The 56,245-nt window shown below is 65.9% G+C and carries 52 protein-coding genes, 2 pseudogenes and 1 riboswitch (1 of these 55 cut by a window edge); of the genes and pseudogenes, 39 read left to right on the top strand and 15 right to left on the bottom strand.

The features are described 5' to 3' along the window. The 5 genes and pseudogenes from DJ029_RS16865 to DJ029_RS16850 form a co-directional block, all read left to right on the top strand. Positions 1-1,439: the 3' portion of a SulP family inorganic anion transporter gene (locus DJ029_RS16865; RefSeq protein WP_112323674.1), read on the top strand. 388 nt of this gene lie to the left of the window's left edge; only the last 1,439 of its 1,827 coding nucleotides appear in the window; the start codon falls outside the window, past its left edge; its stop codon occupies positions 1,437-1,439. Next, positions 1,436-1,888 (top strand): annotated as a pseudogene (locus DJ029_RS22560) (enoyl-CoA hydratase-related protein); the annotation flags it as partial. The gene DJ029_RS16865 and the pseudogene DJ029_RS22560, both read left to right, overlap by 4 nt. A gap of 108 nt (positions 1,889-1,996) precedes the next feature. Next, a complete protein-coding gene (locus DJ029_RS16860; protein ID WP_370445253.1) occupies positions 1,997-3,505 on the top strand; it encodes a 3-hydroxyacyl-CoA dehydrogenase in 1,509 nt (502 codons plus the stop codon). Positions 3,506-3,508: 3 nt separating this feature from the next. Next, positions 3,509-4,714 carry a 3-oxoadipyl-CoA thiolase gene (pcaF, locus tag DJ029_RS16855; RefSeq protein WP_112323672.1) on the top strand — a complete coding sequence of 402 codons (1,206 nt, stop codon included), beginning with the start codon at positions 3,509-3,511 and terminating at the stop codon, positions 4,712-4,714. Positions 4,715-4,729: 15 nt separating this feature from the next. Next, a complete protein-coding gene (locus tag DJ029_RS16850; RefSeq protein WP_112323671.1) occupies positions 4,730-5,917 on the top strand; it encodes an acyl-CoA dehydrogenase in 1,188 nt (395 codons plus the stop codon). Positions 5,918-6,226: 309 nt separating this feature from the next. Here DJ029_RS16850 and DJ029_RS16845 read toward each other — a convergent pair whose 3' ends face one another. The 3 genes from DJ029_RS16845 to DJ029_RS16835 are packed head-to-tail and all read right to left on the bottom strand — an operon-like array spanning position 6,227 to position 9,940. Continuing rightward, on the bottom strand, positions 6,227-7,117 hold the full coding sequence (locus DJ029_RS16845) for a polysaccharide deacetylase family protein (RefSeq protein ID WP_112323670.1): 891 nt from the start codon (positions 7,115-7,117) through the stop codon (positions 6,227-6,229). Continuing rightward, positions 7,114-8,544 (bottom strand): amidase, encoded by a 1,431-nt coding sequence (locus DJ029_RS16840; protein ID WP_198671179.1) that lies wholly within the window; start codon positions 8,542-8,544, stop codon positions 7,114-7,116. The genes DJ029_RS16845 and DJ029_RS16840 overlap by 4 nt, the downstream gene beginning before the upstream one ends. A 40-nt stretch (positions 8,545-8,584) precedes the next feature. Then, complete coding sequence (locus DJ029_RS16835) at positions 8,585-9,940, bottom strand: amidohydrolase family protein (RefSeq protein WP_112323755.1); 1,356 nt, start codon at positions 9,938-9,940, stop codon at positions 8,585-8,587. A gap of 162 nt (positions 9,941-10,102) precedes the next feature. On the opposite strand from DJ029_RS16835, the gene DJ029_RS16830 reads away from it, so the two are divergent. Together DJ029_RS16830 and DJ029_RS16825 are read left to right on the top strand one after the other, a co-directional pair. Continuing rightward, positions 10,103-10,801 (top strand): GntR family transcriptional regulator, encoded by a 699-nt coding sequence (locus tag DJ029_RS16830; RefSeq protein WP_112323669.1) that lies wholly within the window; start codon positions 10,103-10,105, stop codon positions 10,799-10,801. A gap of 1 nt (position 10,802) precedes the next feature. After that, positions 10,803-11,546, top strand: coding sequence for an aspartate/glutamate racemase family protein (locus DJ029_RS16825; protein ID WP_112323668.1), 744 nt, complete (start codon positions 10,803-10,805; stop codon positions 11,544-11,546). 1 nt (position 11,547) lies between these two features. On the opposite strand, the gene DJ029_RS16820 is transcribed toward DJ029_RS16825, so the two are convergent. Then, positions 11,548-12,009: a nucleoside deaminase gene (locus DJ029_RS16820; protein ID WP_112323667.1), complete on the bottom strand. Its 462-nt coding sequence runs from the start codon at positions 12,007-12,009 to the stop codon at positions 11,548-11,550. Between the two features lie 213 nt (positions 12,010-12,222). Between DJ029_RS16820 and DJ029_RS16815 the strand changes: the two genes are divergently transcribed. Genes DJ029_RS16815 through DJ029_RS16805 form a run of 3 tightly spaced genes read left to right on the top strand, consistent with a single transcriptional unit; the run spans position 12,223 to position 15,106 of the window. After that, on the top strand, positions 12,223-13,215 hold the full coding sequence (locus tag DJ029_RS16815; RefSeq protein ID WP_157966409.1) for a TRAP transporter substrate-binding protein: 993 nt from the start codon (positions 12,223-12,225) through the stop codon (positions 13,213-13,215). A 52-nt stretch (positions 13,216-13,267) separates the two neighbouring features. Next, entirely contained in the window at positions 13,268-13,789 is a 522-nt protein-coding gene (locus tag DJ029_RS16810; protein WP_157966408.1) for a TRAP transporter small permease, read from the top strand. Positions 13,790-13,801: 12 nt separating this feature from the next. Next, positions 13,802-15,106, top strand: a complete 1,305-nt coding sequence (locus tag DJ029_RS16805) for a TRAP transporter large permease (protein ID WP_112323664.1) — start codon at positions 13,802-13,804, stop codon at positions 15,104-15,106. Positions 15,107-15,287: 181 nt separating this feature from the next. On the opposite strand, the gene DJ029_RS16800 is transcribed toward DJ029_RS16805, so the two are convergent. The 4 genes from DJ029_RS16800 to DJ029_RS16785 form a co-directional block, all read right to left on the bottom strand. Continuing rightward, positions 15,288-16,772 (bottom strand): amidohydrolase family protein, encoded by a 1,485-nt coding sequence (locus DJ029_RS16800; protein ID WP_112323663.1) that lies wholly within the window; start codon positions 16,770-16,772, stop codon positions 15,288-15,290. Then, positions 16,769-18,085 (bottom strand): TRAP transporter large permease, encoded by a 1,317-nt coding sequence (locus DJ029_RS16795; RefSeq protein ID WP_112323662.1) that lies wholly within the window; start codon positions 18,083-18,085, stop codon positions 16,769-16,771. Before DJ029_RS16795 ends, DJ029_RS16800 begins: the two co-directional genes overlap by 4 nt. Next, positions 18,082-18,681 carry a TRAP transporter small permease subunit gene (locus DJ029_RS16790; RefSeq protein WP_112323661.1) on the bottom strand — a complete coding sequence of 200 codons (600 nt, stop codon included), beginning with the start codon at positions 18,679-18,681 and terminating at the stop codon, positions 18,082-18,084. The genes DJ029_RS16795 and DJ029_RS16790 overlap by 4 nt, the downstream gene beginning before the upstream one ends. A gap of 61 nt (positions 18,682-18,742) precedes the next feature. After that, positions 18,743-19,780, bottom strand: coding sequence for a TRAP transporter substrate-binding protein (locus tag DJ029_RS16785; protein ID WP_112323660.1), 1,038 nt, complete (start codon positions 19,778-19,780; stop codon positions 18,743-18,745). 460 nt (positions 19,781-20,240) lie between these two features. On the opposite strand from DJ029_RS16785, the gene DJ029_RS16780 reads away from it, so the two are divergent. Further along, positions 20,241-20,957 carry a GntR family transcriptional regulator gene (locus DJ029_RS16780; protein ID WP_232823117.1) on the top strand — a complete coding sequence of 239 codons (717 nt, stop codon included), beginning with the start codon at positions 20,241-20,243 and terminating at the stop codon, positions 20,955-20,957. Between the two features lie 7 nt (positions 20,958-20,964). Here the strand turns inward: DJ029_RS16780 and DJ029_RS16775 are convergent, their stop codons facing one another. Further along, a complete protein-coding gene (locus DJ029_RS16775; RefSeq protein ID WP_112323659.1) occupies positions 20,965-21,741 on the bottom strand; it encodes a DeoR/GlpR family DNA-binding transcription regulator in 777 nt (258 codons plus the stop codon). A gap of 264 nt (positions 21,742-22,005) precedes the next feature. On the opposite strand from DJ029_RS16775, the gene glpD reads away from it, so the two are divergent. The 7 genes from glpD (at position 22,006) to DJ029_RS16740 (ending at position 29,668) form a co-directional block, all read left to right on the top strand. After that, positions 22,006-23,604 (top strand): glycerol-3-phosphate dehydrogenase, encoded by a 1,599-nt coding sequence (gene glpD, locus DJ029_RS16770; RefSeq protein WP_370445252.1) that lies wholly within the window; start codon positions 22,006-22,008, stop codon positions 23,602-23,604. 13 nt (positions 23,605-23,617) lie between these two features. Beyond that, positions 23,618-24,706, top strand: coding sequence for an ABC transporter ATP-binding protein (locus DJ029_RS16765; RefSeq protein WP_112323657.1), 1,089 nt, complete (start codon positions 23,618-23,620; stop codon positions 24,704-24,706). Between the two features lie 13 nt (positions 24,707-24,719). Then, complete coding sequence (locus tag DJ029_RS16760; protein ID WP_112323656.1) at positions 24,720-25,796, top strand: ABC transporter ATP-binding protein; 1,077 nt, start codon at positions 24,720-24,722, stop codon at positions 25,794-25,796. Continuing rightward, a complete protein-coding gene (locus tag DJ029_RS16755) occupies positions 25,796-26,668 on the top strand; it encodes a carbohydrate ABC transporter permease (protein WP_112323655.1) in 873 nt (290 codons plus the stop codon). The genes DJ029_RS16760 and DJ029_RS16755 overlap by 1 nt, the downstream gene beginning before the upstream one ends. Then, positions 26,668-27,555 (top strand): carbohydrate ABC transporter permease, encoded by an 888-nt coding sequence (locus DJ029_RS16750; RefSeq protein ID WP_198671183.1) that lies wholly within the window; start codon positions 26,668-26,670, stop codon positions 27,553-27,555. Before DJ029_RS16755 ends, DJ029_RS16750 begins: the two co-directional genes overlap by 1 nt. A 21-nt stretch (positions 27,556-27,576) precedes the next feature. Continuing rightward, positions 27,577-27,849 carry a DUF2160 domain-containing protein gene (locus DJ029_RS16745; protein WP_112323654.1) on the top strand — a complete coding sequence of 91 codons (273 nt, stop codon included), beginning with the start codon at positions 27,577-27,579 and terminating at the stop codon, positions 27,847-27,849. 97 nt (positions 27,850-27,946) lie between these two features. After that, a complete protein-coding gene (locus DJ029_RS16740; RefSeq protein WP_112323653.1) occupies positions 27,947-29,668 on the top strand; it encodes an ABC transporter substrate-binding protein in 1,722 nt (573 codons plus the stop codon). Positions 29,669-29,796: 128 nt separating this feature from the next. Here DJ029_RS16740 and DJ029_RS16735 read toward each other — a convergent pair whose 3' ends face one another. The 4 genes from DJ029_RS16735 to DJ029_RS16720 all read right to left on the bottom strand — a co-directional run bounded on the left by DJ029_RS16735 (position 29,797) and on the right by DJ029_RS16720 (position 32,929). After that, entirely contained in the window at positions 29,797-30,780 is a 984-nt protein-coding gene (locus DJ029_RS16735; protein WP_112323652.1) for an ABC transporter substrate-binding protein, read from the bottom strand. After that, complete coding sequence (locus tag DJ029_RS16730; protein WP_112323651.1) at positions 30,777-31,532, bottom strand: ABC transporter ATP-binding protein; 756 nt, start codon at positions 31,530-31,532, stop codon at positions 30,777-30,779. Before DJ029_RS16730 ends, DJ029_RS16735 begins: the two co-directional genes overlap by 4 nt. Then, positions 31,529-32,281, bottom strand: a complete 753-nt coding sequence (locus tag DJ029_RS16725) for an ABC transporter permease (protein WP_232823115.1) — start codon at positions 32,279-32,281, stop codon at positions 31,529-31,531. The genes DJ029_RS16730 and DJ029_RS16725 overlap by 4 nt, the downstream gene beginning before the upstream one ends. Before the next feature lie 39 nt (positions 32,282-32,320). Continuing rightward, entirely contained in the window at positions 32,321-32,929 is a 609-nt protein-coding gene (locus DJ029_RS16720) for a YkoF family thiamine/hydroxymethylpyrimidine-binding protein (RefSeq protein ID WP_112323649.1), read from the bottom strand. Continuing rightward, positions 32,923-33,035, bottom strand: a riboswitch (TPP riboswitch). Its footprint overlaps the gene before it by 7 nt. A gap of 245 nt (positions 33,036-33,280) precedes the next feature. Between DJ029_RS16720 and DJ029_RS16715 the strand changes: the two genes are divergently transcribed. The 5 genes from DJ029_RS16715 (at position 33,281) to DJ029_RS16695 (ending at position 37,106) form a co-directional block, all read left to right on the top strand. Further along, positions 33,281-33,919: a DUF1326 domain-containing protein gene (locus tag DJ029_RS16715; protein ID WP_112323648.1), complete on the top strand. Its 639-nt coding sequence runs from the start codon at positions 33,281-33,283 to the stop codon at positions 33,917-33,919. Between the two features lie 8 nt (positions 33,920-33,927). Further along, complete coding sequence (locus DJ029_RS16710) at positions 33,928-34,785, top strand: DUF2182 domain-containing protein (protein WP_112323647.1); 858 nt, start codon at positions 33,928-33,930, stop codon at positions 34,783-34,785. A 134-nt stretch (positions 34,786-34,919) separates the two neighbouring features. After that, positions 34,920-36,275 carry a selenium-binding family protein gene (locus DJ029_RS16705; RefSeq protein ID WP_112323646.1) on the top strand — a complete coding sequence of 452 codons (1,356 nt, stop codon included), beginning with the start codon at positions 34,920-34,922 and terminating at the stop codon, positions 36,273-36,275. Then, positions 36,272-36,640 carry a 2Fe-2S iron-sulfur cluster-binding protein gene (locus DJ029_RS16700; RefSeq protein WP_112323645.1) on the top strand — a complete coding sequence of 123 codons (369 nt, stop codon included), beginning with the start codon at positions 36,272-36,274 and terminating at the stop codon, positions 36,638-36,640. Before DJ029_RS16705 ends, DJ029_RS16700 begins: the two co-directional genes overlap by 4 nt. A gap of 1 nt (position 36,641) precedes the next feature. Next, positions 36,642-37,106: a CoA-binding protein gene (locus tag DJ029_RS16695; protein ID WP_112323644.1), complete on the top strand. Its 465-nt coding sequence runs from the start codon at positions 36,642-36,644 to the stop codon at positions 37,104-37,106. A gap of 84 nt (positions 37,107-37,190) precedes the next feature. On the opposite strand, the gene DJ029_RS16690 is transcribed toward DJ029_RS16695, so the two are convergent. Beyond that, complete coding sequence (locus tag DJ029_RS16690) at positions 37,191-38,540, bottom strand: sensor histidine kinase (RefSeq protein WP_112323643.1); 1,350 nt, start codon at positions 38,538-38,540, stop codon at positions 37,191-37,193. Next, positions 38,537-39,196 carry a response regulator transcription factor gene (locus tag DJ029_RS16685; RefSeq protein ID WP_112323642.1) on the bottom strand — a complete coding sequence of 220 codons (660 nt, stop codon included), beginning with the start codon at positions 39,194-39,196 and terminating at the stop codon, positions 38,537-38,539. The genes DJ029_RS16690 and DJ029_RS16685 overlap by 4 nt, the downstream gene beginning before the upstream one ends. Before the next feature lie 143 nt (positions 39,197-39,339). Here DJ029_RS16685 and DJ029_RS16680 point away from each other — a divergent pair, with 143 nt between their 5' ends. The 16 genes and pseudogenes from DJ029_RS16680 to DJ029_RS16605 all read left to right on the top strand — a co-directional run. After that, positions 39,340-39,678 carry a PepSY domain-containing protein gene (locus DJ029_RS16680; RefSeq protein ID WP_112323641.1) on the top strand — a complete coding sequence of 113 codons (339 nt, stop codon included), beginning with the start codon at positions 39,340-39,342 and terminating at the stop codon, positions 39,676-39,678. After that, complete coding sequence (locus tag DJ029_RS16675; RefSeq protein WP_232823113.1) at positions 39,671-40,330, top strand: cytochrome b/b6 domain-containing protein; 660 nt, start codon at positions 39,671-39,673, stop codon at positions 40,328-40,330. Before DJ029_RS16680 ends, DJ029_RS16675 begins: the two co-directional genes overlap by 8 nt. Positions 40,331-40,592: 262 nt before the next feature. Then, the gene (locus DJ029_RS16670; RefSeq protein ID WP_112323639.1) at positions 40,593-42,464 is read left to right on the top strand and encodes a heavy metal translocating P-type ATPase; all 1,872 of its coding nucleotides are present in this window, start codon (positions 40,593-40,595) and stop codon (positions 42,462-42,464) included. Between the two features lie 566 nt (positions 42,465-43,030). Continuing rightward, the gene (locus DJ029_RS16665; protein ID WP_112323638.1) at positions 43,031-44,086 is read left to right on the top strand and encodes an ABC transporter permease; all 1,056 of its coding nucleotides are present in this window, start codon (positions 43,031-43,033) and stop codon (positions 44,084-44,086) included. Continuing rightward, positions 44,083-44,985, top strand: coding sequence for an ABC transporter permease (locus DJ029_RS16660; protein WP_112323637.1), 903 nt, complete (start codon positions 44,083-44,085; stop codon positions 44,983-44,985). Before DJ029_RS16665 ends, DJ029_RS16660 begins: the two co-directional genes overlap by 4 nt. 51 nt (positions 44,986-45,036) lie before the next feature. Next, complete coding sequence (locus DJ029_RS16655; protein WP_112323636.1) at positions 45,037-46,047, top strand: BMP family protein; 1,011 nt, start codon at positions 45,037-45,039, stop codon at positions 46,045-46,047. An 11-nt stretch (positions 46,048-46,058) separates the two neighbouring features. Continuing rightward, positions 46,059-47,609: an ABC transporter ATP-binding protein gene (locus DJ029_RS16650; protein WP_112323635.1), complete on the top strand. Its 1,551-nt coding sequence runs from the start codon at positions 46,059-46,061 to the stop codon at positions 47,607-47,609. A 39-nt stretch (positions 47,610-47,648) separates the two neighbouring features. Further along, positions 47,649-48,548: a LysR family transcriptional regulator gene (locus DJ029_RS16645; RefSeq protein ID WP_112323634.1), complete on the top strand. Its 900-nt coding sequence runs from the start codon at positions 47,649-47,651 to the stop codon at positions 48,546-48,548. Between the two features lie 154 nt (positions 48,549-48,702). After that, positions 48,703-49,887 carry a urate hydroxylase PuuD gene (locus DJ029_RS16640; RefSeq protein ID WP_112323633.1) on the top strand — a complete coding sequence of 395 codons (1,185 nt, stop codon included), beginning with the start codon at positions 48,703-48,705 and terminating at the stop codon, positions 49,885-49,887. A 1-nt stretch (position 49,888) separates the two neighbouring features. Next, positions 49,889-50,824: a polysaccharide deacetylase family protein gene (locus DJ029_RS16635; RefSeq protein ID WP_112323632.1), complete on the top strand. Its 936-nt coding sequence runs from the start codon at positions 49,889-49,891 to the stop codon at positions 50,822-50,824. Further along, positions 50,821-52,251, top strand: a complete 1,431-nt coding sequence (locus DJ029_RS16630) for a leucyl aminopeptidase family protein (RefSeq protein WP_112323631.1) — start codon at positions 50,821-50,823, stop codon at positions 52,249-52,251. Before DJ029_RS16635 ends, DJ029_RS16630 begins: the two co-directional genes overlap by 4 nt. A gap of 17 nt (positions 52,252-52,268) precedes the next feature. Continuing rightward, a complete protein-coding gene (locus DJ029_RS16625; protein ID WP_157966407.1) occupies positions 52,269-52,658 on the top strand; it encodes a RidA family protein in 390 nt (129 codons plus the stop codon). Positions 52,659-52,668: 10 nt separating this feature from the next. After that, the gene (locus DJ029_RS16620) at positions 52,669-54,069 is read left to right on the top strand and encodes an amidase (protein ID WP_112323629.1); all 1,401 of its coding nucleotides are present in this window, start codon (positions 52,669-52,671) and stop codon (positions 54,067-54,069) included. Continuing rightward, a complete protein-coding gene (locus tag DJ029_RS16615; protein ID WP_157966406.1) occupies positions 54,069-54,815 on the top strand; it encodes a fumarylacetoacetate hydrolase family protein in 747 nt (248 codons plus the stop codon). The genes DJ029_RS16620 and DJ029_RS16615 overlap by 1 nt, the downstream gene beginning before the upstream one ends. Positions 54,816-54,910: 95 nt before the next feature. After that, positions 54,911-56,077 carry a pyridoxal-phosphate-dependent aminotransferase family protein gene (locus DJ029_RS16610; RefSeq protein WP_112323627.1) on the top strand — a complete coding sequence of 389 codons (1,167 nt, stop codon included), beginning with the start codon at positions 54,911-54,913 and terminating at the stop codon, positions 56,075-56,077. Between the two features lie 31 nt (positions 56,078-56,108). Then, positions 56,109-56,245: pseudogene (locus DJ029_RS16605) on the top strand (DSD1 family PLP-dependent enzyme); the annotation flags it as partial.

Below are 56,245 nucleotides of genomic sequence, written 5' to 3'. Positions count from 1 at the left end.
TCGACTTCGTGTCCCATTCGGTGATGGTGGGCTTCATCGCCGCCGCGGCGATCATCATCACGGTCAGCCAGCTGCCCGCCGCGCTGGGGCTTCAGCTTGACCGCTCTGCCGAATTTTCCGGCTCGCTGATCCGGCTGGCCGACAACCTGGGCAGCATCGACCCGCGCGCGCTGGCGCTGGCGGCGGCGACCTTCGGGATCGCCACCCTGGTCCGGCGGCTGCGGCCGGAATGGCCGAACTACCTGATTGCGCTGGGGCTGGTCACCACCGCCTTCGTCGCGCTCGGCTGGCACGGTCAGGGCATCCGCACCGTGGGCCAGGTGCCCAGCGTGATCCCCGCCGCCGCAGCCCCGCCGCTGGAGTTGGAGACGCTTCAAACCCTTGGCCCCGCAGCCCTTGCCATCGCCATCGTCGGCCTGCTTGAGGCGGCCTCGGTCGGGCGGGCGCTGGCGCTGCGCTCCGGCCAAGCCTTCGACAGCAACCGCGAGTTCGTCGGCCAGGGGCTGGCGAATGTCGCGGGCAGCCTGTTCCAGTGCTACCCGTCCTCCGCCTCGTTCACGCGCTCGGGGCTGAACTACGACGCGGGCGCCTGCACGCCGCTGTCCGCCATTGCCGCGACCGGCTTCCTGATCGCGATCCTGTTCGCCGTCGCACCGCTGTTCGCCTATGTGCCGGTGCCCGCGATCGCCGGGCTGATCATCCTTGTCGCGATCCGGCTGATCTCGGTCCGCGAGATCGGCCAGATCGTTCGCGGCTCACGCTCGGAAACGGTGATCGTCGCGGTGACGCTGGTGTCGGCGCTTCTGATCAATCTCGAATTCTCCATCCTGATGGGGGTGCTTCTGTCCCTGGCGCTGTTCATCAACAAGACGGCGCACCCCTGGGTCAGCATCGGTGCGCCGGACCCGTCCTCGCCCACGCGGATCTTCCGCAACGCCAGGGATTTCGGCCTGAGCGAATGCCCGCAACTGGTGGTGCTGCGGGTCAACGGGCCGCTCTACTTCGGGGCGGTCGAGTTCGTGCGGCGCGCGTTCCGCCGCATCGCCGCCGAGCGCCCGGGCCAGAAACACATGCTGTTCATCGTCAAGGGCGTGGGAGAGATCGACCTGCCCGCCGCCGAGATGATCGTGGAGGAGGCCGAGCGCCGCATGGCAACCGGCGGCTCGCTGCACTTGCAGACCCGCACGCCGCGCCAGCTGGAAAAGGTCGCCCGCCTGCACGTCATGCGCAACCTCGGACGCAGCCAGATGCACCTCAGCAAGGGCGATGCCATCCGAGAGATCGTGCCCGCCCTGTCCGACAGTATCTGCGCCACCTGCACGGCGCGGGTGTTCACCGAATGCGCCGGGCGGCTGGGCGGTGGTGGACAGAACGACACCAGCCGCATGCCGGAAGCGCAAGACGCCCCGCGCGGCACTGAAACGGAGCAAGACACATGAGCCCAGTCAGCAGCCGGATGCAGCAAAGCACCTGCATCGTCACCATCGACAACCCGCCGGTCAACGTGATCTCCGCCGCCGTGCGGCAGGGGCTGAGCGACGCGCTCGACGCGGCCGAGGCGGTGGGCGCGACCCGCATCGTGCTGATCGGCGCGGGCAAGACCTTTTGCGCGGGGGCCGATGCGAAGGAATTCGACCTGCCCCCCGTGCCGCCGCATCTGCCCGACGTGCTGGCCCGGCTGGAACGCCTGCCCACCATCGCCGCAATCAACGGCGTGGCGCTGGGCGGCGGGCTTGAACTGGCGCTGGCCTGCCGGGGGCGGATTGCAGCTCCCGGCGCGGCCCTCGGCCTGCCAGAGGTCACGCTGGGCGTGGTGCCTGGCGCGGGCGGCACCCAGCGTTTGCCCCGGTTGACCGGGGTTGCCGAGGCGGCAGCGCTGATTTCCGAAGGACGGCGGTTCAAGGCGGCGGAGGGCGCGGCCCTTGGCGTGATCGACGAGGTTGCCGAGGATCCGCTTGCCGCCGCCATCGCCCTGCCAGACAGCGTCTTCGCCGCGATGCGCCCGGCCTGCGCGCGCCCCGATCCCGCGCCCGATCCGGATGCCATCGCCGCTGCCCGCGCGAAGGCGGCGAAACGCGCGCGCGGCCAGACCGCGCCGCTGGCCGCGCTGGATCTGGTGGCCGAGAGCGCCACGCTGCCGCTGAATAACGGGCTGGCACGGGAACGGGCGATGTTTCTTGAGTTGCGCAAGCAACCGCAGGCGCGCGCCCTGCGCCACCTGTTCTTTGCCGAACGCGCCGCACAGGCCCGTGCGAAACGCTTCGCCGCGCCGCCGCGCGAGCTGCGCTCCGCCGTGGTCGTGGGCGGGGGCACGATGGGGGCGGGCATCGCCTATGCGCTGGACGGGATCGGGATCGCCGTGACGCTGGTGGAAACCGGAGAGGAGGCCGCCGCGCGGGCGCGCCAGAACATCGCCGGGCTGTTCGACGCCGCCGTGGCGCGTGGCAAGGCCAGCGCCAAACAGGCGGCGGCGGGCAAGGCGCGTATCACCGTCGTTACCGGCTACGGCGACCTGCCGCCCGCCGATATCGCCATCGAGGCGGTGTTCGAGGATCTGTCCGTCAAGCGCGAGGTCTTCTGCGCGCTGGCCGATGCGCTGCCGGACACCGCGATCCTCGCCACGAATACCTCCTACCTGGACGTGAACCGCATCTTCGAGGGGATCGCCGCGCCGGAGCGCTGCCTGGGCCTGCATTTCTTCAGCCCCGCGCACCTGATGAAACTGCTCGAGGTGATCCGCGCCGACACCTCCTCGGAAGCGACGCTGGCCAGCGCCTTTGGCCTGGCCGCGCGGCTGCGCAAGGTGGCGGTCGAGGCCGGCGTCTGCGACGGGTTCATCGGCAACCGCATCCTGACCCGCTATCGCCAGGTCTGCGATGTCATGCTGATCGAGGGGGCGCTGCCCTGGCAGGTGGACGCGGCGCTGACCGGCTTCGGCATGGCGATGGGGCCCTACGCTGTGCAGGACCTGTCGGGCCTCGACATCGCCTACGCCAACCGCCAGCGCAAGAACCTGCGCGAAACCCCGGATATCCGCTATATCCCCATCGCCGACCGCATGGTGGAGGAGCTGAAGCGCCTCGGCCGCAAGACCGGCGCGGGCTGGTACGACTACGGCGACGGCGCCCCGGAACCGGGTGCGGGCGTGGCCGACCTCGTGGCGGCCTGCTCCCATGAGGCGGGCATCCCCCGCCGCGCCTTCACCGACGAGGATATCCGCGAGCGCGCCATCACCGCGATGATCGACGAGGGGCTGCGCGTCCTCGATGAGGGCATCGCGCGCCGCCCGGCGGACATCGATCTTGTGCTGGTCCACGGCTACGGCTTCCCGCGCTGGCGCGGCGGGCCGATGCATGTCGCCGATGCGATCGGGCTGCCCGCGCTCCAGGATCGGATCGAAAGCTACGCCGCCGCCGATCCGCTGTCCTGGTCGGTGCCGCCCCTGCTGACACGACTGATCGCCGATGGCCGCAGCCTTGCCGATCTTGACCAAGAGGAAACGTGACCGATGACCGATGCCTATATCTGCGACTACATCCGAACCCCCATCGGGCGCTACGGCGGCGCGCTGGCGCGGGTGCGTGCCGACGACCTGGCGGCGCATCCGCTGGCGGCCCTTCTGGCGCGTAACCCGGGCCTCGACCCCGCCGCGATCGAGGAGGTCTGGCTCGGCTGCGCCAACCAGGCGGGCGAGGATAACCGCAACGTCGCGCGCATGGCCACGCTGCTGGCGGGTCTGCCGGACACCGTGCCGGGCGTCACCGTGAACCGGCTCTGCGGCTCGGGGCTAGAGGCGGTGGCCGCCGCGTCCCGCGCGATCCGCGCGGGGGACATGGCGCTGGCGCTGGCGGGCGGCGTGGAAAGCATGACCCGCGCGCCTTTCGTGATGCCGAAATCCGCCACCCCCTGGGGCCGCGCGAACGAGGTGCATGACACCACCATCGGCTGGCGCTTCGTCAATCCGAAGTTCGCGGCGGGATTCGGCACCGATTCCATGCCCGAAACCGGTGAGAACGTGGCCGACGCCTACGGAATCTCGCGCGCCGACCAGGATGCTTTCGCGCTGCGCTCGCAAACCCTGGCGGCGGACGCGCTGGCCTCCGGGCGGCTGGCCGCGGAAACCGCCCCGGTGACCGTGGATCTCGGCCGGGGCAAGACGGCCGAGGTGGCGCAGGACGAACACCCCCGCGCGGGCACCACGGCCGAGGATCTTGCCCGGCTGAAACCCATCGTGCGCGCGGATGGCACCGTGACGGCGGGCAACGCAAGCGGCGTCAACGACGGTGCGGCGGCCCTTGTCGTCGCCTCTGCCGACGCGGCCCGTGCGCAGGGTCTGACACCCATTGCGCGGATCGTCGGCGCCTCCTCGGCCGGGGTCGCGCCCCGGGTCATGGGCTATGGCCCGGTGCCCGCGGTAAAGCGGCTGTGCGCGCAGACGGGGATTCCCCTCGACGCCATCGACGTGATCGAGCTGAACGAGGCTTTCGCCGCCCAGGGCCTTGCGGTTCTGCGCGGTCTTGGCCTGGCGGACGACGACCCCCGCGTGAACCGCAACGGCGGCGCGATCGCCCTCGGCCACCCGCTGGGGATGACCGGTGCGCGGATCACCGGCAGCGCGGCCCTTGAATTGCAGAAAACCGGCGGGCGCTACGCGCTGGCCACGATGTGTGTCGGCGTGGGGCAGGGTGTCGCCATCCTGCTCGAACGCGCCTGAACAAGAGGAAAGACAATGAAAGATACCAACAGCTTCACCTGGGACGACCCCTTCCTGCTGGAGGACCAGCTGACCGAGGAAGAGCGGATGATCCGCGACAGCGCCCATGCCTATGCGCAGGACAAGCTGCAACCCCGCGTCGAGCACGCCTTCCTGGAGGAGCAGACAGACCCGGATATCTTCCGCGAGATGGGCGAGCTGGGCCTTCTGGGCGTGACGGTTCCAGAGGAATACGGCGGCATCGGCGCCGGCTACGTCAGCTATGGCCTTGTCGCGCGCGAGGTGGAGCGCGTGGACTCCGGCTACCGCTCGATGATGTCGGTGCAGTCCAGCCTGGTGATGTACCCGATCCACGCCTACGGCAGCGAAGAGCAGCGCCAGAAGTACCTGCCCAAGCTGGCCTCGGGCGAGTGGATCGGCTGTTTCGGCCTGACCGAGCCTGACGCGGGCAGCGACCCCGGCGGCATGAAGACCCGCGCTGAAAAGATCGACGGCGGTTACCGCCTGACCGGCACCAAGATGTGGATTTCCAACAGCCCCATCGCCGATGTTTTCGTGGTTTGGGCCAAGTCCGACGCGCACGAGGGCAAGATCCGCGGCTTCGTTCTGGACAAGGGGGCGAAGGGCCTGTCCGCGCCCAAGATCGGCAAGAAGGTCTCTCTGCGGGCCTCGATCACCGGCGAAATCGTCATGGACGGGGTCGAGGTGGGCGAAGACGCGCTGCTGCCCAACGCCGAGGGGCTGTCCGGCCCGTTCGGCTGCCTGAACCGCGCCCGCTACGGCATCGCCTGGGGCGTGATGGGCGCGGCCGAGGCGTGCTGGCACCGCTCGCGCCAGTACGGGTTGGACCGCAAGCAGTTCGGCAAGCCACTGGCGCAAACGCAGCTGTTCCAGAAGAAACTGGCCGACATGCTGACGGAAATCTCCCTCGGCCTGCAGGGCTGCCTGCGCGTCGGCCGCCTGTTCGAGGATGGCCGCATGGCGCCCGAGATGATCTCGGTCATCAAGCGCAACAACTGCGGCAAGGCGCTGGATATCGCGCGGATGGCGCGGGACATGCACGGCGGCAACGGCATCTCGGCCGAGTTCGAGGTGATCCGCCACATGGTGAACCTGGAAACGGTGAACACCTATGAAGGCACCCATGACGTCCACGCGCTGATCATCGGGCGCGCGCAGACCGGGTTGCAGGCGTTCTTCTGACGCCGCGTCCGGGCGCTGTCAGGGGAAAGCGGATTGGCGAAGACCGGGGCGGATCGGTGGGGGCTGAAGATGACCAGACCCTACCGGCCGCGCCTGTTCCAAGACGACTTGCGGCCGCCTTTCCAGGCGCGCCTTAGGTTGGCCTGTCGCTCAGCGATCCGCAAGATTCTCACTGCTGGCGCGGCACCGGTTGGGTCGTGCGATACCGGCGATGTCCGTTGGACGCGCATGGGGGCATAGTAGGCTGCTGGACGACCCGTCATCCGCCTGCTCGGAGAGTGAGAATGCGCGGAGGGCGAAGTAGCGCGCCTATGGCGCCACGTTGTCCAACCAGTGCCGGGCAATTTCGTCCCGTCGGGCGATCCAGACGCCTTCCCGGCCTCGCATATGTTGCAGGATCCGCTCCAGCGCCCACATCCGCGCGGGACGCGCGATCATCCGCAGGTGCAGCCCGACGGACATCATCTTCGGCCGCGCGGCCCCTTCGCGCCACAACCATTCGAACGCGTCGATGACGTATCCGGCGAAATCATCGGCCCGCACGAAACGGTCTGTGTGCTGGAAATGCATGTCGTTGGTATCGAACGCGTAGGGCAAGAGCAGGTGCGGCTTGCCGTCGACCTGGACCCGCTGCGGAAGGTCGTCACCGTAGAAATCGCTGTCGTAGAGGAAACCGCCCTCTTCGACCAGCAATCGCCGTGTCATCGGGCTTGAGGCCGAGCGCGTGTGCCATCCGACCGGGCGCTGCCCGGTCGCAGCCTCGATCGCCTGTATGGTCCGAGCAATGTTCCGGCGCTCATCTTCCTCGCACATGTGGGCGTGGCTTTCCCAGCGCCAGCCATGTGCCGAGGCCTCGTGACCGCGTTGCACCGCATCTTGGGCGATCTGCGGAGTACGCTCCACTGCCAAGCCGCAGGCGCTGAGCGTAAGGGGGGCCTCGAACCGATCGAAGACCTCGGCGAGCCGCCACCATCCCGCACGCGTTCCGTAGTCGAAATGGCTTTGAATGCAAGGATCGGGGATGCCATCCAACCGGTCAATCACTTCGTAGACCGCCTCGTTCGTGGCGTCGCCCTCGGCAACGGAATATTCCGCGCCTTCCTCGAAATTGACGACGAAGGACACCGCCACCCGGGCGTCACCGGGCCATCGCACATCCGGCGGTGTCGCCCCGTATCCGAGCAGGTCGCGCGGCGTCATGGCAACCCCTCCACCTGCCGGACGCGGGTAAAGTCCACCGTGCAGGCCCCCTCCACATGCGCGGCCAGCGCCAGCACCCGGTCGTCGGAGAACAATGGCCCGGCAATCTGCAGACCGACCGGAAGCCCCCCGCCATCCAGCCCGCAAGGCACCGAGCAGGCGGGCACGTGGCAATGATTGAAGATCGGCGTGAAAACCGCATGGGCACGGGGGGACGCGTCATGCCCCTCGATACGCGCAGGCCCCATTTGGCCCAGGGGCCAGGCGGTGGCCGGGGTCGTGGGTGAAAGCAGGAAGTCCCGGTCACGGAACAGCCGGGTCAGGGCATTATACAGCGCCTTGCGCATTTCCAGCGCTGCGGCGACCTCGGCCCCTGAAAGGGCCAGGCCGGCCTCGATCTGGCGGCCGATATCGGGATCGACCTGCCAGTCGCGAGCGCGGTATCGCGCGCCGTAAATCGCCGCGAGACTGGCGAACTGCAGCGGCATCAGCGCCTCTTCCGAGGCACCGTCGGGCCAAGGCGGATCGACCGCGACAACATCGTGCCCGGCGTCGCGCAGCGCTTCGATCGCCTGCTCGCAGGCCTGCATCACATCGGGATCAACCGCGAAACCCAGCCCGAGGCGGGGGCTCCAGGCGATCCGGGAAGGCGGTAGCGGTTCGGTTATCGGCCGCAGCGGCGCGCGGCAGGAGGGAGATTGCGGGTCGGCCGGATCGTGATGCGCCAGCAGGGCCAGCGCCTCCCAGGCATCCGCGACCGAGCGGGTCATCGTGCCGATCACCGAGTTGCCATAGATTGGCTCGTCGAACCCGCCAGCGTGCGGGATCATCCCGGAACTGGGCTTCATCCCCACGACTCCGACATGTGAGGCGGGCCTGCGGACCGAACCGCCGGCATCGGTGCCAAGTGCAAGGCAGCCCAGCCCCGCGGCTGTGGCGGATGCCGCGCCACCTGAGGATCCGCCGGGGGTACGCGTCAGGTCCCAGGGGTTGCGGGTCTCGCCATGCAGCAAGTTGGCGGTCACGCCCTTGCAGGCGAATTCCGAACAGTTGGTCGAGCCAAGGATCAGTGCGCCCGCATTCCGCAGGCGCGCCACGGCGATTGCGTCCTCGGGCGCCTCGAAATCCTCGAACAGCCGTGAGCCTGTGGCGACCTGGCGGCCAGCGATCCAGATGTTGTCCTTGACGGTCACCGGGATCCCAAGCCACGGACTGTCGTCGCCGGCTTCGCGGCGTTCGTCCAGTGTGCGCGCCTGTCGCCGTACCTCCTCCGGGTCGAAGCGCACGATCGCGTTTAGCCCGGGGTTGAGGCGTTCGATCCGCTCGATAGCGGCTTCGGCGATATCGACGCACGATAGCCGTCCTCCGGCCATGGCGGCGCGCAGATCGGTCAGGGTCATTTCCATGATGGGGAGATCGTCGGACATTTGGGCTCCAATTCGGTTCGGTCTCGGCGGCCGGGACGGGTCAGCTTTCCCAGTAGCAGCGCCCGACATCGCCCCAAACCTGGCGCGATACGGCTTCCGCCTCGCGGCAGATTTCCTCGGCGTCGACCTTGGTGGGGCGGCCGTCCTCGATCAGGATATCCCCGACCACCATGACCAGGCGCACGTCGCGGCCATGCGCGGTATGCACCAGGTTTCCCAGTGGGCTGATCTGCGGCACCTGGTGGGGGTGGCGGATGTCCAGCATCACGAGATCCGCCTGCTTGCCCACTTCGAGGCTGCCGATCTGGTCGTCCTGGCCGAGCGCACGGGCGCCGTTGATCGTCGCCATGTCGAAGACGTGGGATGGTTGCCAGTCGTCGGACACGCCGCCCTGCTGTACCCGGCCCGTCACCAGCGCCCAGCGCATCAGCTCGATCATGTCGCCATGCTGGGTATCGGTGGCAATCGCCATGTTGAGACCCGCATCACGGAACTTCGGTGTCGGCGCGAAACGGCCCGACGCAGCGTTTGCCTTGGGAATATGCACGACATGCGCACCGGCCCGCGCCATCCGCGCGATATCGTCGTCGGTGACGTAGATGCAGTGCCCGCCAAGGAACCTGTCATTCAGAAGGCCGGCATCCTCGAACACCTGGGTGGAGCTTTTGCCTGTGCGTTCCTGCACCCGGTCGACCTCGGCCGTGCTTTGGCCGAGGTGGGTGTTGATCCGCAGGCCGCGTTGGTGGGCCACGTCGGCGATCTCGCGCAGAAAGGGCTCAGAACAGGTGTCGGCCGCATGGGCGGCGAGGTTGACCTCGATCCGTGGATGGTCCTTCCATCGGTCGTGCAGGTCGATCGCGGCGGTCAGGGTCTGCTCCCCGATCTTGTGATCAAAATGCCATTCGCCGCCGGCGACACGGCCGAAATCCACGTCGTGAATCCGCCAGCTCGGCGCCAGGCGCAGGCCCATCTCCTCCATCACCTCGACGCCGATGTCGGCATGGACGAAGTTGTCGCCGATAAGGGTGGAACCGAACAGCATTGCATCCAGCGCGCCCAGCCGGGCAAGCGCGCGCGCCTGGTCCGGGGTCAGATCTGTGCCCTTGGGGATGCCGGGCGTGTAGGAGGGGGCGAACCCCTCGTCCGAGGCGATGCCACGTACCATGGTCAGGATCGCGTGCAAGTGCAGGTTGACGAACCCCGGCGTGACCAGGTGGCCGCGCGCATCGATTCGGCGCGTGACCTGCGCTGCTTCGGGTTCGCGCTGATCCAGCCAGGCGATACGCCCGTCGCGGACACCGACACATCCATCGCGCAACAGCGGGCGGGTCGGATCGGCCGTCAGGATCGTCGCGCCGGTCAGAAGGGTGTCGAAGGTTTGCGGCGTCTCGGTCATGGAATGCTCCTCAATAGACGGCATGGAATGAACCATCTCGGCTCATCATTCGATTTTTAAATGGTTAACAATTTAGATAAATTAAAGTCAACCGTATTGTTGAAGGTGGCGTACAATCCGATGGGGTGTTAACAGTGAAAGACCGACAAGCCGGAGAATGGGATGCCCAAACGCGAAGCTTCAGACGTTGACGCCGCCTATCAGGAAATCAGCAGCGCCTTGCTGGAGGGCAGGTTGCGGCCCGGAATGCCCCTGCGTGAGCGCCAGCTGGCCGAGATCTTCGGCTTGACCCGCGGCGCGGTGCGCAAGGTGCTTCTTCGCCTTGGAACCGAGGGCAAGGTGAAAGTCATTCCCAACCGTGGCGCATTCGTGCCTCAGCCGACCCGCAAGGACGTCCAGACCGTCTACGATGCGCGCCGCGCGGTCGAGGCTGGCCTTGTCGGGTTGCTGGCCACGCGTATCACGCCCGAGCAGATCGCGACGTTGCGCCGGAATATCCATCAGCACAGCCGCACGGAGGAGAACACGCGCGAAACCACGGTGCGGCTGTCCGGCGGCTTTCATAACGAGCTTGTGCACATGATCGGTTCCCCCGTGCTGGAAGAGATCGTGGCAAATCTCGTGTCCCGCACACAGGTGCTGGTTGCCCTGTTCGAACCGGAGCGCGAGTCCGGCTGCGCGCCCACCGAGCATGAGGAAATCGTCGCGGCGTTGGAGGCCGGTGATTCGGCGCGCGCCTTCAAGGTTATGATCTGGCATCTGAATCAGGTCGAGGGCCGGATTCTCGCGCATCTCGACCAGCAGGAAGCCACCGACCTGGAACAGGTCTTGCGCAGTGCTTTCGGAAAGGGAAAGGGCTGACATGAAGTTGGTGCTGATCAACCCCAACACCTCGGAACATGTGACCGAGCGGATGGTGCGGCAGGCTCGGGTCACTGCGGCGGGGGGCGCCAAAATCGAGGGCGTGACTGCGGCCTTCGGTCCACGCATCATTGGTAGCCGCGCCGAGAACGGACTGGCGGTGCATGGCGCGCTGGACGCCGCCGCGCGCCGGGCGCAGGATGCGGATGCGATCATTCTTGGGGTATCGATGGACACCGGCCTGCGTGAGCTGCGCGACCTGATGCCGATCCCCGTTGTCGGTATGGCGCAAGCCGCACTAATGGCCGCTGCACACCTGGGAACTCGGATCGGGTGCCTGACCATAGGCCCGCAAATGCTCCCTCTTTATCAAGAAGTTACAGACAATTACGGATTTGGCGACCAGGCAATCTGGCGTGCGATCGAGGTTCCGGGCATTTTCGAAGATCCCCCCGCCAGCGATGTCGCCGACGTGTTGGCCGAGCGGTGCCGGGAAGCGGTGCAGGCCGATGGGGTTGACGTGATCATGCTCTGCGGTGCGGTCCTTACCGGCTATCTGCCGCTGGTGGCGCCGCGGGTGCCTGTTCCGGTGATTGACTGCATCGACGCCGCAACGCGAATGGCGATGATGTTGGTCGCGATGACAGGGGATCTGCCCAGGAATGGGGCGCCCGCCGCGGGAGGCCGGCAATCCGTCGGGCTGGACCCGGCGCTAGCGCAATTGCTGGCAGCCGGATCTACCTGATCTATGCCGGATCCTGCCCCCAGGCGCGTCGCAGCTCAACGCATTCCTTTCGCATGACATCGCCAGTGATCTGGAACTGATAGCCCATCATATCGCAAAAACGTTCAAGACTGTAGTGGCCAAGGTCGCTTCGGCCCAGATCGGCATGGCGCGCGCCCAGCACGATCCCTGTAATCCCATGCAGGTAAAGCGCATGAGCGCACATGGGGCAGGGCTCCATCGTGCAGTAGATCGTTGCCCCGGTGACATCGTTTTCGGCGGCGCGGGCGCGGCGCAAGGCATCCTTCTCGGCATGGGCCGTCGGGTCGTTGGCGGAGCATTGCCGCCCGCGGCCTTCGGCAATCAACGTTCCGCCACGGCAGATCACTGCGCCGACCGGCCAGTCGCCTTCCTGCCACGCGCGTCGGGCAAGCGTCAGCGCGGTTGCCATGTAGCGCGGATCCACGGTTTCGGATTGGGTCACTTTTTGTACTCCCTCTGCCTGACGGGCGCGTCCAGAACAGGTTCACGCTTGACACAGCGATTCTGTCCGGTCAAGATGGTTAACAATATGGCGACAAGTAAGTTAACCATAATTTACCGACTTGACGACCCAATAACAAAGATCGAACGCAGGGCGCCTCTCTCTCCCTGCTCAAGCGTCCGGCATGACAAAACTGACCCAGGAGGAAGATCCATGTTCAATTCCCTGAAAACCGCCGCACTCGCACTGGGCGTGGCCGCTGCCGGTCTGGCGTTGCCAGGTCAGGGCCACGCCGCTGACTGGAAGATGGCCACAGGCTATCCCGACAGCAGCTACCTGACAGAAACCGTGAAGGGCTTTATCGCGGATATCTCCGCCAGCACGGACGGAGGCATCTCCGTCACGCTGCACAACAACCAGTCGCTGGTGAAGTTGCAGGACATTCCGAACGCGGTGCGCCGGAACCAGGTTGCGCTGGGTCAGGTTTATACAGCCAACCTCGGCAACCAGAACGCGATGTTCACCCTGGATGCGATTCCCTTCCTTGCCCCGGATTCGGAATCTGCGATGAAACTCTGGGAAGCGCAGAAACCCTATTTCGAGGAGTGGTTCGCCCGGCAGAACATGCGGGTCCTGTTCCCCGCCTTCTTCCCGCCGCAGGGGTTCTACACAGATGCGCAGGTCGCCACGAAAGCTGACCTGGAAGGGCTGAGCCTGCGGATCTACAGCGACTCGACCCAACGCATGGCGCAACTGCTGGGCGCCAAACCGCTGCAGGTGCAGTTCGGCGAAGTGCCGCAAGCCTTCGCCACGGGTCTTGTAAACGCGATGTTCACCTCGCCGCAGACGGGTATCGACGTGCAGGCCTGGGACTTTACCTCCAACTACAACATGGTCGGCGCCATGCGCACCAAACTGATCGTGGTCGTCAACGAGGACGAATTCCAGAAACTGAGCGACGCCGAGAAGCAGGCTGTGCTGGAAGCCGCCGAGCGGGCCAGGATTGCCGGAATGGAACTCGGCAACAAGGTCAGCGAGGAGCAACTCGCCACCCTGGAAGAAAAAGGCATCACGGTGACCCATGCCTCTGATGCGTTCACGACCGAACTGGAGGAAATCGGCAAGGTCATGGTCGGCGAATGGCGCGAGAAGGCCGACGAAAAGCAGCGCGAGGTGCTTGACGCCTACCTCGCATCGCGGAATTGAAACAGGGCCCGCCGGATTTCCGGCGGGCCTTTTCCTGCGGAAGGAAGAGACCATGCGTAAGCTGCTACACATGATAATCGGATTTTTCGGAGCCGTTTCCGGGTTGTTGCTTCTGGCGATGGTCGCGGTGATGTTCCTGTCGATCCTCCTGCGCCAGTTCGGCATGCTTTTGCCCGGGACCGAGGATATAGCGACCTTCTCCATGGTCGGGCTCGCCTTTCTGGGCATACCATATGTCTACATCTCGGGGATGCACATCCGGGTCGAGACCATCTACACCCGGCTGAGCGAACCGTTGCAGCGACGGGTCAACGTCTTCTGCGTCTGCATCGGCATCGCCGTCTGTGCCGTGCTGCTCTATTTCACCGCCTTGCTTGCCTATGACTCCTGGCGCTTTGGCGATACCAGTTTCGGTCTGTTGCCGATCCCCCTTTGGATCCCTCAACTGCCGATCCCGCTGGGCATCACGCTGCTGCTGCTGGCCTTCCTGGACGACCTGTTCGCGCTGCTGGGCGGCGGTGAGGCGTCCTTTCAGCGCGATCCGGAAACCGACGAAGCGGCGCACGCCGAGTAAGGAGCACTCACTATGGGTACCGATATCATCATAATCGGCCTGCTGGTCGTCCTTCTGCTTCTGCTTGCCAGTGGCTTCTGGGTCGGGCTGACGCTCGGCGCGGTCGGCCTGGCGGGGCTGTTCCTTCTGGGGGGCGAAAGCGCGGCCTCGTTGACCGGCACGGCGCTGTGGAGTTCCATCAACAGTTGGCCGCTGACCGCGATGCCGCTGTTCCTCTTCATGGGGGAGATACTGTTCCGCGCAAGGCTGGCGGACGACATGTTCCAGGGTCTGACGCCCTGGATGAACCGGATTCCCGGCCGGTTGCTGCATGCGAACATCGTGGGCTGCGGCATTCTTGCGGCCATCGTCGGCTCGTCCGGGGTCTGTGCGGCAACGGTGGGCCGGATGTCCCTGCCGGAATTACGCCGCCAGGGCTATGACGAGACCCTGATGATCGGCACGTTGAGCGGCTCGGGCACGTTGGGTCTGCTGATCCCGCCGTCGATCATGATGATTGTCTACGGCGTCGCCGGGCAGGTTTCCATCGCACGTCTCTTCATAGCCGGTCTGATCCCGGGCTTGATCATCATGGCCCTGTTCATGGCGTACGTGATGTTCTGGGCGCTGCGCCACCCTGAGAAGGTTCCAGCGGCCCCGGAAAACCTGAAGTTCCTCGAGAAGATCCGTCGCTCAAGCCGGCTAATCCCGACGATCCTGCTGATCATCGCCGTGATCGGGTCGATCTATGGCGGCTATGCCACCCCTACCGAGGCCGCGGTGCTTGGCGTCGTCGGCTCGCTGCTGCTGGCGGCGATCAACGGCACCCTTGACCGGGGGACCTTTGTCAACAGCGTGATCGGCGGCGTGCGCACCACGGTGCTTATCATGATGATCCTTGCCGGGGCTTCGGTACTTTCGGCGTTGATGGATTACTCTGGCCTGCCACACAAGCTTGCGGCGGCGGTCACCGCGATGGAGCTGTCGACCGGCATGTTGCTGTTCGGTCTGGCGATCCTCTACTTGATCCTTGGCTGTTTTCTTGACGGGGTGTCGATGATCGTCGCCACGACGGCTGTGGTGCTGCCGATGATCTCGGCTGCGGGGGTCGACCTGGTCTGGTTCGGCATCTACCTGATCGTGCTGATCGAACTGGCCCAGTTGACGCCGCCGATCGGGTTCAACCTGTACATCCTGCAGGCGATGACCGGGAAGGACCTGATGTTCGTGGCGCGCGCCTCGCTGCCGTTCTTCATGTTGCTGCTTTTGACGCTGCTGATCCTGTCCATCTGGCCAAACGCGGTGCTCTTCCTGCCGGAAATGCTGGTGGCGCGCTGAGGTGAGCCGTGGCTGACTTCTGATCCGCGTAGGCCGGGTCATCACCGGGATCGATGATATCCTTATCGATCCCGGTTTCTGTGAGGGGGGAAAGTGCTGCGACGGGAGTATCGCCGTCCGGGATGCGGAGGCGTTCTCATAGCAAAGGCGCTGCCACCAAGCGCTGCCTCAGTTGGGCCTGCTACTGCCCGCGAGTGTCGGCGTAGTGCGCCCTGAGGGCCGTCTGTAATTGCACCAACGCCTCGGCGGGGGCGGCGTCTGCCCGGGCGGTTATGCCGGCCATCGCGGTATCCTGCCATTCCGCCAGGCGTTGCCGGTCGCCGGGGCGGGCCAGGTAGCGGATGGTCCCCGCCACCATCGTCAGGGCGCAGTCCGCGCCCGTGCCGCGGGCCAGCAGGATTTCGGCCAGACGATCTGCCGCCATGCCTTGCCCCGCGCCGAAGCCGTCGGTGCGGAAGGCCGTGATGTCGGCGGGTGCGCCGGGGGCGATCCCCCCGTGATCCTCGGGCAGGAAGAGTGCGCGCGCCCCGCCTGTCGTGGCCATGCCCATAAGGGCCGCGGCTTCGCGCGCCGGTGCCTCTTCCCCGCCGGAGCGGCCGAGCAGCGCGGCGAGGCGCAGCTCGCGCAGGTAATCCTCGTCATCGCTCAGCGCGCAGTTGTCCGTTCCGACCGCCAGGGGAACCCCGGCGGCGCGGAGCGTGGCAACAGGGGGCGGCCCGTTGAAGAGGCGCATGTTGGAGCCGGGGTTCAGCACCACCGTCAGCTCTTCCTCGGCGGCGATGGCCATGTCCTGCCCGCTCATGTTCACCCCGTGGGCGCAACTGGTGCGGGCATCGAAAACCCCGAGGGTTCGCAGGCGGGCAAGCGTGCCTTCAGGATAAAGTGTCCGGGCCGCGGCCGCTTGGGCGGGTGACTCCAGCAAGTGGAAATGGACCCCGGCATTGCGGCCTGCCGCGTCCCTGGCAAGGTTGCGCCACAGGTCGTCGCTGAGCCATTGCGGCCCCGCTGGCCCCCAGGCGATGGTGATGCAGGGGTCCTCGGCGTACTCGGCTTGCAGGCGGTCCATCAGCGCAACGCTTGAGTTCCAGTCCGCCATGTAGGGGGGTGGGGCAGGGCGCGTGACCAGGGCGCGCGCGGGGTCCGGCAGGCGTGCGACAAAGTCCGCCGGGTCGCTGTCGGGGTAAACCAGCCCGCCGCGATCCTGCAGCCCGATGCAGACCGTCGCGCGCAGCCCCGCGTCGCGATAGGCGCTGATCTCGGCGCGCAGTTCCGCCTCGTAATCGCCTGAACCGTAGGTGTAATTCGCGTGCAGCGTCGCGGTGACGCCGTTGGCCAGCATCGCCTCTGCCGCAAGGCGGGTGACTGCGTAGATATCGGGCGGACCATGGCGGCGGCGGCCTGCGATCCAGGGCTCCAGCGCGCTGTCGGGATAGCCCATGAGCAACTGGCTGATCCCCCGGCCATGCTGATGCGCGTTGACGAGGCCGGGGATCAGCACCGCCGCGCCGAGGTCGATGCCCTCGCCCCCGTCGGGGGGCGGTATCTCTGCCGCCGGTCCCACCGCGGCGATGCGCCCCCCGTCGACCAGGATGGCGCCGTCGCGCAGCGGGCGCGCGCCGGCATGGGGCAACACCCATGCCGCGCGCAGTAGCATTGCGCTGCTCATCGCGGTGGCCGGTCGAACATCTGCTCGGGCAGCCAAAGCGCGATACCGGGGAACAGGATCAGCAGGATCACCATCGCCAGCATGATCGCCACGAAGGGCAGGGCGCCGATCATCACGTCCAGGATCGACCCGGAACTCCGCACGCCCTGAACGATGTACAGGTTCATGCCCAGCGGCGGCGTGATCAGCGCGACCTCCATCATCACCACCAGGAAGACGCCGAACCAGACCGGGTCTATCCCGAAGCTGACGACCACCGGCACCACGATGGGAATGGTGGCGATCATCATCGACAGTGTTTCGAGGAAGCAGCCGAGCACCAGGTAGAACAGCACGAGGATCAGCATCAGTTGCAACTGGTCGACGCCGTACTCGGTGATCGTCCGCGCCAGCACCTGCGGGATGCCGAGGATGCCGATGATGAAGTTCAGGTACTTCGCCGCGATGATGATGAGCAGGATCATCGCCGTCAGCTTCACGGTGGACAGGAGCGCCTCGTGCAGCATTGCGATGGAAAAGCGCCGCTTGGCCATCGTGACCGCCATCGCCCCGATCACGCCGAGCGCGGCCGATTCCGACGGCGTCGCCCAGCCAAGGTAAATCGAGCCCATGACCAGCAGGAAGATCAGCATCGGCGGCACGATATCGAGCAGGTTCTTCAGCTTCACCGACAGGGGCGAGATGGGGATCGGCTCACCCGCGATGGAGGGCTTCAGCACGGCCACGACGAAGATATAAGCCATGAACATGCCCGCCAGCAGCAGCCCCGGGATGATCCCCGCCACGAACAACTGCCCGATGGAGGTGTTGGACATGGAGCCGTAGATGATCATGTTGATCGACGGCGGAATCAGGATGCCGATGGTCGCCCCGGCGGCGATGGAGCCGAGGGTGATCCGCTCGTCATAGCCGCGTTCCTTCATGATCGGCGCCGCGACCGTGCCCATGGTCGCCGCCGTCGCGACGGAGGAGCCGCTGACCGCCGCGAACAGGGTGCAGGACGCGATATTCGAGTGCAGCAGGCCGCCAGGCAGCCGCCGCAGCCAGTCCGAAAGCGAGCGGTACATCCCGTCCGTCACGCCCGAGCGCACCAGAAGCTCGCCCAGCAGGATGAACAGAGGGATCGCCGTCAGCACGAAGTCGTTCAGCGAACCCCAGGCCTGTCCGCCGAAAACCATCAGCGTCGGCATTCCCAGGTAGATGGTCGCCCCGAGCACGCCGATCAGGAACAGCGATACGGCCACGGGCAGGCCCGAGAACATAAGCACGAGCATCGTCAAGAAGCCGCCTATAGCGCCAGCAACGCCGATCATTCCGTTTCCTTCCCGACGCCGCGCGATGCAACGCTCTGCTTTTCCTCAAGGATTTCTTCTTCCAGGGATTTCGCCCCGTACCAGTGGTGCAGCTTTTCGCTGCCTGTCACGCACAGCCAGAAGGCGTGAAGTGCGGCCAGCACGGCATAAAGCGCGAACAGGCACAGCCCGGCCACCCAGACGGCCTGGGGTTTCCACAGCGGTGTCTGGCTGGGCGTGCCCGAGAGCGATTTGAACTCGACGCTTTCCATCATCACCGACCAGCCGCGCCAGGCCAGGAACACGGCCATCGCCGCGATTGCCACCATAGCGAGCACGTCGAAGAAACCCGCGATCCGGCGCGGCAGCAACTCGAGCACCAGTTCGATCCGCGTGTGGCCGCGCAGCAGCAGCGTGTAGGCAAAGCCGAACGCCGCCGCGCCTGCCAGGGCATAGCCGCCGAATTCATCCGCACCCTGCAGCGAGATCCCGACAGTACGCCGCAAGACCACCTCAAGGCTGACGAAAATCGCGACGCCCAGGATCGCATACCCCCCGAGGAGGGCCGCGAAGCGCACCACCGGGCCAGCGATGCGCTCTAGTGGATTGTCATCCATCGTGACAATTCTCCAATTCGTGTCCCGCGCCGCCGGTCGTGACGGCGCGGGAAGGTTGCGATCAGCGGATCGTCAGGCCGCGCGCGGCGCCGACGGTCTCGTTCCAGGTCTGGGTGCAGGTCGGATCGACCGCGTTGCAGGTGTCGCGCCAGATCGGCAGGACCACCGTTTCCGCCACGTTCGCGATGGCGGCCCGGTCTTCGTCGCTGATCTCGACAAGGGTCATGGAGAAGGGCTTGTGGCTGGTGCATGCGTCCGAGCCGGTGCTGCAGGCCACGGCATCGCCGTTCGCGCTGAGCGCGAGGTCCCAAAGCTGCGCCTCAAGCTCGGCGAAGCTTGCCTCAAGGGCCGCCTGCTCCTCGGCGGAGAAGCGGTTCCAGGCGTCCAGGTTGATCAGGTGTCCCTGCACGGAGCCCGATACCGCCAGCGGCAGCAGGTGCGTCGTGACCTCCGGCCAGTTGCCGGTATTGGCCGAGGTGGGCGAGGTCACGCCGCAGGACACCACGCCGCGCTGCAATGCCGGGTAAACCTCGGAGAATTGTAGCGTCACCGGGGTCGCGCCGAAATGCTCGATCATCGCCGACATGGACGGGGTGAACGATCGGATGCGCAGGCCCGCAAGGTCATCCAGCGAGGCGATTTCCGCGTTGCAGAAGAACACCTGCGGGCCGAACGGCCAAAGCGTCAGGACCTTGGCGTTGAAGCGCTCCTGCAGCCGGGCGTCGAAGGCTTCGCGGTAGGCGGCCACGGATTCGCGCAGCGCATCCATGTCCGTCGAGACGCCGATCAGGTCGAGCCCCTCGAAGAAGGGATCGTCGCGCGAGGCCATGCCGATCTGCACCGACATCACGTCGAACGTCCCCGAGCGCAGCATGCGGAACGCGTCGGGCGCCTGCACGCCCACCACGTCCATCGGGTTGTAGTTCACGGCCAGTTCGACGCCGGACTGCGTGCCAAGCGTGTCGAAGAACGCGCTCTCGATGCTGACGTGTTTCTGGTTCTGGGAAAAGTTGCCGGCCACGCGAAGCGGCGTCTGGGCAAAAGTAGCGGAAGCGGCGAGGAGCGCGGCAGCCCCCGCCAGAAGTGCAGTTTTCAACATAACAGCCATCCTAATTTTGCATTCATTATTTGAGAATGCGCCAAGATTAACAATCTGGGAACCCTGTTCCTGCGTGGGTGCCGGTTTTTTTGCAGTCTGTCTGCAGTCTGTCTGCATTCTGGAGGCGATGCCCCCGGATATAGGGTAGCGGTACTCAGAATCAGCGCTATATGGTTATTTGAACGGCAAGAATTGAGTGAATTGCCGGTATTTCGGGCGGTCCGTCGCTGTTGGTTCTCGTGTGCCATGCCGCGAGAAGGGGCTTTCTGAACCGGGGAATCTGGTCCATGTGGCGCTACGTCATCCAAGTGAGTCGAATCAAAATGAACGCAAAATCGATGATTTCGAGGACTCGTCCTTTTGACGTTTCCGTTGTCCGGCAAGGGGGCTCTCGCCACCGTTCGGAACCGCTTTTCCGCGTCGACGGCGACCGGGTATCCGCTGAACAGGCGGACGAGTCATGATGGAGCAACAGGCAAGCGGCCCTGCCGATGGACAGGTCGAAAGCCTGCACGCGCGCCTTGTGGCAGGCATTCGCGACATCATCGTGCGTGGGGAACTGGCGGATGGTGCGAAGGTGCCCGAGACGGCCCTGTGTCAGCGCTTCGCCGTCTCGCGCACGCCCCTGCGGGAGGCGTTGAAAGCCCTGGCGAACGAGGGGCTGGTGACCCTTCTGCCGAACCGTGGGGCGGTGGTCGCGCCGCTTGAGCCGCCCGTCCTTGCAGAGGTGTTCGAGGCGAAGGAAGCGTTGGAGCGGTTCATCGGCCTTGCTGCCGCCGAGCGGGCCGACGACGCCGACCTGACCGCGCTGGAGGCGATACACGCGGATCTTTGCACCGCCGCCAACGCGCAGGATACCGTGGCCTATACCGATCTGAACGCGGCGTTTCACAATCGCATCGCCGCGGCCGCCCGCAACGGGCAGGTGCAGCAGATCTACGCGTCGCTCCAGTCGCAGGTGTGCCGCGCGCGGCATGCGATCAACCACAATCCAGAGCGTATCGCCGCCTCTCTGGCCGAGCATGAGGGCATCATGGCGGCGCTGCGCGTCCGGGCACGCTTCGACCTCGCCGACAGGCTCTCACAGCACAACGCCGCCACGGCGCGGGCGATCCTGGGCCAGTTCGGCGCCGACTACACCAACGATATCGGGCAGGGCACGACCCGCCTGCCGTAGGGCGACCCTACGGCCGGGGCGGCTGTTTGACGACCACGACCTTGACGCCCCACTCGCGGCAGCGCGCGGCGAGCGGGGGGGCGAAGGGTCGGTCGGTGAACACGGTGTCGACCTCGGACAATGAGCTGATCCGCAGCGGGGCCGAGCGGTTGAACTTCGAATGGTCCACCACGAGGAAGACCTTGCGGGACTGCTTGATGATCGTCTGGCTGACGTTCACCTCCTGCACGTCGAAATCCAGCATGTCGCCATCTTCATCCAGCGCGGAGCAGCCGATGACCGCGGTGTTGAACTTGAACTGGCTGACCGCCTCGATTGTCAGTTTCCCTACCAGGCCGCCATCCGCGCGACGCAACTGGCCGCCCGCCACCACGATCGTGCAATCCGGGTTGTCCACCAGGATCCGCGGTACGTTGATGTTGTTGGTCACGACCAGCATGTTGCGATGCTGCAAAAGCTCGTGGGCGACCGCCTCGGTGCTGGTGCCGATGTTCAGGAACAGCGATGTGTCCTCGGGGATCTCCTCGGCGCAGGCCCTTGCGATCAACTGTTTCGCATCGGCGTTCAGGGCGCGGCGTTCCTCGTAACCGATGTTCGACACGGCGGAGGTCAGGACCGCCCCGCCGTGGACGCGTTCGAGCTTTCCGCTCTCGGCCAGGTCGCTGAGATCGCGGCGGATGGTCTGACGTGTCACGCCGAAGTGGGCGGCCAGCCCCTCTACCGTCACCTTGCCGTCGCGGCGCGCGATATCCAGGATTTCGGGGTGCCGAAAGGCCTGTGGCATGGTTTTCACTTTCTTTTCTCTTGGCCGGGTTCGCGGCTCAGCGCTGCGAGTCCGGCATCGTTTCCGTCGAATCCGCGATTTTCCATCGCCGGGATTTGCCCTCGGCCGAAGATATCCTGCCGGGGGCGCGGTATGAAATAGATAATTTTCTTTAATAGTAATTACTTACCGATAATCGCGCAAAAACGAATGAAGAAACTTGCGATAATTTTCGTATTGCGTCATCTTTTCTGTGCACATGTTCGGATTGATGGGGGGAATCAGCTGGTGCAAGCCGAGGTCGCAAGGACGGTCGATCTGTTCATTATCGGTGGCGGCATCAACGGGTGCGGCATCGCCCGGGATGCGGCCGGGCGTGGTTTGTCCGTCGTCCTGGCCGAGATGTACGACCTTGCCTCGGCGACGTCGTCGTCTTCGACCAAGCTGTTTCACGGCGGGTTGCGCTACCTTGAGTATTTCGAGTTCCGGCTTGTCCGCGAGGCCCTGATCGAACGGGAGGTTCTGCTGAAATCCATGCCGCATATCAGTTGGCCCATGCGCTTCGTGCTGCCCTATCACCCCGATATGCGTTTCGATGCCGAAACGCCGACATCGCGGTTGCTGGGCGCGGTGATGCCCTGGATGAAGGGCCGCCGCCCCGCATGGCTGATCCGGCTTGGCCTGTTCATGTACGACAACCTTGGCGGGCGAAAGATCCTGCCCGGCACGAAGACGGTCTCGCTGGCTGGCACGGCACTGGGCGCGCCCTTGCAGAAGCGCTTCGAGAAAGCCTTCGAATACTCCGATTGCTGGGTCGAGGATGCGCGCCTCGTCGTGCTGAATGCCCGCGATGCCGAGGCGCGCGGCGCCAGGGTCATGACCCGGACCGAGGTGCTGTCGGCGACGCGTGACGGGGATCTCTGGCGGATCGAGACGCGGGATGCGGACACCGGCGAGGCGGCGAGCTTCCAGGCGCGGATGCTGGTCAACGCGGGCGGGCCTTGGGCGGGGGACATCCTGCAGCACAAGGTGCGCACCAACACGAGCGAAGGGGTCCGGCTAGTCCGCGGCTCGCATATCGTGACGCGCCGGCTCTACGATCACGACAAGTGCTACTTCTTCCAGGGACGGGATGGCCGGATCATATTCGCCATTCCCTATGAGACCGACTTCACCCTGATCGGGACCACCGACGCCGAGCATGACGACCCGGCGAACAAGCCGTACTGTACGCCCGAAGAGCGGCGCTACCTGCTCGACTTCGCCAATCAGTATTTCGAGACGGCGATTGCCGAAGATGATATCGTGTGGACCTATTCCGGGGTGCGCCCACTTTACGACGACGGGGCCAGCAGCGCGACCGCCGCGACGCGGGACTACACGCTGAAGGTGGATGACGCGGGCGGCGCGCCGATCCTGAACGTCTTCGGTGGCAAGATCACGACCTATCGCCGCCTCGCGGAAAGTGCGTTGGAGAAGATCGGCGCCTACCTGCCCTTGCAGAAGGGCCCATGGACGGCCGATGCGCCGCTACCGGGGGGCGATTTCCCGGTCGACGGGTTCGAGGCGTTGGTTGCCGACCTGAAGGCGCGTTTCGGCTTCTTGACCGATGTCTGGGCGCGCCGCCTCGCGCGGGCCTATGGTACCGAGGCCGGGGCGGTCCTGGGCGACGCAGCGGCTGAGGCGGACCTGGGCCGCGCGTTCGGCGCGACACTTACCGAAAGAGAGGTCGTCTGGCTGATGGACAAGGAATTCGCCCGCACGGCCGAAGATGTCGTCTGGCGCCGCAACAAGCTGGGCCTGCGGCTGGGCGAGGACGAAGTCAGCGAACTGAACAAGTGGATGGCCACGCGAGGCAAATCCACCGCCGCCGCGGCGGAATGAGGAGGACACCCCGATGACGCTGGAATTCAAGGGCGTATCGAAATCGATCGAAGGGCAGGTGCATATCTACCCGACCGACCTGACGTTGGAAAACGGCACGATGAACGTCCTGCTCGGGCCGACCCAGTCGGGCAAGACGTCCCTGATGCGGCTGATGGCCGGGCTGGATGCGCCCAACACGGGCCGCATCTTTTGGGAAGGCAACGACGTGACCGGCATGCGTGTGCAGGACCGGAAGGTAGCCATGGTCTACCAGCAGTTCATCAACTACCCGTCGATGAGCGTTTATGACAACATCGCCTCGCCGATGCGCCTTCTTGGGGCGGACGGCAAGGAAGTCGATCGCCGGGTGCGCGAAAGCGCTGAAATGATGAAGCTGACCCCGTTTCTGGACCGCAAGCCGCTGGAACTGTCCGGCGGCCAACAGCAGCGCTGCGCCCTGGCGCGCGCGTTGGTCAAGAATGCCGGGCTCGTGCTTCTGGATGAGCCGCTGGCCAACCTCGACTACAAGCTGCGCGAGGAAATGCGGGTCGAGATCCCGAAGATCTTCGAGGCGTCCGGCTCCATCTTCGTCTACGCCACCACCGAGCCGGAGGAGGCGCTTCTGCTCGGCGGGTACACAGCCACGCTCTGGGAAGGCAAGATCACGCAGTTCGGGCTGACGCCGCAGGTGTACCGCCAGCCGGTGGATGCGACCACGGCGCGCGTCTTCTCGGACCCTCCGATGAACTTCCTCGAGGTGAGGAAGCAGGGGGACAGGCTGCTGTTCGGCGATGGGCTGAGCACCGCGGCCTCGGGCCAGATCGCCGCGCTTTCGGATGGGCGCTACACCGCCGGGTTCCGCCCGAACCACCTGGAAATCAGCCAGCACTCGGCGGATGCCATCCGGTTCACGACCACCCTGTCGGTGACCGAGCTGACCGGCTCGGAAACCTTCGTCCATCTCGACCACCTCGGCGAGCGGTGGGTGGGGTTGATCCACGGGGTGCACGACTTGCAACGCGATGCCCGGCTCGATGTCTGGCTGGACCCGCGCCACGTATACATTTTCGGCGAAGACGGCAGGCTCGTCGCGCCCGCGGCCTACGCGCTGGCAGCCTGAGGAGGAGGGACACATGGCTAAGATCACGCTCGACAACCTCGCGCATTCCTACCTTCCCAACCCGAAGTCCGAGGATGACTTCGCGCTGAAGGAAATGAACCACGACTGGCAGGACGGCGCGGCCTATGCGCTGCTCGGCTCGTCGGGCTGCGGCAAGTCCACCTTGCTCAACATCATCTCGGGGCTGTTGCGTCCGTCGCAGGGACGCATCCTGTTCGACGGTCGCGACGTGACCGATGCGCCGACCGCGGAACGCAACATCGCGCAGGTGTTCCAGTTTCCGGTCGTCTACGACACGATGACCGTGCGCGACAACCTGGCCTTCCCGCTGCGCAACCGTGGCCGGGACGAGTCCTACGTGGCCGAAAGGGTGCAGGAAATCGGCCGGATGATCGGCATGGAACATATGCTCGATCGCAAGGCGCGCGGGCTGACGGCGGATGCGAAGCAGAAGATCTCGCTCGGGCGGGGGATGGTGCGCAAGGACGTGAACGCGCTGCTGTTCGACGAACCGCTGACCGTGATCGACCCGCACATGAAGTGGGAGTTGAGGACCCAGCTCAAGAAGCTGCACGCCGACTTCGGGCATACGATGATCTACGTGACCCACGACCAGACGGAGGCGCTGACCTTCGCCGACAAGGTGGTGGTCATGTACGACGGCCGCGTCGTGCAGATCGGCACGCCCGACGAGCTGTTCGAGGTGCCCGAGCATACCTTCGTGGGCTACTTTATCGGCTCTCCGGGGATGAACGTCATTCCCGCCCGGGTCGAAGGCACCACCGCCAGTATCGAGGGGACCGAACTGAAGCTGTCGCGCGGCTATGACGCGCTGAGCGGCAAGGTGGAAATCGGCATACGGCCCGAATTCCTGCACCTGTCGCAGTCCGAAGGGATGCCGGTCACGGTGCGCCGGGTCGAGGATGTCGGTCGCCACAAGATCATCCGCGCCGAGTTGTTCGGGCATGACATCAACATCATCGCCGATGAAGACGAGCACATCAGCGCCGACATGAACCGCGTCACCTTCGATGCGGCGCAGCTGAATGTCTACGTCAACGACTGGCGCGTCGCAGGGGAGGCCGCGTGATGAACAAGACCGTCAATCAAAAGGCATGGTTCCTGGTTCTGCCGGTGCTGGTCCTGGTCGCGTTCTCGGCGGTGATCCCGCTGATGACGGTGGTCAACTACTCTGTTCAGGACACCTTCGGGAACAACGAGTTCTTCTGGGCGGGCCTGGAATGGTTCAAGGAAATGCTCGAATCCGATCGCATGTGGAACGCGCTCGGACGCCAGGCGGTGTTCTCTGCCGTGATCCTTGCGATCGAGATCCCGCTTGGCATATTCGTCGCGCTCAACATGCCGAAAAGCGGCTTCTGGGCGTCGGTATGCCTTGTCCTGATGTCGCTGCCGCTGCTGATCCCCTGGAACGTGGTCGGCACGATCTGGCAGATCTTCGGCCGGGTCGACATCGGCCTGCTGGGCTACACGCTCGACGGCATGGGGATTTCCTACAACTACACGCAGGACCCGCTTGCGGCCTGGCTGACCATCGTCGTGATGGACGTCTGGCACTGGACGTCGCTGGTGGCGCTGCTGGCCTATGCGGGGCTGAAGTCGATCCCCGACGCCTATTACCAGGCCGCGAAGATCGACCAGGCGAGCCGCTGGAAGGTGTTCCGCTACATCGAGCTGCCCAAGATGATGGGCGTCCTGATGATCGCGATCCTGCTGCGGTTCATGGACAGTTTCATGATCTATACCGAGCCTTTCGTCGTCACCGGCGGCGGCCCCGGCAACGCCACGACGATGCTGTCGATCGACCTCGTGAAAATGGCCCTCGGGCAGTTCGACCTGGGCCCGGCAGCGGCGTTCTCGATCATGTACTTCCTCGTGATCCTGCTCATCAGCTGGGTGTTCTACACCGTGATGACCAACCTCGACAAAAGGGATGGTGCATGATGTCCGACACGACCCTGACCGACACCGTGGCAGAAACGGGTTCCGACAAGTTCACCATCGTGCGCAGCGCGAGCCGGAAGCGCATGCGGCCCTCGGGCTCGGCGGTGGTGATGACGCTCTACCTCTTGTTCATGTTGCTGCCGATCTACTGGCTGCTGAACATGAGCCTGAAGACCAACACCGAGATCCTGAACACCTTCACCCTGTGGCCGCGCGACCTGACCTTTGCCAACTACGCCACCATCTTCAGCGACCCGGCCTGGTACATGGGCTACGTGAACTCGCTGATCTACGTGGTGATGAACACGGTGATCTCGCTGACGGTGGCGCTGCCGGCGGCCTATGCCTTCAGCCGGTATCACTTCATGGGCGACAAGCACCTGTTCTTCTGGCTGCTGACCAACCGCATGGCGCCACCGGCGGTTTTCGCGCTGCCGTTCTTCCAGCTCTATTCCTCTGTCGGCCTGTTCGACACCCACATCGCCGTGGCGCTGGCGCACTGCCTGTTCAACGTGCCGCTCGCGGTCTGGATCCTGGAGGGGTTCATGCGCGGCGTGCCGAAGGAGATAGACGAGACGGCCTATATCGACGGCTACAGCTTCGGGAAGTTCTTCGTGAAGATCTTCATGCCGCTCATCGCCAGCGGAATCGGTGTGGCCGCGTTCTTCTGCTTCATGTTCTCATGGGTCGAATTGCTGCTGTCGCGGACGCTGACCACGGTCGACGCCAAGCCGATCGCGGCGATCATGACCCGGACACAAGGTGCCGCGGGGATCGACTGGGGCGTGCTGGCGGCGGCTGGCGTGCTGACGATCGTGCCCGGCGCGCTCGTGATCTACTTCGTGCGCAACTACATCGCCAAGGGCTTTGCCCTCGGGCGCGTGTAACTCGGAAAGAGGAGAGTACCGATGGACTGGATGGCATGGACATGGCCGACGGCGATCTTCTTCGGGGTTATCGCCTGCACGCTGATCGTTTTCACGGTCCTGGCGATCAGGTTCCCGGAAACGCCGCGCACCGGCATTCTGAGAATCGAGACGACGCGCGGCGATCGTCTTTTCATTACCCTTCTCGGCTCGGCCTTCATCAACCTGGCCTGGCTTGGATTGGTCGGCGCGAACCAACCCTTCGCGCTGATCGTATGCCTTCTTTACGCCGCAGCGGTGTTCCGCTGGGTGTGAGGAGAGGCAGAAAAACGATGGCGCCCAGATAAGACATAGCAGAGCCGAGGGCGCCTTCGTGACTACCAATGAAAGTTCAAATTAATGGGAGGATCCTATGAACTTTTCTTTAAGATCAACAACAGCCTTGGCACTTGCCCTTGGCCTGCTGACCGGACCGGCCATGGCCGGGATGGAGGAGGCCATCGAGTTCCTGGATAGCGAGATCGGCGATCTTTCATCGCTGACCCGCGCTGAGCAGGAAGCGGAGCTGCAGTGGTTCATCGATGCCGCCGCGCCGTTCACCGAACTCGAAATCAAGGTCGTTTCCGAAACCATCGATACGCACAGCTACGAAAGCCAGGTTCTTGCCCCGGCCTTCACCGCGATCACCGGCATCCAGGTGACGCATGACCTGATCGGCGAAGGCGACGTCGTTGAAAAGCTGCAGACCCAGATGCAGTCGGGCGAGAACATCTATGACGCCTACATTAACGACAGCGACCTGATCGGCACGCACTGGCGCTACCAGCAGGTGCGCAACCTGACCGACTGGATGGCGGGCGAGGGCGCGGATGTCACCAATCCGGGCCTCGACATCGATGACTTCATCGGCACCCAGTTCACCACGGCGCCCGACGGCAAGCTTTACCAGCTGCCCGACCAGCAGTTCGCCAACCTCTACTGGTTCCGCTACGACTGGTTCAACGACGAGCAGAACAAAGCCGATTTCAAGGAGGCCTATGGCTACGATCTCGGGGTGCCGGTCAACTGGTCGGCCTACGAGGATATCGCGGAGTTCTTCACCGGCCGCGACCTGAGCCGCCTTGGCGTCGAGGGCGAAGTCTTCGGCAACATGGACTACGGCAAGAAGGACCCGTCCCTCGGCTGGCGTTACACCGATGCGTGGATGTCGATGGCCGGCATGGGCGACGTGGGTGAGCCGAACGGCCTGCCGGTCGACGAGTGGGGCGTCCGCGTGAACGAGAACTCGCAGCCCGTGGGCTCCTGCGTTGCACGGGGCGGCGCGACCAATGCGCCTGCGGCCGTCTATGCCGTGACCAAGGCGATAGAGTGGCTTGAGAAGTACACGCCCCCCGCAGCGGCCGGCATGACCTTCTCGGAGGCCGGCGCGATCCCGGCGCAGGGCAATATCGCCCAGCAGATGTTCTGGTACACCGCGTTCACCGCCGCGTCGGTCCTTCCTGACCTGCCGGTGATGAACGAGGACGGCACGCCGAAATGGCGGATGGCGCCCTCGCCCCACGGTGTCTACTGGAAAGAAGGCCAGAAGGTCGGCTACCAGGACGTGGGCTCCTGGACGCTGATGAAATCCACCCCGGTGGACCGGGCCAAGGCGGCTTGGCTTTATGCCCAGTTCGTCACCTCCAAGACCGTGGACGTCAAGAAGGCCCATGAGGGTCTGACCTTCATCCGCGAATCCACGATCCAGCACGAAAGCTTCACCGAGCGTTCCAACAAGCTGGGCGGCCTGGTCGAGTTCTACCGCTCGCCGGCGCGGGTGGCATGGTCGCCGACCGGAACCAACATTCCGGATTACCCGAAGCTGGCTCAGCTCTGGTGGCAGAATATCGGTGACGCCATGTCCGGCGCCAAGACCGTGCAGGAAGCGCTGGACAGCCTCTGCGCCGACCAGGAGCGTGTGCTCGAACGGCTGGAACGTGCGGGCATCCAGGGCGATATCGGCCCGGTCATGAACGAGGAGCAGGACCCGTCCTACTGGCTCGAGCAGCCCGGCGCGCCCTATCCCAAGCTGGAGAACGAGGACGAAGAGCCCGAGACGATCGCTTATGATGAGCTGATCAAGTCCTGGCAGTAACTGTCTTCCCGGCCGGGGCCCTTCGGGGCCCCGGCCAACCACATGTCCCGCCCGCTCGCCGGTTCCCGGCGTGACGCGGCGGCGGGGGCTTCAGCCAAAGCGCCGCCTGGCGCGAGGCAGGAACAACCTCAGCGCAGCAGGTACTGGTTCGTGAACCATCCCGAGACATCGGGCTTGTTCGCCAGCGGGTGACCATCCTCACCGCGCAGGACCTTCGCCGTGAACAGGAACTCGGTGATATCCCCGATCATATCGGCATCGATCAGCCCGACGGGCTCGCCTGGATCCTGGAAATACCCCCCTTCGATCAGCGCATCCATAGACGCGCGGACCAGCTTGGGATTGGACAGCATTCCGGCGGTTTCCGCGATCAGGATATCCGCCGCTGCCTGCGGGTTTTCCACCGCGAAGCGATAGCCGCGCTGGGCCGCCTGGACGAAGCTGGCCGCAAGCTCGGGGTTCGCGTCGAGCCAGGACCCGTTGGCCCCGAGGAAGGTCGTGTGCTGGTCGGGCACGCCGTAATCGGCATAGCGGAAGGCGCGTTGCGGACGCTCCAACAGGACCGAGTTCACGCCTTCCCAGGTGCTCACCTCCAGCGTGAAGTCGACGCTGCCGTTGGCCAGCGCCTCGTAAGCCGACGTGCCGAGCGTGACCGTCTCGAAGCTGCCCTCGCCGCCATCGTTGCGGATGATGGATGAGATCAGGGCGTTTTCCCACGCGCTGCCGAACCCGGCGTAGGTCATCCCGTCCAGGTCGGCCGGGCGCTGGATATCCGTGCGCTCGCCGTTGAAGACAAGCCGCCCGGTTTCATGCTGCACGACAGCCATGACCGCGGTCATGTCTGCCCCCGCGGCCCGCTGCGAGTGGAAGCCGATGGCGCTGAGGATGCCGAACTCCGCAACGCCGGAAGCCACCAGCGTGCCGGAGGAGGTGTCAGTGTAGGGCAGGATCTCCACCGTCAGCCCGGCTTCTTCGAACCAGCCCTTCGCCTGGGCGACATAAAGGCCGACGTGATTGGTGTTGGGCGTCCAGTCGAGCGCGACGCTCAGGCTGTCCTCTGCCATCGCGGGCAGCGCGGCGCAGAGGAAGGCGACGGTTGTCAGGTGTTTCACGGTGAATCTCCGGTTTGGGTGAGAAGAATATCGAGAAGCTCGGCTTCCAGCGCATGGGCCTTGGCCGTTGCCGGGCGCCCCAGGCGGGGGCGCGCCATGGGAACGGCGCGTTCCGCGATCACCCGCGCTGGGCGGCGTGACAGCACGTAGATGCGATCCGACAGGGCCACCGCCTCGCGGATGTCATGGGTGACCAGCAGCGTCGACCAGCGCCCCTCGCGCCAGCGTTCCTCGAACCAGCGCTGCATCCGGGTGCGGGTCAGCGCATCGAGCGCGCCGAAGGGCTCATCCAGCAGCAGCATCGAGCGGTTCTGCGCCACGGTGCGCAGCAGCGCGGCCCGCTGGCGCATGCCCCCTGACAGTTGTGCGGGGTAGTGCCCCTCGAAACCGCTCAGCCCGAAAGCCTCCAGCAGGGGAAGAACGCGGGCGCGCGCCTCCCGTCGGGGGACGCCCTGGACCTCCAGCCCGAGGGTCGCGTTGTCGATGATCCGCCGCCAGGGCATCAGCGCATCGCGCTGCGGCATGAAGGCAAAGCCGTGATCCCTGGGGTCGAGCGGCGCGCCGCCGCAGGTGATGACGCCCTGATCGGGGCGAAGCGCGCCCGTCAGAAGTCGCAGGATCGTCGACTTCCCCGCACCGGACGGGCCGAGGATCGACACGAACTCCCCCGCGCCGACGTGCAGCGCGATATCGTCGAGCACGCGCGTACCTTCCAGCGCCAGGCTGACGCCCTTCATGCTCAGCATGCTCATCGCTGGTCCCCGAAATCGCGCCAGCGCAGGGCCACGCGTTGCAGTAGCGCGGTCAGCGCGAAAAGTACCAGCGTCAGGGCCGAACTGATGACGACCGCGGCCAGCATCAGGTCGGGCCGGAAGCTGTTCTTGGCGTTCAGGATCACGATGCCGAGGCCCGCGCGCGCGCCCACGTATTCGGCGAAGATCGCTGCCACCACCGCATAGGTGATGGAAATCCGCAGCCCGGCAAAGAAGTACGGCATCGCCGAAGGCAGCCGGGCAGAGCGGAACACCACCCCGCGCGAGGCGCCCATGGAAAAGAGCAGGGCCTCGATTTCCGGGTCGGTCGACTCGTAGCCGTCAACCAGCGAAACCAGCATCGGAAAGAAGGTGACAAGCGCGACCAGCAGGACCTTGGGCGCCAGGTCGAAGCCGAACCACAGCACGACAAGCGGCGCGATCGCGACCAGCGGCAGCGTCTGGCTGACCACGAATATCGGAAAGAGGGCGCGGCGCAGGCGGGGGCGGAAGTCGAGCAGGACGGAAAAGACGAAGGCCACGGTGACGGACAGGGCGAAGCCCGCCAAAGTCGCCTTGATCGTCGGCAGCGTGTTGTCCCACAAAAGGCTGCGGTTCAACACCATCTGCTCGACGACCCGCGACGGGGCGGGCAGCACCAGCGGGGAAATTCCCGACAGGCGGACATAGATTTCCCACAGGGCAAAGGCGCAGGCCACGCTCAGGACGGCAGGAATGCCGCGGGCCACGCCTCCGCCCTTGTGGCGGGGGACAGGGCGCTGCATGGGTCAGCGCGTGCTGGGGCTGTTGGCGGACACCGTCAGGTCGATGGTCACATGGCCCTCGGGGGGGCCGAAGCGGCAGAACCCCTGTTGCAGCGTGGCGAAGACCGGGCCCGCATCGCCTGTCAGGCGCGTACAGAAGTTCTTGGAGCGATCGAACGTGCCGCTGGATTTCAGGAAGTCGATGCAGCCCATGATCTCGGCCATGTGGTCGCCCGCGCCCATCACGTAAAGCGAGAATTGCGCCGCCGCCTGCTGGCCCGTCTCGGGGGCGTCGGCGATGGCGCTTCTGGCAGCGGCCTGGCGTTCGGCCAAAGGCTCGGCCGGATTGGCGAGCGCGCCCGTCTGGCAGATCGGATCGTCCGGCTCCCCCGGGCAGCCGCGCGACAGGGTGGCGCGCAGCACCACGTGGTGCCCGGTTCCGGCGGCTGCCGCGTAAAGGTCGCGCAGCGCCGGGAACAGGACTTCGGGCGGCCCGACGATCAGGGTCGAGATGTCGTCCGTCTCGATCCGCAGGCGGTCGCGCCAGGGATCGAGGGCGGAAAGGGACGACAGGATGACGTCAACGAAGTCATCGCTCATCGGGTATAGGGAAACTTGTGCGCCTGCGAACATCGCTGTCCTCCTTGCTACGCTGGCATTATCCAGATCAGCTTCGAGGGTCCGGGGGCTTGCGCCCACATCTCAGCCGCGGCTCTACGCGGCACCCCTGTGGTGGCCCTTGTTGAACAGAACCGGAATCGGAATGCAAGGCGGTTTCGCGGGAAAAGTTCTGCCGATCGGCCGCGGGCAAGGCCCCGCCGGGGTGAGGCATCCCGCCACCAGCGCCTTGAGTCGCCCTTCCCATCCAACGTAAAGTTTTCACCCCAACGCACTGAAAAGGTAAAGCTTCGTCGTCTGTTCGGGGCCGATGCACGGATGCGGCATTTATGATATGATAAGAGTCCTGATGATGGGGGAAAAGACATGACAAACTGGGAGCTACATGGTCTTGAATTAGCGAACTGCAACTGCGCGACTGGCTGTCCTTGCCAGTTCGTTTCGATGCCGACGAATGGCAACTGCGAGGCGGTGGCCGGCTTCGAATTCAGCTCGGGGCACTACGGCGACGTGGATCTTTCCGGCACACGAGCGGCAATGGTCGTCGCCTGGCCCGGCGCCATTCACGAAGGCAACGGGCGGATGCAGATCATCATCGACGAAAGCGCGACACCCGAACAGCGTGACGCGCTTCAGAAAATCTTCACCGGCGAGGACACGGACGAGATGGCGACCTTCTGGTGGGTCTTCTCGAAGATGTGCCCGACCAAGCTGGAGACGCTCTACAAGCCGATCTCCTTCACGATCGACATGGAAAAGCGCACCGGCAAGATGTCGGTCCCCGGCGTTTTCGAGTCCGAGGCGGGGCCGTTGCTGAACCCGGTCACCGGCGCGCCGCACCGGGCGCGGATCAACCTGCCGCATGGATTCGAGTACCGCATGGCCGAGGTCGCGAAAGGCAGTACGCGCACCAGCGGCGAGATCGATCTGAAGCACAACATGGACTCGCACGTGCATATGGTCGAACTCCATATGGCGAACTCGGGCGTCCTTGAGGCCGCCTGAGGCCCGACATGGAAACCGGGCCGCCGATCGCGGGGCCAACGACCGGGCCGACCAAAGGGCCGACCCTTGGGCTGGCGGAGCGCCTGCTCAGGCGTGACCGCCAGGTCCTGATCGCGCTGATCCTGCTGCTGATCGGCCTGTCCGCCGTCTATACGCTGTTCGGTGTCGGCATGCGGATGTCGGCCCTGAACATGACCTTCGGGACAGGAACCGCCGGGATGGGCGGCATGGTCGCGCCCGCCGCATGGGGGGCGGGCTACACGTTGCTCGTCTTCGCGATGTGGTGGGTGATGATGACAGCGATGATGCTGCCGAGCGTCGCCCCGACGGTGCTGCTCAACGCGGCGCTTCTGCGCCAGGGCTCCGCGCCGGGACAGGTGCGCGTGATCTCGTTGGTCTTCCTCGTGGGGTACCTGCTGGCCTGGGGCGGCGTCAGCGCGGTGGCGACGCTGGTGCAATGGGCGCTGGAGTCCGCGCAGCTCGTCTCTCCGATGACGATGAGCCTGGTGGAAACGACCCCCGGGGCGCTGTTGCTGATCGCCGCCGGTGCGTTCCAGTTCACCCCGCTCAAGACGGCCTGCCTCAGCCATTGCCGCTCGCCGGTGGAATTCCTGACAACGCGCCGCCGCAAGGGGGGGGCGGGGGCGCTGGCGATGGGGCTGGAACATGGCCTCTATTGCCTTGGCTGCTGCTGGTCCCTGATGGCCCTGCTTTTCGTCGGCGGCATCATGAACCTCTACTGGATCGTTGGGCTGGCCGTCTTCGTCGCGGTGGAAAAGCTGACGCGGGCAGGCGACAGGCTTGGCCGGCTCGCGGGCGCGGCGCTGATCGGGGCAGGGGTCTACCTGCTGGTCATTGGCGCCTGATCCGGCGCCTGAGTGGTGTCGGTTATGGCGGATGGAGTGTCCCTGACGGCATCCGCGCGATGCGGGAATGCCTGATACTGTGCTAGTCTGATCCCGCGGCGCGGGAAAGCCGATAGAACCAGGGGGGGCGGAACATGGGTGAGGCATGCTGCGGACCGGGCTACCCCAGCCCGGCAGAGGCGATCAAGGCCCCGCGTGAGAAGCTGCTCTACACAATCGCGATCTACACCGGCACGGGGATCCAGAAACCCGACTACCTGGCGACGGTGGATGCCGATCCCGACAGCCCCACCTATTCCCAGGTGATCCACCGCCTTGAAATGCCCGGCATCGGGGACGAGTTGCATCACATGGGCTGGAACGCCTGCTCGTCCTGCCACGACGACAGCTCGATGGCGCGCAAGTACCTGCTGGTCCCCGGCGTGCGCTCGAACAACATCCACGTCATCGATACCGCCACCGACCCGCGCGCGCCGCGCCTGCACAAAATCATCGACGGGGCCGAGATCCGGGCGAAAACCGATCTGTCGGGCCCGCACACGGTGCATTGCCTCGGCTCCGAGATCATCATTTCGTTCCTCGGCGACGCCAGGGGCGAGGCGCCCGGTGGCTACCTGCACCTCGACAAGGACTTCGAGATCGTGGGCCGCTGGGAAGCCTCGATGGGGGACATCCCTTTCGGCTACGACTTCTGGTACCAGCCGCGCCACAACGTGATGATCAGCTCTGAATGGGCTGCCCCCAACACCTTCATGCCGGGGTTCGACCTTGAGGAGGTGGGGTATCTGAAATACGGACGCCGCCTGCATGTCTGGGATTTCGAGAAGCGCGTGCCGATCGAAACCATGTACCTCGGCGAGGACGGGCTGATCCCGCTGGAGGTGAAGTTCCTGCACGACCCCGACAGCACCCACGGCTTTTGCGGGGCCGCGCTGTCGACCAACGTGATCCATTTCTGGAAGTCCGACGACGGCAAGTGGGCGTGGGAGAAGATCATCGATGTCGACAACGAGCCGCACCCCGAATGGCCGATCCCGGTGCCCGGCGTCATGTCGGCGATCCTCGTCTCGATGGACGACCGCTACCTTTATATCAACAACTGGCTGCACGGCGACATGCGCCAGTACGACATCACCGACCCGCACAATCCCAAGCTGACAGGTCAGGTCTGGATGGGCGGGCTGTTGGGCCGCGCGCCCGAAGTCAACGGCGTCAAGGTCGCGGGCGGGCCGCAGATGTTCCAGCTCAGCCTTGACGGCAAGCGGCTCTATGTCACCACCTCGCTGTTCTCGACCTGGGACAACCAGTTCTACCCCGAGATCCGCACGCAGGGCGGGGTGATGGTGCAAATCGATTGCGACGTGGACAACGGCGGCATGTCGATCAACCCCGATTTCATCGTCGACTTCGGCAAGGAACCGAACGGCCCGTCGCGCTGCCACGAAACCCGCTACCCGGGCGGCGACTGCACCAGCGATATCTGGCTGTGAGCGGGACGCGGACCATAACCATCGCGAACCGGGGCGGCGCGGCCTACAGCGTTGCCGAGCGCCGGCCCCTGCTCGATACGTTGCGCGAACAGGGCGTCGATCTGCCCTATGGCTGCAGATACGGCGGCTGCATCACCTGCGCCGCCAGGCTGACGGCGGGCACCATCGACCAGCGGCGGCAGGTGGCGCTGAACAACCGCCAGCTCGCGAATGGCTACGTCCTGCTCTGCGTGGCAAGGCCCGTCACCGACTGCGTGCTCGAAATCGGTGTCGAAAGCCATGGCCTGCTTTACCGCAACCCGTTCCTCGACCCGCTCGCGCCGCATGAGCTGAAACCCGCCATCGCCCGACCGAAGGAGCCCTGAGATGCCCGACGCCGAAATCGACCGACGCTACGACTACCCCCAAGCCTATCTGTCGGAGATCCTGCGCTCGGTCAAAACCATTGCCATGGTCGGGGCCAGCGCCGACAAGACCAAGTTCAGCTACGGCGTTCTGCGCGTTCTGCACGAGACGGGATACGACATGATCCCCATCAACCCCAACCCCGCTGTGACCGAGATCCGGGGAATTCCCGTCTACCGCTCGCTCGAGTCGATCGACCGCCCCGTGGACATGGTCGAGGTCTTCCGCCCCCGGGAGGAGCTTTACGCCATCGCGGAACAGGCGATCGCCATCGGGGCCAAGGTGCTCTGGGGCCAGATCGGCGTCTACGACGACCGCGCTGCCCGGTTGGCCGAGGATGCCGGCCTTAAGGTCGTCATGAACCGATGCCCCAAGATCGAACTGTTCCGCCCCTTCTGGAAACCCCGGCTGGACCTGCCGATCTGAGGCAGGATCGGCGGCGGTGCTTTCGGACGGGTTGCCCCCGCGAAGCGTTTCAGCCGCGCTCTGGGTCGCTCGGCGGCGACCGCTTCAGCGGGCGGCAGGTGCGGCGGCATCGGTCGGCAAGGTGAGGGAGGCTTCGAAACCCGTCGTCGCGCCGGGGCGGGGGGACTTCAGGACAAGTTCGGTGCCGATCCGTTCCGCGATGGCGGCGACAATGGCAAGGCCCAGCCCGCTGCCATCGGCACCGGCGTTGGCGCGCTCGAACCGCGTTGCCAGGCGGTCCAGTGCTTCGGGGGGCAGGAGGGGGCCATCGTTGGCGACGATCAGCGTGCCGTTGGAACTCAGCGTCACGTCTACCGATGTTTCCTGCGCGCCGTGGCGCAGGGCATTTTCCACCAGGTTGCGCAACAGGATCCCGAAGGCGTCGGGGTCGAGGTCGGACATCACCGGCGCATAAGGCAGCGAAAGCACGATGCGCCTCGCGGGGAGCGTGCGCGCGATATCGTCCGCCATAACACGCGCCACGGCCCTGAGGTCCGCGCGCTGGTCGAGGCGCAGCCGGCCGCCCTCGGCCCGGGCGAGTTGCATCAGGCGCTCGGACAGGCGGGTGAGCCGCTTCAGCGTCGCCTCGATTTCCGCGGCGCGCGCCTCCGTCGCGGGGTCGCGGGTTTCCGCGCGCAGGCGCTGGGCTTGCGCGATGGCGCCTGCCAGTGGCGTTCGCAACTCGTGCGCGGCGTTCGCGGCAAAGCTGCGCTCGGCCTCGAACGCGTCGCGCAACCTGGTCAGCAGGCTGTTCAGGGTCTCGGCCAGCGGGGCGATTTCCGTCGGCAGGTCGTCCGCGGGCACCCGCGAGAGGTCACGGACCCCCCGCGAGTCCAGCCGCGTGCGAAACCGCCGCAGCGGGGCGAGGCTGAAGCGCACGGCCCAGACGATCGCCGCCAGCGCGCCCGGCAGCACGAACAGCAGCGGCAGCCCGAGGCCAAGCTGGATTTCCCGCGCGACCGCGGTGCGATGGGCCAGCGGCTCGGCCACGGTGATGCGGATCGTCCCCTGGAGCACGGCGTCGCTGTAAAGCCGGTGCTGCGGCGTCCGGCGAAACCCCGGCCCATCCCAGGGCGGGAAAATGGCCGGGTCCGCCGCGTGGGATTGCAGCAGGATGCGCCCCTCGGCGTCGCGCACGATATAGGTGAAATACTCGTCATGGGCGCGGATCGGGGCAAGGCGCTGCGTCAGGCCGGGGTCCTCGCGCCCGACGATATCCGAGACGGCCAGCGGAAGAATGCGCTCCGCCGTTTCGCGCAACGCGCTGTCGAAGACCTCGTCCATCTCGCCACGCAGGATCACCGCCGTGATCGTGGCGGCCAGCAGCCACAGCACCGCCAGGACAAGGCCGACCGACAGGGCAAGCCGCGATTGCAGGCTGCGCGGCAGTCTCATGGCTTGCCCAGGCGGTAGCCCATGCCGCGCTCCGTCTGGATGATCGCGGGGCCGAGCTTCTTGCGCAGGCGGCTGACATGCGCCTCGATGGCGTTGCTCTCCACCTCGGCATCGAAGGCGTAGAGCTTTTCTTCGAGCTGCGCCTTGGACAGCAGTTGGCCTGGGCGCGACAGGAAGGCCTCGAACAGGGCCCATTCGCGTGCCGTCAGCTGGACCGGGGTGCCGTCGCGCGACACGCTGCGCGCCGCAAGGTCGACGTCGAGCGGGCCATGGCTGACGATCGGGTTCGGATTGCCGCTGTAGCGCCGGGCGACCGCTCCGATGCGGGCGGAAAGCTCGGCAAGGTCGAAGGGTTTCACAAGGTAGTCGTCCGCCCCCGCGTTCAACCCCTCGATCCGGTCCGAAACCTGGTCGAGCGCGGTGAGGATGATCACCGGCGTCACCACGCCCCGCGCGCGCAGGCGTTTCAGGAAGCCGATGCCGCGCCCGTCCGGCAGCATCAGGTCGAGCAGGAGCAGGTCATAGGACGCGCCGTGCAGCGCATCGCCCGCCGCGTCGAGCCGCGTGACCCAGTCCACGGAGTGGCCGTCGGCGGCGATCTGGTCACGCACGGCGGGGCCCAGAACCGAATCGTCCTCGATCAGCAGGATGCGCATGGTGGTCCAATCCTCTCGTGACACCAGCCTTTGGCGGGCCTGGCTGACGCAAGGCTGACGCGCCCGCGTGTCGTACGTCAGGTTCCTGTCAGCTTCGGTGTGCATGATGGGCCTCAGCTTGGTAGCAGACAGGAGTTTGGCCCATGAAGAAGACATTGACAATTCTCGGACTTCTCGCGGTTTTCCCGGCGGGTGCGGCGCTGGCGGACGACGATTGCGTCGTGCCCATCGCCGATTGGCAGCCGCGTGAGGCCGTGGCCCGGCTGGCCGAGCAGAACGGCTGGACCGTGGCGCGCATCAAGATCGACGACGGCTGTTACGAGATCGACGGCCGCGACGCGGAGGGGCGCCCGATCGAGGTGACCATCGATCCCGCGAAGCTCACGGTGATCGAGATCGAGTACGAAGACGAAGATGACGACGACGACGACGATGATGACGATCGCGGCGATGCGAACCGCGAAGGCGGCGACGATGACTGACGCTTCCACGCCCGACGCACGGCTCTCCGGGGCAGGGGCCAGCGCCAAGGTTCGCGTCTGGGACCCGCTGGTGCGGCTGTTCCACTGGGGGCTTGTCGCCGCCTTCGCAATCGCCTGGCTCAGCGCGGACGAGGTGCAGCCGGTGCATGAAATCGCGGGCTACGCCATTGCCGCGCTGGTGGCGTTCCGGCTGGTCTGGGGCCTTGTCGGCAGCCGCCATGCGCGCTTTGCCCAGTTCCTGAAGGGCCCGCGAGAGACGCTGGCCTACCTCGGCGACATGGTGCGTCGACGCGAGCGGCGCTACCTCGGCCACAACCCGGCGGGTGCTGCGATGATCGTGGCGCTGCTGGTGACCCTGTCGGGCACCGCCTTCACCGGCTGGCTGCTGGAAGAGCCGGACCGCGTGGCGATGCTGCCCGCGCTGCCGCAGATCGTGGCCCCGGCCTGGGCCGACGACGATGGGCACGGCACGCGCGGCGACGCCGAGGAAGCGCTGGAGGAGGTCCACGAGACGTTGGCGAACCTGATGCTGCTGCTCGCGGCGCTGCATGTCGGGGGGGTCGTCCTCGCCTCTTTCCGGCATGACGAGAACCTCGCCCGTTCCATGATCACCGGCGACAAGCGCGCGCCCGGTCCCGGCGATATCGCCTGAGCCCCTCCTTCCGCCATGCCTGGTCCCGCCCTGACCGGCGGGACCATTTCATCACCGGCGGCACCTCACGGGCTCCGTCCCCCCGCTCGGGGGCGCGAGGCCCCGCCGCCAGCGGCAAAGGTGTTGATTTTGCCGCGGTGCGCGGCCTCGACGCTCCCGTCCTTCTGCGCCATGATGGCCGCAAGGCAAGGGGCGTGGGCATCGGGCGAAGTCGATCCGAAGGGCCAGCGGCGGTGACCCCTGCAAAGGGGAGTTGAGCCGCATGGAAAAGACCGCCACCGATCGCCTCAAGACCGTGATCCTTCTGCTGGCCGTGGCCGGACTTGTCGGGGGGATCGCCCTCTACGCCGCGGGCAGGGGCGATATCGCGACGCTCGTGTGGTTCGCGGGGGTGGTGCCCGCGCTCGCCGCGCTTCTTGTCGAGATCCTGCGCAGCATCGGCCGTGGCGAGGTGGGGCTGGACATCGTCGCCGCACTCTCCATGAGCGCGGCGCTGGCGTTCGGCGAAACGCTGGCGGCGGCGGTGGTCGCGGTGATGTATACCGGCGGCACCTTCCTTGAAAGCTTCGCCGAGGGCCGCGCCCGGCGCGAGATGCACGACCTTCTGTCGCGCGTTCCGCGCATGGCGACACGGCATCGCAACGGCGGCCTGGAAGACGTACCGCTGGACCGTATCCAGCCCGGCGACCGGCTGCTGATCCGGCAGGGGGACGTGGTGCCGGTGGACGGCGCGGTGGCGTCCGACACCGCCTTCCTGGACACCTCGGCCCTGACGGGGGAGTCGCTGCCGGTGCGCCTGTCGCGCGGTGCGGAGGCGATGAGCGGCTCCACCAACGCGGGCGAGGCGTTCGACCTTGCCGCGACCCGCCTTGCGAAGGAAAGCACCTATGCCGGGATCGTGCGGCTGGTCGAGGAGGCGCAGCGCTCCAAGGCGCCGATGTCGCGGCTGGCGGACCGCTGGTCGCTGGGCTTCCTGGCGGTCACCGTCGCGATCGCCTTCGCGGCCTGGTGGTTCACCGGCGATCCGATCCGCGCCGTCGCCGTGCTGGTCGTCGCCACGCCCTGTCCGCTGATCCTGGCGGTCCCGGTCGCTCTGGTGGCGGGCCTGTCGCGCGCCGCGCATTTCGGCGTGCTGATCAAGGGCGCGGGCCCGCTTGAGACGATGGCGCGCATCGGCACGCTGATCCTCGACAAGACGGGCACGCTGACGGACGGGCGGCCCCGGATCGTGTCCATCGACAGCCACGACGGCATGGGCGGGGATGAGATCCTGCGCCTTGCCGCAGCGCTCGACCAGGCCTCCAAGCATCCCGTGGCGCAGGCCATCGTGACCGCCGCCAAGGCGCGGGGCCTTGTGCTGCCCGTCCCATCCGAGGTTTCCGAGATCCCCGGTGATGGCGTCATCGGCCGTGTCGAAGGCCATGAGGTCATTGTCGGCGGGGACGGGTTCGTGGCGGGGCGCGTCGGCGGGCAGGCGGGGGCGCATCCCGCCACGGCTGCCGGCTCGGTCCTGGTCGCGGTGGCAGTGGACGGGCGCATGGCGGGCCACCTGGTCATGGCCGATCCGCTGCGCGAGGGCACCGCCGCGATGCTGGCAGGCCTTCGCCGTGAGGGGATCGGGCGCATCCTGCTTGCCACGGGGGACCGTGCGGACGTGGCCGAACGTGTCAGCGAGGGGCTCGGCCTTGACGGGGTTCGCGCCGGGCTGACGCCGGACCAGAAAGTCTTGCTGGTCCTGTCCGAGCGCAAGCACGGGCCGGTCATGATGGTGGGCGACGGGGTGAACGACGCGCCCGCACTGGCAGCCGCCGACGTGGGCGTGGCCATGGGCGCGCGCGGGGCCGCCGCCTCGGCCGAGGCGGCGGATGTCGTGCTTCTGGTCGACCGGGTCGACCGGCTCGGCCCGGGGATCGAGATCGCCCGCGCCTCGCGCCGGATCGCCGTCGAAAGCGTCGTCGCGGGGATCGGCCTGTCGGTGCTCGGCATGATTGCCGCCGCCTACGGCTACCTGACGCCGGTGCAAGGGGCGCTCTTGCAGGAGGTGATCGACGTCGCCGTGATCCTGAACGCGCTGCGGGCGCTGCGCATCACGCCGCACGCGATGCCCGCCACACCAAGCGCGACGGGGGCGTGACATCCGCGTTTGATGGACGTCTTTAAACCTGGGGTTTCCGGCGCGCGGCGTGCTCCACCCTGCGTCGGCGTCACAAGCACTTGGCCTGCACGCCAAGGGGCGGCAGGGCACGGCGAAAGCTCAAACTGCCCTTGCGGAGCCGCGCCCGAATTGGTCTGACATTCCCTGGAAACTCCCTTGAATCGATCCTGGAAACGCACGGGGGAGGGTGCGGCGTTGCCGGCATCTAATAACAAAAGTAGATCAATAGTAGCGTTCTTTGAGATTGTTGAATGAGAGCATCTTCTGCTGAAATGACGGGGCAGAGGACAGGTGCCCGTGCCGGTGACGGACGGGTGAGGATGCCCCTGGAACTTGTGAAAGACGGGTTGTCGGCTGATGCCGCTGAGCAATGAAACACGGGAGGAGTGGCAAGCATGGTTCGTCTGAAACTGCGGCCCGCCGCCGGTTTTCTGCGCATCGGCGCGTTGCCGGCCAATCCCTGTCCTGTCCTGACAATATCTGAAAATACCAAGCGAATCTGAGGAGCAGACGACGGTGCGAGAGCGATCATCCCGGAGACAGCCATGCAGGTAGCGACCCCCGCGAACAGATGGCTCGCCAATGCGACCGTTTCAAACCTGGCCAGCCTGGGCGTTTCGCTGATCGCGACGATGCTCGTGGTGGGGCTGCTGGCAGAAACCGTGGGCCGGGGCGGCTTCGAGGTGCTTGGCGCCATGATCTCCGGCGCGTTCGGCAGCTGGCCCGCGATCGTCGAGACGATCCGGGAAGCCACGCCGATCGCCCTGTGCGGGCTTGCGTTCCTGATCCCCTTCCAGGCCGGTTTCTTCAATATCGGCGCGCAGGGGCAGTTGCAGGTCGGCGCGCTGGTGGCGGTTTTCATCACCACCACGATCACGCTGCCCGCGGTGCTCATGATCCCCATCGCGATGATCCTCGCCGCGGTGGCGGGATCGCTGCTCATGGCCCCCGCACTGGTGCTGAAGACGCATCGCGGCGCCAACGAGGTGACGACCACCGTGATGCTGAACTTCGTCGCCCTGGAATTCGTGCTGATGATGGTGACCGGCCCCATGAAGGAGCCGGGGTCGTTCATCGCTGAATCCGTTCTCATCCCCGAGGCGTACCGGCTTCCCGGGACCGACCTGCACCTTGGCGTCTTCATGACCGTGGTCATCGCCCTGGCGCTGGCCTGGATCCTGAAGCGCACGGTTTTCGGCTTCCGCCTTGCGGCGGTGGGGGGCAACCGCTCGGCCGCGGATGCGCTCGGGATCCGCAGCAACATGACCCTGGCCAAGGCTGTCCTGGGGGCAGGGGCCATCGCGGGGCTCGCCGGGGGGATCCAGGCGCTCGGCGTCGTCTTCCAGGTGGCGGAACTCTGGGCCAAGCCCTGGGGCTTCATCGGCATCCTCGCCGCGCTGATGGGCCGTACCCCCGTGGGAGTGCTGTTTGCCGCGCTGTTCCTTGCCGGTCTGGAAATTGGCGGGCGCAACATGCAGGCGATGACCGGCGTGCCCGCCGCTCTCGTCTACATGATGCAGGCGCTTCCCGTGATCTTCTATCTCGCGATCCGGTCAACCCATCTTTACCGGACGCTCATCGGAAGGGGAGAAAGACAATGATGTTCCTGGACCCGGATTTCATCCTGTCCGCCCTTCGCACCGGAACCCCGCTGATGCTGGTCGCGCTTGGCGTGCTGGTGGCGGAGCGCGCCGGCGTACTGTTCCTCGGGGTCGAGGGGGTGATGCTGACGGGCGCCTTCTTCGGCGTGCTTGGCGCGGTCTACATGGACGATCCCTGGGCCGGGGTGCTGACCGGAACCCTCGTGGGGATGGTCGCCGGGCTTATCACGGCGGCCCTCGTGGTCTGGTTGCCGACGGATCAGGTGGTCATGGGGCTCGCACTCAACATCGCCGCGATCGGGTTGACGAGTTTCCTATTCCGGCTGGCGGCCGGGGATCTCAGCCAGATGACGCCGCCGCTGAACTTTACCGTGCCCGAAAGCCTGGCGGACAATGCCTTCTTCGCGTTCCTCTTCGGGGTGCCGCCCTTGACCTGGCTGACGCTGGTGCTGAGCGTGGTGACCTCCTACCTGCTGTTCCGCAGCGCGCCGGGGCTGCTGCTGCGCTCTGTCGGGCAGGACGTCAAGGCGGCGCGCTCGGCGGGCATCGACATCCGGGTCGTGCGGACCGTTGCGATGGTGATCGTGGGCGGGCTGACCGGGCTTGGCGGCGCGGCGCTCACCGTGGGCTGGGTGCGCAGCTTCTCGGACGACATTACCGCGGGGCGTGGCTTCATCGCGCTGGCGGCGGTGTATTTCGGACGCTGGTATCCGGGCTGGACCCTGTTTGGCTGCCTGCTGTTCGGCATCGGCGAGTCCGTGGCCTTCCGCGCCCAGATGCTGGGGGGCAACCCGCATCTCTACCTGATGATCCCTTACGTGTTGACGGTCGCCGTGTTGGCGCTGACCGGACGGGCCCGTGCACCGCGGGAGGTCGGGCGACCCTACGAAGGGAACTGAGCCAACGACAAAACCAACCAAACCAAGAAACCAATAGCTAGGGAGAAGACAATGAATATGTTGACGGAAATGAACCTCGGCTTGCCGACCAAGGGCGCCGTTACCGGCGCGGTGCTGGGGGTGTTGATGTTCGCCACCGCCGGTGCCGCGCTGGCCGAGATGAAGGCGGCGGTGATCTTCGGTGTCGCCAACCCGGTAGCGGTGAACGGCTGGGACCGTGGCCAGTTCGAAGGCGTGCAGAAGCTGATCGATGACCACGGCTGGGACGTCACCGTGGCCGAGGCGGTGCCCTTTCCGGGCCTGGCCAACACCGCCGAGAACTACGCGAAGTCCGACTACGACGTCGTGATCTTCACTTCCAGCGGTCACATAAAGGCCTGGAACGAGGTGGCCCCGAAGTACCCGGACACGTTGTTCGTGATGATGTCCACCACCAGCTCGCTGCCGGAGTCAGACAACGTGCTGGCCTACACCTCGGACTTCTATGCCTACGGTGTGGTGAACGGCCTTGTCGCGGGCCTGGCGACGGAAACCGACAAGATCGCCGCCATCGGCGGTGTGCCGGTGCAGGCGCTGGAGGACATGTTCAGCGGCATCGTCGAGTCCTCCAAGATCGTGAACCCGGACATCGAGGTCCTGACCGCCTTCAGCGGCGACTGGACCGGGATCCCCCGGGCGCGCGAAGTCAGCGTGTTGCAGATCCAGCAGGGCGCGGACATCGTCATAGGCAACGCCGGCGTGGGGACCCGCGGGATCCTGGACGCCGTCCAGAGCACCGAGACCCAGTTCGTGGGTTACGCGACGGACTGGACCGAGGATGCGCCCGAAACGGTGCTGACCAGCGTGCTGATGAACATCCCGAGCTGGTACGAGCAACTGGCGCAGGACGTGGAGAGCGGTGCCCTGACGCCCCGGATCGAACTGTTCGGCGCCGAGTCCTTCGCCCTGACGCCGTTCAACGACTCGATCTCGGCTGAGACCGCGCAGAAGATCACCGACTACGTGGATCAGTATGTGAACGGCGAACTGGACGTTCCCAAAGTCAATCACAGCTTCAAGTAACGGTAGCAGAAATGACCCAGACAGCGCGTGAAATCGTCCGGTTGGAGAATATCTCGAAGGTCTTCGGATCGCTGACAGCCCTCGATGACGTGAGCGTGACGCTCCGCGCGGGCGAGATTCACGCGCTGGTGGGCGAAAACGGCGCGGGCAAGTCCACGCTGATGAACGTCCTTTACGGCCTGCTGACGCCGACCAGCGGCAGGATCGTGGTTGGCGGTGAGGATGTCACCGCCAACTGGAACACGAGAGAGGCCATCGCCCACCGGATCGGGATGATCCACCAGCACTTCTCGCTGGTCGGGGCGCATTCGGTGCTCGACAATATCGTGATGCCGACGTTGAAGTGGACGGACTTCGCGCCGGACTGGAACGGGCACCGCGCGCGCCTGGCCGAACTGTCGGAAACCTTCGGATTCGATCTGCCCATCGAAAAATTGGTCGATGAGCTGCCCGTCGGGCAGCGCCAGCAGGTCGAGATCCTGAAAATGCTCTACGAGGATGCGAAAGTGCTCATCCTTGACGAGCCGACCGCCGTGCTGACGCCCCAGCAGGCCGACCGCCTGCTGGAGATGCTCGTGAAGTTTCGCGACATGGGCTACGCGGTGGTCATCATCACGCACAAGCTGGAACACGCGTTGGAACTGGCGGACGAAATCTCCGTCCTGCGCCTTGGCCGCAAGGTGGCGGAGGTGCGCAAGGGCGACGGCACGATTTCCGACATCGCCCGCATGATGGTCGCGCAGGACTATGTTCCCGCGACCACGCGGCTCAGCACGCCCGGCAAGACCCCGATCGCCGAGCTGAGCGGGCTGACCATCGAAACCGACGGCGTGCGCACGCTCGACAACATCTCGCTTGAGATCCGGCAGGGCGAGGTGCTGGGCGTCGCCGGCGTCGCGGGGAACGGGCAGAACGAACTGGCCGACGCGCTGCTTGGCCTGCGCCCGCTCTCGGAAGGGCGGATCGTCGTCGGCGGGGAAGACATCACCCGCCACAGCATCGGCGCGCGGCGAAAGCACGGCCTGGCCATCGTGCCCGAGGACCGGCACGAGCGCGCCATGGTCGGGGATCTGGACCTCGCACAGAACATGATCCTCGGCTACGAGGGCGAGGCGAAATTCTCTCGCTACGGCATCCTGAGGGAGCGGGAGATCCAGGAATACTGCCGCGGCTGCATGTCCGAATTCGACGTGCGCGCCCCGGGCCCCGAAACGAAGATCGGCTCACTGTCGGGGGGCAACCAGCAGAAAGCCGTGATCGCGCGGGAACTTTCCGCGGGGCCGAAGTTGATCGTCGCGCACGAACCCTCGCGCGGGCTGGATTTCGCGGCCACCGCCTATGTGCGCGGTCGGCTGGTGCAATCGGCCGAGGACGGCGCCGGCGTGCTGCTGCTGTCGAGCGACCTGGACGAGCTGATGGAACTGTCGAACCGTGTCGTGGTGATGTTCAGCGGCCGCATCGTGGGCGAGATCCAGAGCGGTGACTATTCCCCCGAGCGCTTCGGGCGGCTCATGGCCGGGCTCGATGCAAAGGTGGATGGCGACACGCTTCAGGATGCCTGACCGCTTGCCCCCGCGCGGGGGCTGTATAAAGCTGGCGGAATGAAGAACATCTCGCTCAAGCAGATCCGCGCCTTCATTGCCGTGGCGGAACTGGGAAAATTCCGCCTTGCGGCCGAACATATCGGCGTCACACAGTCGGCGATCAGCGTCCTTATCAAGGAGCTGGAGTACCAGCTTGGCGTGGTGCTTTTCGACCGTCATACCCGCATGGTCGGGCTGACCTTCGCGGGGGAAACCTTCCTGCCGCTCGCGCGCCGGATCTCGGGGCAGGTCGAGGACGCGGTGCAGGCGATGGACGACCTTGCGACCCTGCGCTCGGGCCGTGTTTCCGTCGCCTCGGCCATCGTGCTGGCCTCGACGCTGGTGCCGGAGGTGATCGCGGAATTCAAGCGGACCCATCCCGATGTCGAGGTCTCTCTCACCGATGTTTCGGAACAGCGCATCCGGGACCTGCTGATCGACGGCGAGGTGGACATCGGGATCGGCACCAGCCGCAAGATCGAGGCGAACATCCGTGAGCATCGGCTGTTTTCCGACAGGCTGGCGGTTTTCTTCCACAAGGAGCATGAATTCCGAAAGCGCAAGGTCCTGAAATGGACCGACCTGGAAGGGCAGGACATCGTCGGCTTCGCCTCTGACAGCCCGATCCAGACCATCGTCGACAGGGTCCTGAACAACAACGAGATCAACACCCGGCTCGCCTTCTCGGTCAGCTTTTCCACGACGATGCTGTCGCTGGTGAACCAGGGCCTCGGCATCTGTATCGCGCCGGAGCATTCGCACCGTCTGTCCGTGCCGACGGAGACCGAGTTGCGCCCCCTGGTCGAGCCCGAGATCCGCCGCGAGATCGTCGCACTGACCCTGCGCGAGCATATGCCAAGCCCATCTGCGCGCAGCTTTCTCGACCTGCTTCTCAGCCGCGCCTCCCGCCAGAAATAGGACGGGGGACTCGGGGCGTGACGGCCCTTTGATCGAATTAACCGATCAAAAATACCACTCTTTGAGATTGGATGAACAATGCCCTTGCGCCAGTCTGGGCAGGGGCGGCCTGACGGCCGTTCTTTGATGAGAACACAAAGAACAGTGGAATATCATGTCGGGCTATATCGTTGAATGGCTGCACCTTGCGCTGCGATGGTTTCATGTTGTCGCCGCGATCACCTGGGTGGGCTCATCGTTCTATTTCAATCGCATCGACAGGTCATTCCGTGCGCCCGAGCCACCGCTGAAGGGGGTTTCGGGCGAGTTATGGTCGATCCACGGCGGCGCGATCTACAACTACCGCCGCTATCCGCTGGGCCCCGGGCATGTGCCGGCGCGGCTGAAGTGGTCGAAGTACGAATCCTTGGGAACCTGGCTGTCGGGCGCGTTCCTGCTGGCCGTCGTCTACTGGTACGGCGCCAGCCTCAACCTGGTGGCGGGCGGCGGCGAGGGGCTGTCGGCGGGCCAGGCGATCCTGCTGAGCCTCGCCTCCCTCGTGCTCGGATGGGTGATCTATGACCTCATGTGCCGCCTGATCGACAACGAGACGGTTCTCTTCGCCGCGCTTGCGGTTGTGTTTTCCGCCGCTACCTGGGGGTTCTTCCAGGTTTTCAGCGGTAAGGCGGCTTTCCTTCACACCGGCATCGTGATGGGCACGATCATGGCGGGTAACGTGTGGTTTTCGATCCTGCCCGGGCAGCGGCGGATGCTGAAGGCGATCGAGGATGGCACGATCGAGCAGTTCGACGTCGGCGCGCAGGCCAAGAAGCGCAACTATCACAACAACTACCTGACCCTGCCGGTGCTGTTCGCGATGATCGCGGCACATTTCCCGATGACCTATTCCAGCGACCTCGGGTGGATCGCCTTCATCCTGATCAGCGCCTCTGGGGTTTCGGTCCGGCATTTCTTCAACACCATGCATCACGGTCATGCGCGGCCCGGCTACATCGCGCTCGGCGCGGCGTTCTTCGTCGCCGCCGCGGTCCTGGTCGCGCCCGCCGGGCGTCCGGCGGCGCCCGCCGATGGAGGGGCGCTGGTCTATGGCGACATCAAGCCGATCCTCGATCAGCGCTGCGCGGTCTGCCACGCCGCCAATCCCACCGAGGAAGGCTTTGACGCGCCGCCCAAGGGGCTGCGGCTGGACGGGGCGCAACTGGCCGCCGACGCCGCGCCGATGATCCTGTTGCAGTCTGTGCAGGGCGACGCGATGCCGCCGGGCAACTGGACCGAGATGACCGAGGAAGAGCGCGCGACGATCGGCCGTTGGATCGACGGCGGCGCAAGGGTGGAATGACATGACCGCAGAACAGAACAGCATGGGCCCGGCCCGCGATTTCATCGGCTACGGCGCCACGCCGCCGGACCCGCAATGGCCGGGCGGGGCGCGTATCGCGGTCACCTTCGCGCTCAACATCGAGGAGGGGGCGGAGTATTCCCCGCTCGACGGGGACCCGCGCACCGATACCGCCCTGACCGAGGGCGAGGGCATGGACACAGGCATCGATGGGCGCGACCTGGCGGCTGAATCTATGTATGAGTACGGCAGCAGGGTAGGGGTCTGGCGGCTTCTGCGCCTGTTCGCGGACCGCGGGCTGCCCTACACCGCCTTCGCCTGCGCCCAGGCGCTGGAGCGTGTCCCCGACCTGGCCCGCCGGATCCGCGAGGACGAGGCCGACATCTGCTGTCACGGCTGGCGCTGGGACAAGCCCTGGCTGTCGAGCCGCGAAGAAGAGCGGGCCAATATCGCCCGCGCGATCGCCAGCCTCAGGAAAACCGTCGGCCGCGCGCCCGAGGGCTGGTGCTGCCGCTACGGGCCCAGCGTGAACACCCGCGAACTGCTGGTCGAGGCGGGAATTTCCTACGACTCCGATGCCTATAACGACGAGCTGCCCTACTGGGTGGAGGTCAGCGGCCAGCCGCAACTGATCGTGCCCTATTCGCTGGTCACCAATGACTGCAAACTGGTGCCGCGGGGCCTTCAGACGGCGGACGAGTTCCTCGCCCTGCTGCGGGATTCCTTCGACCAGCTCTACGAAGAGGGGGCGACGTCGCCCCGGATGCTCAACATCGGGCTGCATCCGCGCATGGCAGGCCACCCCGGGCGCGCCCGGGGGTTGGCGCGGTTCCTGGACCATATCACCGCCCATGACGATGTCTGGGTCTGCCGCCGCGCGGATATCGCGGCGCATTGGAAACGGATCTGGCCGGCACCCGGCGGAGGGCGGGAATGACCGGCGCCAATCCTTTCGTCCTGTGCGTGGCGATCGGCGCCGGTGTCGGCGACCCCGCCGCCCTGCGGGAGGTTGCCAAGGCAAGCGGCATCGACTGGGCCGGGCGCAGCGCCCCGGCGCTGTTGCCGGGAGGCGCGGCGGGGCCTGTGGCCGTTGTCGCCCTTGACCCGCTGCGTCCTGAACAGAACCGCCGCCGCGCAGGCGCCGCCGTGTCCTTTCTGCGGGAGAATGGCGCGCGCAACGCCACACTGCATCTGCCGGATACGGCGGGGTTTTCGGGCGATCCGCGGACCCATCAGCAAGCCCTGATCGAGGGCGCGCTGCTGGCCGGGCATGACTTCGCCTGCTGGAAATCCGAGCGTCGCCCGTCGCTCGATCTGCATTTCGCGCCCGCGCCCGACGCCGCGCTTCTGCGCGACGCGCGCGCGGTGGCCGGAGCGGCCTCCTTCGCAAGGGATCTGAGCGCGACACCCGCCAACAAGATGACCCCGCCCGACTTCGTCGCCAGGATGCGCGACCTTGCGCAGGACGCGGGCTTCGCCTTCACCCATTTCGGACGCGACGCGCTGGAACAGATGGGCATGGGCGGCTTCCTCGGCGTCTCGGCGGGCAGTGCGCATGACCCGGCCCTGGTGCGGCTCGACTATCGCCCCGAGGGGCTGGAGGGCCCGCCGGTCGTGCTGGTCGGCAAGACCGTCACCTTCGACAGCGGGGGGATCTCGCTGAAGAAGGCCGACGGGATGGAGCAGATGAAGGCCGACATGGGCGGCGGCGCGGCGGTCGCGGGGGCCATGCAGGCCATCGCCGCCCTGCGCCCCGAGATGCCGGTGACAGCCCTTTTCGCCGTGGTCGAGAACATGCCCGGCACCGGCGCGATGCGGCCCAGCGATGTCCTGACGACCTATTCCGGCAAGACCGTCGAGGTCATCAACACCGACGCCGAGGGGCGGCTCGTGCTGGCGGATGCGCTCGGCTACGGGGCCGGGCTGAAGCCGGCGCTGATGGTCGACCTGGCCACGCTGACCGGCGCCACGATGGGCATCTTCGGCCCCCTCGGCGTAAGCACCTTCACGAACACCCCGGCCGCGCTGGCGCTGTTGCGCGAGGCTGACGGGATTGCCGGCGAAAAGATCTGGGAACTGCCGCTCTGGGACGAGTACCTGGACTTCCTGCGCAGCCCGGTCGCCGATCTGCGGAACTTCTCCACCACGGGCCAGATGGGCAGCACGCCGATCGCGGCCAAGTTCTTGCAACAGTTCGTCGAGGGGACGCCCTGGCTTCACCTCGATCTCTACAACACCTGCTGGCACGAAGCGGCTGACGCCCTCGGACCCGCGGGGCCCACCGGCAGCGGCGCGCGCGTGCTGACCCAGTTCCTCATCCTGCTCGCAACCAGCGGCGCATGGACAACCTTTCAAACGCATTAAGACAAGGACCCCAAGACATGACAATTCGCACCATCTATTCCCCCAAGGTACTGGTTTCGCCCAACCCGCATTCGCAGGCGACCATGGCCGGCAATCATTTCTATACCGCCACGGTGGGGCTGGATCTCGATGGCAAGGTCGTCGGCGTGGGGGATATCCAGGCGCAGACACGTCAGGCCCTGACCAACCTCACCCACCTGCTGGAGGCCGCCGGCGGCGGGTTGCAGGATGTGGCGCGGGTGATGATCTACCTGTCGGACATGCGCTACTTCCAGGGCATGAACGAAGCCTACAAGGAGTTCTTCAAGGGGGACACCCTGCCATCGCGTGCGACGGTCACGGGGACGTTCGGCATTCCTGAGTTGCTCGTCGAATTCGACGTGATCGCCTATATCGAACAGTCCTGAAGGCAACGGAATGGCCTTGTGGAAAAAGGGGGTCCGGGAACTTTCGGCGGGCTATCGCTACGGCGAGCTGGACCCCGTCGACGTCCTGGCCGAGACCCACGCGCGCATCGATGCCGTCAATCCTGTGCTCAACGCGATCATCGCCGAGGACCGGGAGGCCGCCGAAGAGGCCGCGAAGGCCAGCTCCGCGCGCTGGAAGGGCGGGGTTGCGCTCGGCCCGCTCGACGGGGTGCCGATCACGATCAAGGACAACATCCACGTGCGCGGGCTGCCCTGTACCTGGGGCAGCCGGCTTTACGCGGATTTCCACCCCGAGGCGGATGAAACCCCGGTGGAGCGGTTGCGTGCCGGGGGCGCGATCATCCTCGGCAAGACCAACGCGCCGGAATTCACCCTTCAGGGCCATACCGACAACCTGCTGTTCGGTCCCACCGGCAACCCCTGGGATCCCGACCTAACGCCGGGCGGGTCGAGCGGCGGCGCCGTCGCCTCCGTCGCCTCGGGCATGGGGGTCGTCGCGATCGGGACGGACGGCGGCGGCTCGATCCGCCGACCGTCGGCGCATACCGGTCTGGTGGGGCTCAAGCCGAGCCCCGGCTTCGTCGGGCGCAGCGGCGGCTTTCCCCCGCTTCTGCTGGATTTCGAAACGCTGGGCCCGATGGCGCGGTCTGTCGGCGACCTGCGCGCCGCGCTTTCGGTCATGGCGCAGCCGGACCCGCGCGACCGCGCCTCGCTTGGCTTTGGCGGGCGCGGCGATATCGCTGAGTTCCGCCCGCCGCAGAAGACGAAGATCCTCTACGTGCGCCAGTTCGGCGACACCCCCGTCGACCCCGAGATCGCGGCCAGCGTCGATGCCGCCGCCGAGATGCTCGCCAAGGCCGGCTGCCGCGTCGTCGAGGGGAACGTGCCCTTCGATGTTGAGGAGCTCAACGCGATCTGGGGCCTGATCGGCCCGGTCGGACTGGCCTGGCTGCTCAGGCAGCATCCGGATGCGCGAAGCAAGGTAAATGAAAACCTGCTGCCCCTGGCCGAAACCGGGGAAGGGGCAAGCGCGGTCCTCTATTTCGAGATGGTGAGCCAGGTCGCCGCCCTGCGCAACACGCTGGCGAATGTGTTCCTGGAACGCGACTTCATCATGACCCCCAGTGTCAGTGCGCTGCCTTGGCCCAAGGCCGAAACCCATCCCGCGACGATCGCGGACCAGCCGGTCGGCCCGCGGGGCCATGCCGTCTTCACGCCCTTCGCCAATGCCGGCGGGCTGCCCGGGATCAACATCCCCTGCACCCCGTCGAAAGCCGGCCTGCCGATCGGATTCCAGCTTGTTGGACGCTATGGCAGCGATATCCGCCTGCTTGACATGGCGGAGAAATGTGAATCGCTTTCCCCCGCCTGGCAATGGCCGGAGCTGTGATGCTTGGGGATGCGGCGGCGCAGCTGATCGCGGCGCATCGTGGTGGCATGCCAGTAACCGCGCCGCTGCCCGCGCCCCCCACGCGGGCAGCGGCCTATGCAATACAGGATCGTGTGGTGGACCAGATCGGCCCGGCGGGCGCCTGGAAGGTCGGGCGCAATGCTAGTGATCCCGATCCCTATATCGCGCCGGTCCCCCGCGCGATGATCTCGCTTAGCGGTGCGCCGCGGGCCTTGCCGCGCGGGGCCCCGCGGATCGGGGTTGAGGCGGAACTCGGCTTCCGGCTCTCGACACCGGTGCACCCCGGCTCGCCGCCCGCTGACGCGGCAGCCAACCTGACCCATGTCGGGCATGTCGTTCCCCTGCTGGAGCTGTTGGCCACGCGTCTACCAAGCGGCACCCATGATCCGGCCGGTCTGTGGAAGCTGGCCGACAACCAGGCGACCGGGGGCATCGTCCTCGGACCCGATGTGCCCTGGCAGGGGCAGGATCTGGGCAACGTGCACGTCCAATGGGGCGTGGGCGATTGGTCCGGGAGCTGGGCCGCGCATCCTTTCGGCGACCCTGGGGGGATGCTGCATTGGGCGCTGGTGCATCTGGCCGGACGGGGCGGCGCTCCGGCGGGCACGATCATCACCACCGGCAGTTATACCGGCATCACCCAGGTCGCTGCGGACGAGACTTTCTCGTCCGATTTCAGCGACTTCGGGCGTGTGGCGGTTACACTGCGGGCCGCACCCGATTGATCGAAGTTTCTCAATAATAGCACCGTTATTCGCGATTGAAGAAATAATCCCGCTCCGCCCATAGTGCCGGTGTCGAAATCAAAGGAGGGCTCGAAATGCGCGCTCACGGTACCCATTTTCTGCAAATCCCAGGCCCTTCGCCGGTCCCTCCCGAGGTCCTGGCCGCCACCTCCCGGCAGGTGATCGATCATCGCGGTCCCGCCTTCGGAGAGCTGGGCCGAAAAGTGCTGGGCGATATCAAATCCGTCTTCAAGACCGAGCATGACGTGGTGATCTACCCGTCCTCGGGCACCGGCGCCTGGGAGGCGGCCCTCGTCAACTGCCTGTCGCCGGGCGACCGGATCGCCACCTTCGAAACCGGGCATTTCGCCAGCCTCTGGAATCGCCTGGCCGGGCGGCTTGGCCTCGACCCGGTCACCATCGGCAGCAACTGGCGCGCCGGGGTCGATCCCGACGTGGTCGAGGATGCCCTGCGCAAGGACAAGAACCACGAGATCAAGGCGCTTTGCGTCGTGCACAACGAAACCTCCACCGGGTCCACCACCCGGCTCGAAGAAATCCGAAAGGCGATCGACGCGGCTGGGCACCCGGCCCTGTTCGTGGTCGACACCATCTCGGGGCTCTGCTCGGCCGATCTGCGCATGGACGAATGGGGGATCGACGTGGTCGTCGCGGGCTCGCAAAAGGGGCTGATGCTGCCGCCGGGCCTGTCGTTCAACGCTGTCGGGCCGCGGGCGCTGAAGGCGTCGGAAAGCGCCGGGCTGAAACGCTCCTACTGGGACTGGGCCGAGATGATCGCCGCGAACAAGACCGGCTACTTCCCCTACACCCCGGCGACCAACCTGCTTTACGGCCTGTCGAGCGTCCTGGACCGGCTGCTGGAAGAAGGGCTCGATACGGTCTTCGCCCGGCACGAACGCCATGCCGAGGCGACCCGCCGCGCGGTGCAGGCCTGGGGGCTGGAAAACCTCTGCGAGTCCCCGCGCCACTACTCGCCGGTGCTGACCACGGTCATGATGCCCGAAGGGCACAGCGCCGACGCCTACCGCAAGGTTGTGCTCGAGAAGTTCAACATGTCCCTCGGCTCGGGGCTGTCCAAGGTTGCGGACAAGGTGTTCCGGATCGGGCACCTCGGCGACATCAACGACCTCACGCTGACCGGGGCGCTTGCCGGCTGCGAGATGGGGCTGGAACTGGTCGGGGTTCCGCACCAGAGGGGCGGGGTCGACGTGGCCATGTCCTACTTGCGCGAAACCGCTTGAACCCGACACCAGGTATGAAAAGGACTGCGATATGAAGGACCTGATGACCAACGACCCTGAGGTCGGTTTCGACGTTCCCGCACTTCCGGGGATGGACGAGGCGGACATCCAGACGCCCTGCCTGGTGCTGGACCTGGACGCGCTGGAGCGCAACATCAAGAAGATGGG

The sequence above is a fragment of the Oceanibium sediminis genome (assembly GCF_003265325.1).
Classification (GTDB): Bacteria; Pseudomonadota; Alphaproteobacteria; order Rhodobacterales; family Rhodobacteraceae; genus Halovulum; species Halovulum sediminis.
This window is presented reverse-complemented; position numbering and strand designations above follow the sequence as displayed.

Excerpts from the sequence above, each read along its gene's own strand:
- DJ029_RS16860 (WP_370445253.1), top strand. The coding sequence starts at position 1,997 with ATGCGCCCGGCCTGCGCGCGCCCCGATCCCGCGCCCGATCCGGATGCC.
- pcaF (WP_112323672.1), top strand. The coding sequence starts at position 3,509 with ATGACCGATGCCTATATCTGCGACTACATCCGAACCCCCATCGGGCGC.
- DJ029_RS16850 (WP_112323671.1), top strand. The coding sequence starts at position 4,730 with ATGAAAGATACCAACAGCTTCACCTGGGACGACCCCTTCCTGCTGGAG.
- DJ029_RS16845 (WP_112323670.1), bottom strand. The coding sequence starts at position 7,117 with ATGACGCCGCGCGACCTGCTCGGATACGGGGCGACACCGCCGGATGTG.
- DJ029_RS16840 (WP_198671179.1), bottom strand. The coding sequence starts at position 8,544 with ATGTCCGACGATCTCCCCATCATGGAAATGACCCTGACCGATCTGCGC.
- DJ029_RS16835 (WP_112323755.1), bottom strand. The coding sequence starts at position 9,940 with ATGACCGAGACGCCGCAAACCTTCGACACCCTTCTGACCGGCGCGACG.
- DJ029_RS16830 (WP_112323669.1), top strand. The coding sequence starts at position 10,103 with ATGCCCAAACGCGAAGCTTCAGACGTTGACGCCGCCTATCAGGAAATC.
- DJ029_RS16825 (WP_112323668.1), top strand. The coding sequence starts at position 10,803 with ATGAAGTTGGTGCTGATCAACCCCAACACCTCGGAACATGTGACCGAG.
- DJ029_RS16815 (WP_157966409.1), top strand. The coding sequence starts at position 12,223 with ATGTTCAATTCCCTGAAAACCGCCGCACTCGCACTGGGCGTGGCCGCT.
- DJ029_RS16810 (WP_157966408.1), top strand. The coding sequence starts at position 13,268 with ATGCGTAAGCTGCTACACATGATAATCGGATTTTTCGGAGCCGTTTCC.
- DJ029_RS16805 (WP_112323664.1), top strand. The coding sequence starts at position 13,802 with ATGGGTACCGATATCATCATAATCGGCCTGCTGGTCGTCCTTCTGCTT.
- DJ029_RS16800 (WP_112323663.1), bottom strand. The coding sequence starts at position 16,772 with ATGAGCAGCGCAATGCTACTGCGCGCGGCATGGGTGTTGCCCCATGCC.
- DJ029_RS16795 (WP_112323662.1), bottom strand. The coding sequence starts at position 18,085 with ATGATCGGCGTTGCTGGCGCTATAGGCGGCTTCTTGACGATGCTCGTG.
- DJ029_RS16790 (WP_112323661.1), bottom strand. The coding sequence starts at position 18,681 with ATGGATGACAATCCACTAGAGCGCATCGCTGGCCCGGTGGTGCGCTTC.
- DJ029_RS16785 (WP_112323660.1), bottom strand. The coding sequence starts at position 19,780 with ATGTTGAAAACTGCACTTCTGGCGGGGGCTGCCGCGCTCCTCGCCGCT.
- DJ029_RS16780 (WP_232823117.1), top strand. The coding sequence starts at position 20,241 with ATGATGGAGCAACAGGCAAGCGGCCCTGCCGATGGACAGGTCGAAAGC.
- DJ029_RS16775 (WP_112323659.1), bottom strand. The coding sequence starts at position 21,741 with ATGCCACAGGCCTTTCGGCACCCCGAAATCCTGGATATCGCGCGCCGC.
- DJ029_RS16765 (WP_112323657.1), top strand. The coding sequence starts at position 23,618 with ATGACGCTGGAATTCAAGGGCGTATCGAAATCGATCGAAGGGCAGGTG.
- DJ029_RS16760 (WP_112323656.1), top strand. The coding sequence starts at position 24,720 with ATGGCTAAGATCACGCTCGACAACCTCGCGCATTCCTACCTTCCCAAC.
- DJ029_RS16755 (WP_112323655.1), top strand. The coding sequence starts at position 25,796 with ATGAACAAGACCGTCAATCAAAAGGCATGGTTCCTGGTTCTGCCGGTG.
- DJ029_RS16750 (WP_198671183.1), top strand. The coding sequence starts at position 26,668 with ATGTCCGACACGACCCTGACCGACACCGTGGCAGAAACGGGTTCCGAC.
- DJ029_RS16745 (WP_112323654.1), top strand. The coding sequence starts at position 27,577 with ATGGACTGGATGGCATGGACATGGCCGACGGCGATCTTCTTCGGGGTT.
- DJ029_RS16740 (WP_112323653.1), top strand. The coding sequence starts at position 27,947 with ATGAACTTTTCTTTAAGATCAACAACAGCCTTGGCACTTGCCCTTGGC.
- DJ029_RS16730 (WP_112323651.1), bottom strand. The coding sequence starts at position 31,532 with ATGAGCATGCTGAGCATGAAGGGCGTCAGCCTGGCGCTGGAAGGTACG.
- DJ029_RS16720 (WP_112323649.1), bottom strand. The coding sequence starts at position 32,929 with ATGTTCGCAGGCGCACAAGTTTCCCTATACCCGATGAGCGATGACTTC.
- DJ029_RS16715 (WP_112323648.1), top strand. The coding sequence starts at position 33,281 with ATGACAAACTGGGAGCTACATGGTCTTGAATTAGCGAACTGCAACTGC.
- DJ029_RS16710 (WP_112323647.1), top strand. The coding sequence starts at position 33,928 with ATGGAAACCGGGCCGCCGATCGCGGGGCCAACGACCGGGCCGACCAAA.
- DJ029_RS16705 (WP_112323646.1), top strand. The coding sequence starts at position 34,920 with ATGGGTGAGGCATGCTGCGGACCGGGCTACCCCAGCCCGGCAGAGGCG.
- DJ029_RS16695 (WP_112323644.1), top strand. The coding sequence starts at position 36,642 with ATGCCCGACGCCGAAATCGACCGACGCTACGACTACCCCCAAGCCTAT.
- DJ029_RS16690 (WP_112323643.1), bottom strand. The coding sequence starts at position 38,540 with ATGAGACTGCCGCGCAGCCTGCAATCGCGGCTTGCCCTGTCGGTCGGC.
- DJ029_RS16685 (WP_112323642.1), bottom strand. The coding sequence starts at position 39,196 with ATGCGCATCCTGCTGATCGAGGACGATTCGGTTCTGGGCCCCGCCGTG.
- DJ029_RS16680 (WP_112323641.1), top strand. The coding sequence starts at position 39,340 with ATGAAGAAGACATTGACAATTCTCGGACTTCTCGCGGTTTTCCCGGCG.
- DJ029_RS16675 (WP_232823113.1), top strand. The coding sequence starts at position 39,671 with ATGACTGACGCTTCCACGCCCGACGCACGGCTCTCCGGGGCAGGGGCC.
- DJ029_RS16670 (WP_112323639.1), top strand. The coding sequence starts at position 40,593 with ATGGAAAAGACCGCCACCGATCGCCTCAAGACCGTGATCCTTCTGCTG.
- DJ029_RS16665 (WP_112323638.1), top strand. The coding sequence starts at position 43,031 with ATGCAGGTAGCGACCCCCGCGAACAGATGGCTCGCCAATGCGACCGTT.
- DJ029_RS16660 (WP_112323637.1), top strand. The coding sequence starts at position 44,083 with ATGATGTTCCTGGACCCGGATTTCATCCTGTCCGCCCTTCGCACCGGA.
- DJ029_RS16655 (WP_112323636.1), top strand. The coding sequence starts at position 45,037 with ATGAATATGTTGACGGAAATGAACCTCGGCTTGCCGACCAAGGGCGCC.
- DJ029_RS16650 (WP_112323635.1), top strand. The coding sequence starts at position 46,059 with ATGACCCAGACAGCGCGTGAAATCGTCCGGTTGGAGAATATCTCGAAG.
- DJ029_RS16645 (WP_112323634.1), top strand. The coding sequence starts at position 47,649 with ATGAAGAACATCTCGCTCAAGCAGATCCGCGCCTTCATTGCCGTGGCG.
- DJ029_RS16640 (WP_112323633.1), top strand. The coding sequence starts at position 48,703 with ATGTCGGGCTATATCGTTGAATGGCTGCACCTTGCGCTGCGATGGTTT.
- DJ029_RS16635 (WP_112323632.1), top strand. The coding sequence starts at position 49,889 with ATGACCGCAGAACAGAACAGCATGGGCCCGGCCCGCGATTTCATCGGC.
- DJ029_RS16630 (WP_112323631.1), top strand. The coding sequence starts at position 50,821 with ATGACCGGCGCCAATCCTTTCGTCCTGTGCGTGGCGATCGGCGCCGGT.
- DJ029_RS16625 (WP_157966407.1), top strand. The coding sequence starts at position 52,269 with ATGACAATTCGCACCATCTATTCCCCCAAGGTACTGGTTTCGCCCAAC.
- DJ029_RS16620 (WP_112323629.1), top strand. The coding sequence starts at position 52,669 with ATGGCCTTGTGGAAAAAGGGGGTCCGGGAACTTTCGGCGGGCTATCGC.
- DJ029_RS16615 (WP_157966406.1), top strand. The coding sequence starts at position 54,069 with ATGCTTGGGGATGCGGCGGCGCAGCTGATCGCGGCGCATCGTGGTGGC.
- DJ029_RS16610 (WP_112323627.1), top strand. The coding sequence starts at position 54,911 with ATGCGCGCTCACGGTACCCATTTTCTGCAAATCCCAGGCCCTTCGCCG.